Origin of the sequence: Streptococcus suis, from assembly GCF_002960445.1 — a bacterium.
In the GTDB taxonomy this organism is placed as follows: domain Bacteria; phylum Bacillota; class Bacilli; order Lactobacillales; family Streptococcaceae; genus Streptococcus; species Streptococcus hyiners.
The window spans coordinates 1-57,671 of the sequence record NZ_POJD01000358.1 but is presented as its reverse complement, the minus strand read 5'-3'; the positions used below and the strand labels follow the sequence as shown (position 1 = coordinate 57,671).

Sequence of the window (57,671 nt, the reverse complement as noted above, 5' to 3'; positions counted from 1 at the left end):
GACCTCATCCTTACCATGGATGCGCTCTACCGACTGAGCTAAACCAGCAGTACTTTATTAGTTTACCATATTTTATCTATTTGTCAACACTTATTTAAAAAAGCACCCCCTCAATCCTGAAAGTTCTTCCTAGCTTTTAGTTAACAACACTACAGATGACCCGCGCCAACTAATACAATAAAATATTCCTATAACTGCACAAGCAAAGAAGAAATGGATTCCCCTTCTCACCACTCGTATGCATAATTTAAAAAAATATGGTCCGTCACTAGCATCAGTGCGGACCTTTTTCATTTTTTAAATTTTCAAGTAGCGATTCATGGAAATAACGGAACCAACCGAACCAATGAGGATACCGATAACAAATAGGGCTCCAACCATGCTTGGAATGAAAATATCCAGACTAATCAAGGATAGATCTTGACTAGCAAGACTAGCATTAACAGAATTATAGACCATCTGATATAAGAAATAGACCAAGGCAGATGGAATAATAGCTCCAAGTAAACCTACCCATGCTCCTTCCCAAAGGAAGGGACCACGGATATAACTATTCTTGGCACCAACCAAACGCATAATCTGAATTTCACGGCTACGAGAAATGATAGTAATCCGAATGGTGTTAGAAATTAAGAATACAGCTGTAAACAGTAGTAAGCCTGTCGCTACCAGACCCCATGTACGAACCATTGAAGCCAATTTGAAGATACGCTCCGTTTCCACCTCGCCATCACGGACTTCTGTAACACCGTCAATTTTTGCAACTTCTGCCGCAACCGATTTTACGTACTGAGGCTCAGTCGTATCAATGATATAGGCATCGTAAAGCGGGTTAGCATCTCCTTGGAAGAGATTCCAGGTTTCACCAAGAGTGTCGGTCAGCTTTTTCAACTGTTCATCTTTACTTGAATAGGTTACCGTTTGAACATTTGGCAAAGCGGTGATTTGATTGTAAACCTTTTGAAAATCAGGGTTAGCTACCGTTTCACCAGCCTCATTGACAACGGTTTCAACCTGATCTGTTGAATTGGCCCGTAAGTAAACATTGATACGAACATTGTGTTCCAAATCAGAAGCCAGTTTAGCAGTATTGAGAATAACAGAAGCAAATAAACCAACCATAGCCAATGTGATAGTTACTGAAGAAATAGCCGCAACGGTCATCCAGCCATTTCGCTTCAAACTCTTGAGCGACTCAATAAAGTGTCTTAAAAATCGTCTAATCATCGTATCCATACTCTCCTTGTTCTTCATCCCGTACCACTCGACCGTCTTCGATCGCTATAACGCGGTGGCGGAGGGTATTTACAATCTGACTATTGTGGGTTGCCATCAAAACTGTTGTCCCTTGCAAATTGATACGCTCCAAGAGGTTCATAATTTCCCAGGAATTTTCTGGGTCCAAGTTACCAGTTGGCTCATCGGCAATCAGTACTTTCGGATTGTTGACAATAGCACGGGCAATAGCAATACGCTGTTGCTCACCACCAGATAATTCATTTGGGAAGGAACGAATCTTATGCTTCAAACCAACCAAGTCCAAGACTTCCATAACACGTTTTTTAATATTGCGCGGTTTTTCGCCAATAACTTCCATAGCATAGGCAATATTTTCAAACACAGTCTTTTTCGGTAAGAGTTTATAGTCCTGGAAAACGACTCCGACACTACGACGGAGCAAAGGGACATCTCTCTTCTTGATTTTAGCCAGGTCAAACTTCCCAACTGTCAAACTACCCTTATCAAGCTTTTCTTCACGGTATAATAGTTTGATAAAGGTTGATTTACCTGCACCTGAAGGACCTACAATATAGGCAAACTCTCCAGCCTCAACATTGACGGACACTCCTCGAAGGGCCGTCGTTCCGTTTCCATATTTCTTGGAAACGTTCTTCATTTCAATAATTCTCATAGGATATTCTGTCTAAGACAGTCCTTTCTTTAGATTTTAGCTAATTCGCCATTTTAAGTAAGCATCGATAAAGCCATCCAAATCACCGTCCATCACCTTATCGACCTGAGCCACTTCGTGACCAGTACGATGGTCCTTGACCATGGTATAAGGCGTAAAGACATAGGAACGTATCTGACTGCCCCAAGTAATCTCTTTTTTATCTCCCTTGAGTGAGTCAACCTCTGCCGCCTTCTTCTCTTGCTCCAATTGATACAATTTAGCTTGTAAGAGTTTCATAGCCCGATCACGGTTACCATACTGGGTCCGGTCAACTGTTGACTGGGTCACAATACCTGTCGGAATGTGGGTCAAACGCACACCTGTTGAAACCTTGTTGACGTTCTGTCCACCGGCACCACCTGAACGGAAGGTGTCCATCTTGACCTCATCATCTCTGATTTCAATTTCAATGGTATCATCCAATTCTGGCATGACTTCTACCGATGTAAAGGAAGTATGGCGACGTTTTGCTGAGTCAAATGGCGAGATACGCACCAAGCGATGAACACCCATTTCTGACTTGAGCAAACCATAAGCATTTGGACCTGTAAAGCTAAGGGTTACTGACTTAATGCCTGCCTCATCTCCAGCTTGATAATCCAAAGTTTCTACTGTAAAACCTTTGGCATTACCAAAACGCTGATACATTCGAAGCAACATTTCTCCCCAGTCCTGAGCCTCAGTACCACCCGAACCTGGATGAATTTCCAAGATGGCATTATTGTGGTCATAAGGTTCTGACAAGAGCAAGGTCATTTCATAGGCAGTCATGGATTTATCCAATTCTGCTAACTTCTCGACCAACTCATCCCGTACCGACTCATCTTCTGCTAGGAAATCCAAAAGAATTTCAGATTCATCATATAAATCCAACATCTGATGGAAATTTCCGTAGGTGTTTTTTAATTCATTTAATTCTTGGGAAGTCTTTTGTGCCGCCAAATTATCATTCCAAAAATCTGGCTCGGTCATCTTATTCTCAAGAATGGCAATCTCTTCTTCCAGACCTTCTAAGTCAAAGAGACCCCCTAAAAGATGTTAATTTCTTGCCAAGTTCTTCAATCTTTTGGCGAATTTCTGCTGTATCCATATACACCTCATTTTTTATTTATCTTTGTATTATATCACATTTGTAGTCTATTTACCAAGTTGAGAAATGCTGTCTGCTCCGCTATGACATCTGCGTTATCTGATTGAATGCCTGCGATAAAATCTATCATCTCATCATTGGGCTCTTTCACCAACTGTCCCAAAGCCCAGATAGCCGTCGCCATGTGGACAGGATTTTGTTTCTTATCGATGATTTCTAGGAGTTTGGGAATGGCAGAGCGGTCATTGCTATTGGCTAAAGCTATGATGGCATTGCGTTGAAGAATATTTTTTCCCCTCCAAGAACCAGCAATCATGCCAAATTTTTCCTTGAATTGTCCATTGGACAAATCCAAAAAGGGAATTAACTCTGGTTCTGCCAAATCTGGATCGATCTCTACCACAGGTGGACTGGAAATTCCCTTGTTGTAAGGACAACAAATCTGGCAAATATCACAACCATAGATAACCGTCTTGATTTTCTTGCGAAATTCTAGGTCCATCATGCCCTTATCCTGGGTCTGAAAAGACAGACAACGACGGGCATTCATGGTCGTATCCCCTAATAAACAAGACGTCGGACAGGCTGCAACACAACGATTACAGTCCCCACAGTCGTAGTCGACTGGCTGATCTGGTTCAATTTCTAAATTGGTCACCAGTTCCCCTAAAAACATATAGGAGCCAAATTCCTTAGAGATAACCAATCCATTTTTCCCGATAAAACCAATTCCTGCTCTTCTAGCAACGGCAGTATCCACCAAGGCCCCCGTGTCTACCATAGCCTTATATTCCAGACCGTCCGTCAATTGCTCAATCCCACGGGCCAAACGTTCCATCTTATCTTGTAAGATGTAGTGGTAATCCAAGCCCCAAGAACTCGGTGTGATTTTTCCACGTTTGAACTGAGTTTTTTGAGGTTTGACTGGCAAGTGTCGCGGATAGGCTACTGCTATAGAAATAATTGTCTTTGCAGATGCCAAAGACAGTCTGGGACGAATGCGTTCTTCGATATTCTTGTGTTCAAAGCCTGACGAACGCCCCTCATCTTGACTAGCTCGGAGGGATTTTTCCAGATAATCGAAATCATCCGCCGTGGTAAAACCAATCTTGGAAATCCCTATTTCCTGAGAGAGTTTGATAATCTCTTCTTTGATATTCATTACATTCATTTTAGCAAAAATTTCTCAACTTTAGCAAGAATTACACAAGGAAATAAGTTGTTAGTATAACAAATATTGTTAAAACCAAGCAAAAGACATTTATCCGAGCGTAGGTTTTCTCACGCCAAACACTCGTCAGTACATACATAATGTTGATGCCAATTGCCCCACCAAAGCCATTTGCTAGAAGATCCGTTATGTCTGCAACACCAAGCAAAAGAGTGTATTGGGCGACTTCAAAAACCAAGCTAACCAGCATGATGACAAATAGATTCACAATCCAGGAAGCCTTACGAAATAGCATTTCCATGTAAATTCCAAAAGGAATGAAACTAATAATATTAAAGAAAATTTCTGGAAAATTCAAAATCCCATTATAAACGGCTGTCCCTGCCAGAGGGATGAGATTGAACTGGGCTAAATCATACCGACCGTACAGGATGGACAAGTCCATCTTAAAGACAATCATCCAGGTCAATAAAAGGAGGTAGGTTAGAAATAAAAGAATACTCATTTTTCTAGTCTGCATAAAAACTCCCCCTTTCTAGCATATTTTACCATTATAGCACAAATACGGACATGAAAAATGTCACTTTTGTGACAATACACAGGTCTTGTTACAAGTAGTTTACAAGAAATGAAGAAAAGAAGGTTTTGAAAAAACCTCCCTCCCCATTCTATTAGGAAAATGTCCGATTGCCATACTGAAAGGCTTTGAACTGTTGAATTTGAGCCATGAGCCGTTGGTAGTTAGCCTCCTTACAGGCCTTCATAATCAAAAAACAGTCAATGAATTTCCACACATATAAGCCCATAAACAAGAGCATACCAATGAGAATAAAAAGGGTCACAAAAGACACACCAAAAGCAATCAACTTGGCCGATCCCATCCGCTTGTCCCCAATATAAAAACGGTCTATGCCAAACTCACCAAAAAAGATGGCTAAGATAAGGGCAATCACTGGCTGGCGCAATTCAACCATCATCAGCGCATTCAAAGCTCCCTCGTCTAAATCCTCTAGTTCTTTCTGAAGCAGAATTAACTTATCAGATGGTAAATAACTACTCTTACTAAACACATAATTTTGTAAATAATTCATATAGATCCCTCACTCACAGAAATTATAGCAGTTTCTTATTCTTCAAGCAAGCCTGAAGGGGAAAACAGCGGCAGAAATCGTTTACATTTTTTCTTTTTTTGCTATAATGAAACTAGATTACAAGGAGGTTCTTATGAGAGTTATTATTTATTATCCAAAACCTATCAAACAACTATCCTCCCAAAGACTTCCACTCCTGGTAGATGGAAAAATTGCTGGGACAGTTACTCAAGGAAAAATTTTAAGCCTACCAATTACACAACCATCTGTTACACTAAGCGTTCGAGGGGATAAAAAATCAGCCATTCAAGTTAAGGAAGGCGACAGGGTTCAAATAGTGGAAAACAGCAAATACTTCATTCGCTACTACTTCAGCTTGGCTATCCTACCAATCGCCTTACTGTTTAACTTACCAACTCTTGTAAAAACCATCCTCCTCGTACTAGCACTAGCCATCACTTTGTTGGGACAAGCAATCTTCCCAAAATATATTATCAGTACAGAAAAAAGCTCAGACCACTAAATCTGAGCTTTTTCAAATGATATAGTCTTCAGTTTGCTTTTAGTACAAGGCAACGAGGCGCAGGCTGTACTGAAGTACGGCAAGGCGAGTTAACGAAGTAATAAAAGATAAGCTGAATAACTATATTAGATAGCTTTTTCATCCAATCCCAACTTACGTTGAACAAATTTAACAATTTCAACAACGACAACCATGAGGCCAGAACCGATAACAGCTACCAACCATTGAGTTGGGGTCAAGATAGATACCTTGAAGAAGGTATTGAAGCCTGGAATAACCAAGGTTGCCATCAAGAGTAAGAAGGCAGCCACGATAGACCAGTTAAAGAGTTTATTCTTGAACGGACCAACTGTAAAGATAGATTGGTAAACAGACTTGACGTTAAAGGCATGTACCAGCTGGATCAAACCAAGCGTCAAGTAAGCCATTGTAAGAGCATCTGCGTGGATGGCATGGTCGTCACCAGCATGCTCTGGATAAAGAAGAGCAAAACCATAAACACCCAACACAAGGATTGTTTGAAGGATACCTTGGTAGACGATAGAGCTCAAGACACCACCTGAGAAGAAGCTTGAGTTACGTCCACGAGGTTTGTGGTGCATGACACCTGGTTCTGCAGGCTCAACACCAAGAGCGATAGCTGGAAGAGTATCTGTTACCAAGTTGATCCAAAGGAGATGAACTGGTTCCAATACATCCCATCCAAAGAGGGTTGCAAGGAAGATACACAATACCTCAGCCGTGTTAGCTGACAAGAGGTACTGGATTGTTTTTTGGATGTTTGAGAAGACCTTACGTCCTTCTTCAACCGCTACGATAATGGTTGCGAAGTTATCATCAGCAAGGACCATATCAGATGCACCTTTAGAAACTTCCGTACCTGTGATACCCATACCGATACCGATGTCGGCTGTCTTAAGTGATGGTGCATCGTTAACACCGTCACCAGTCATGGCAACAACCTTACCATCATTTTGCCAAGCCTTGACGATACGAACCTTGTGTTCTGGAGATACACGCGCATAAACTGAGTATTGTTTGAAGACTTTTTGGAACTCTTCATCTGTCAACTCATTGAGCTCCGCACCAGTAAATACATGGTCTTCTGTATCATTCGGATCAATGATACCAAGACGTTTGGCAATCGCCTCAGCTGTATCTTGGTGGTCACCTGTAATCATGATTGGACGGATACCCGCTTCCTTAGCGACACGAACAGCTTCAGCTGCTTCAGGACGCTCAGGGTCAATCATACCAACCAAACCTGAGAAGACAAGATTATTTTCAACAATCTCAGACTCCAATTCAGGAATAGCATCCACATATTTGTAAGCCATCATCAAGACACGAAGTGCTTGTTTTGCCAACTCTTTGTTAGTTGCAAGAATGGCTTGTTTATCCGCATCGGTAATCGGACGAACAGTACCATTTTCTTCAATTTGTGTCACACGTTTGAGCAACTGGTCTGGTGCACCTTTAACAGCTACAAAGAAGTTGCCAGCAGCTTGTTGGTGAATGGTTGACATCAACTTACGCGTTGAGTCAAATGGCAACTCTGCTACACGAGGCTCAGAAACCAAGACTTCACGAACGTCAAAGTTTTGATCCAAACCAAATTGAACAAGTGCCGTTTCAGTTGGGTCACCGATCAATTTACCAGTTGGGTCAACTTTTGTATCGTTGGCAAAGTTCATAACACGAAGCGTTGTATTGCTAGCATCCAAAGCTTCTTTAGCATCCACCAATTGACCGTTTGTATAGACTTTCTCAACCGTCATCTGGTTCATGGTCAAGGTACCAGTTTTATCTGATGCAATGATTTCAGTTGAACCAAGTGTTTCAACCGCTGGCAACTTACGAATGATAGAGTTACGCTTAGCCAAGACCTGAGTACCAAGTGAAAGGACAACCGTTACGATAGCAGGCAATCCTTCTGGGATAGCTGCAACCGCAAGAGCTACAGAGGTCATAAGGGCTGGTAAGATACCTTCACCACGTACGAATACAGATACCAACATGGTAATGACTGCGATAACCAATACTGCATAGGTCAAGACCTTAGACAATTGGTGCAGGTTCTGTTTCAATGGAGTGTCTGTTTCATCTGCATTGGCAAGCATGCCTGCGATATGCCCCACCTCAGTGTACATACCAGTGTTGGTAACCACACCAAGACCACGTCCGTAGGTAACGTTAGAGTTTTGGTAGGCCATGTTGACACGGTCACCGATTGGAGCATCTTCAGCCAAGACTGCTGACAAATCCTTATCAACTGGAACAGATTCACCTGTAAGAGCAGCTTCTTCAATTTTGAGGGAGTTAGCTTCTAATAAACGCATATCAGCTGGAACAACGTCACCTGCCTCAAGCAAGACGATGTCACCTGGCACCAAGTCCTTAGAATCAACCTCGACTACGTGACTGTCACGAAGGGCACGCGCAACAGGGCTTGACATGTTCTTTAGAGCTTCAATAGCCGCTTCTGCTTGACCTTCCTGATAAACACCGAATGCAGCGTTCAAGATAACTACAGCCAAGATGATAATAGCATCTGTCAAACCATGAGAACCCTCAGTAATCACCGTCAAGAGTGCTGCTGCAATCAAGATGATAATCATCAAGTCCTTGAACTGATCCAAGAATTTAGCCAAGAGTGTGCGTTTCTCACCCTCATCCAATTCATTACGACCATAGTCTGCCAGACGTTTGCTAGCTTCGCTGCTAGACAAACCGTCTAAAGAAGACCCCATGCTTGACAATACTTGCTCTTCGCTTTGTGTGTAAAACAAATCGCGTTTTTGTTCTTTTGACAATTTCCTTCTCCTTTTCGGCCTCTTCTCTACCTTGTACAATAAAAAAGAGACCTGTTTTATTAAAACAAGTCTCGCTATTTAAGATAGTGCCGGAAACGATTTTCGGAATGACGACACTACCACGGAAAATTCCGTTAGCTACTCCCTCGATTTGCTAACTATTATAACAAATTTCTAAGGAATTTCAAAGAATATTTTCTATGAAAACGTTTTTCATTTCCATTCAATATGCATCTTATAACTAGCAAATTTCTGCTGATTTTCTAGCCCATTTAAATCATAATGAAGGATTAGTTCTTGCTGTTCAACACTCAACTGATACAGGCTGGTTTGTGTCGTAAAATGCTGGATCCCCATCGGCGTTGGAATAGTCACTATTGCTTCTTGTTTCTTCACAAATCGCATGATAGATTTGGGATTGGAAAAACGTGTCATGACCAGTTCGTTTTCATCACACTTGATGACAACTTTTTCTTCCTCATCATTCTGATAGATGAGATAGAGCTTCCCGTCTTTTTCCTTCACCTCTACTGAGAAAGTCTGATCTATCACTTCCAAATGGCCATCTAAATCAATTTCATTCCGTAGACGAATATTCATGCTACCTCCTATGATGCTTTAATATTGGTAATGAATGATGAACGAAGCAGGGTTAGACCTGTAAAGGCTGCGATAAAGACAACTAAGATTTTCAAATTATTGATGTCCAAATTAGATAGGAAGAAGGCCGCTGTCAAGACACCCAAAACACCCCCTACAATAATTCCTGGAACTCCTGGCCAGTTGACGCGGCCCGATTGGATAAATTGCTTGGCCCCAGCAGACAACATCATAGCTGCATTCAGCATCATGACAGGAAGGGCCACCGCTGGACTAATGCCCATCAAGGAGAAGAAAATCAATTCTGGTGCGTAGTTGCCCAAGCCCATACTCAAAAGCATACCGATAAAAAAGTCAAATACAATCCCAACAAGCAGCTTCCAACCTGTCAGACCACGAACATCATTAGCTAAGTCAGCACCAGGGTTGGTCACCATCCGATAGACCATAATACCCGCTGCGACAATAAGCAAAATCCCCAAGACCCGCTGTACTTTCCTGGTATCCCAATGTTGCGTCACACGGGCACCAACTGAGGCACCTGTAAATGCAGCAATAGCCAAAGAAATCAAGGTAGTCATTTCTACTTCTACAATGGTGATAAAGAGCAGGGCCTCCAACAAGATAGGAATGATGTGAGCCGTCGTCATAGTTGCTGGAATCCGTCGGTCATCCTCTATCAATTTTGTCGCCTTCAGCAAACTTGTCGTTGTTGCGAAGGTACCAATCCCCAAGGTATCCAACAAGTCTGTTACATAACCAATGGCAAAGCCCGTCCAAAATCTGTCTTTCAAAGAAATCTTATTCTTCCGAGCATAGCTAACAATCAAGTAAAGCATCCAGGCAATCATCCCCACAAGGATAAACTGGATAGCATGTAAAATAAGTTTATTTGTCATTCCTCCATTATACTCAAAAGATAGTATTTGGTACATAGCAATATCCTTGTTTTATGAGAAAAAAAGCCGAAATTCTAACGATTTTTGGTATAATAAATCTATGATAGAAAAAGTTTTTCGTGACCCTGTCCATAACTATGTTCATGTTGATCATGAATTGATTTACAAACTCATCAATACAAAGGAATTCCAGCGACTACGCCGCATCAAGCAACTAGGGACCACTTCCTATACCTTCCACGGTGGCGAACATAGCCGCTTTTCGCACTGCCTTGGTGTCTATGAAATAGCTCGAAGGATTACAGAAAAATTTGAAGAGAAATATCCACAAGTCTGGAACCCCTCGGAAAGTCTGATTACCATGGTTGCTGCTCTTTTACATGATATTGGACACGGAGCCTATTCCCATACCTTTGAGCGCCTCTTCGATACCGACCATGAAGAAATGACCTGTGCCATTATCACTAGTCCTGAAACGGAGGTCAATCAAATATTAAAACAGGTAGCTCCCGATTTTCCTGACAAAATTGCCTCCGTCATCAACCATACCTATCCCAATAAACAGGTTGTCCAGCTGATTTCCAGCCAAATTGATGTCGACCGCATGGACTATCTACTCCGTGATTCCTACTTTACAGGTACCAACTATGGTGAATTTGACCTAACCAGAATATTACGAGTTATCCGTCCTACAGAAAATGGCATTGCCTTCAAAGAATCAGGTATGCACGCAGTTGAAGACTATGTCCTCAGTCGCTACCAAATGTACATGCAGGTTTACTTCCATCCAGCCAGTCGCTCCATGGAAGTTCTCTTACAAAATTTGCTCAATCGAGCAAAATTACTCTATAAGAGCGAACAAGATTTTTTTGCTCGAACCTCTCCACGCCTGGTTCCCTTTTTTGAACACCGTGTTAGCTTGTCTGACTATCTAGCCCTGGATGACGGTGTCATGAATACCTATTTCCAGTCTTGGATTGACGGACCTGACCATATCTTATCTGACCTGGCCCAACGCTATATCAACCGCAAGGTCTTCAAATCCATCACCTTCAAGGCAGAGAATGAAGAAGACCTCAACCAACTGCGGAGTTTGGTAGCCGATGTCGGCTTTGATCCAGAATACTATACAGCTATTCATCATAATTTTGATCTGCCTTACGATATTTACCGTCCCAATGCCGAGAAGAAACGGACACAGATTGAAATCTATCGTAAGGATGATACCAAGGTCGAGCTTTCCACCCTATCACCAATTGTCCACTCTCTTTCTGGAACCATCCATGGTGATAGCCGTTTCTATTTCCCAAAAGAAATGCTGGAAGATACTGGTATTTTTAGCCAGTACACTACTGATTTTATCAGCCATATTCATAACGATCATTTTACAACTGGAGAAAAAGATGTCCATTAAACTTGTAGCCATCGACATCGATGGCACCCTCTTAAATAGCCAACACCAAATCACACCTGAAGTCTTTTCAGCCATTCAGGATGCCAAAAAGGCCGGTGTAAAAATCGTCATCGCTACTGGTCGCCCTATTTCAGGAGTTCGCGCCATTTTGGAAGAACTCAATCTAACCGAGGTTGGTGACTATGTCATTACCTTTAACGGTGGTTTGGTGCAGGATGCAGCAACTGGTGAAGATATTGTCAAAGATACCTTGACCTATGACGATTACCTGGACATCGAACTAGCTGCCCGCAAACTCAAACTTCCTATGCATGCCAGCACCAAAGAAGGTATGTACACAGCCAACCGCGATATTGGCAAATATACCATTTATGAATCCATGTTAGTCAGCTCCCCTGTCTTCTACCGTACTCCAGAAGAGATGGCTGATAAGGAAATTATCAAAATCATGATGGTCGATGAGGCAGACATTCTTGATGCTGCCATCCCTCAACTTCCAACCAGCTTGACTGACAAATACAATGTTGCCAAATCTGCACCATTCTACTTAGAAATCACACCAAAAACAGTTAATAAGGGGCAAGCCATCATCCAATTGGCTGAAAAACTAGGTCTGACAATGGATCAAACCATGGCTATCGGCGACCAAGAAAATGACCGTCCCATGCTTGAAGTAGTCGGTAATCCAGTTGTCATGGAAAATGGCAATCCAGAACTCAAGAAAATTGCCAAGTACATCACCAAATCAAATGACGAGAGCGGTGTAGCCCACGCTCTGAGAGAATGGGTACTGCAATAACATATTAAAGTCAAAAAAGACATCAGATTTAAAAAATCCGATGTCTTTTTCTATGCTTTTATTAGAAGTTCAACAAAGCTAAGAAGCTTTCTGCTTCAAGTGAAGCACCACCAACAAGGGCACCGTCAACGTCTGGACAAGCCATGTATTCAGCAACGTTTGATGGGTTTACAGAACCACCGTATTGAACACGAACCTTGTCTGCCACTTCTTGACCAAAGTCAGCAGCAACAACGTCACGAACAGCTTTACACATGTTTTGTGCATCATCTTTAGTAGCTGATTTACCAGTACCGATTGCCCAGATTGGCTCATAAGCAATAACAAGTGATGCAACTTGCTCAGCAGTCAAGTCTTTCAAAGCTGCTGAAACTTGAGCACCTACGAATTCAACCGCTTTACCAGCTTCGTAAGTTTCAAGTGACTCACCACAACAAATGATTGGTGTCAAACCATTACGGAAGATAGCGTGTGCTTTTTTGTTAATGTCTTCATCTGTTTCGTGGAAGTAATCACGACGTTCTGAGTGACCAATAACCACATAGTTAACGCCCATTTCAGCCAATACTTTTGGAGAAGTTTCACCAGTGAAGGCACCCGCATCTTCAAAGTAGCAGTTTTGAGCAGCAACTTTCAATTCAGAATCTTTAGCGAACCACAAAAGAGCGTTCAAATCTACAGCTGGAGCTGCGATAGCTGCTTCAATCTTGTCGCCTGCAGGCAATTTCCCTGCAATTGCCTCAACGAAAGCTTGTGCTTCTTGAGGATTTTTGTTCATTTTCCAGTTTCCTGCAATGATTGGTTTACGTGACATTTCACATACCTCTTCTTAAAAATTTTTACAGTCCCTATTATAGCATATTTTCTCAAAAGATTAAAGTACAATATGGAATTCCCAAGCCCGCATTTAGCAAACTGAGACTACGGACTTCTACTCTTGTTTACTGATAATCTCCACCTGCAACCTTAAAATATTCCTCTAGTGTTAGACCTGAGTGATAAATATCAGCCGCTTCCTTACCAACATATCGAACATGCCACTCTTCATGCATATAACCTGTTATCGCTTCTTTTTCAGGAAGATACCTTACGATAAAACCATATTCGTGAGCATGTTCGGCTAACCATTGAGCTGCTGCTCCCTGCAAAAGCTCCCCTTGACCATTCAAAACATCAAAAGCTAAACCTGTTTGATGCTCACTGTATCCAGGACGGGCAGAATAACGATCCGCTGCCGCTCGTCCCTCCTGAGCAACATAATTATTATATAGGGAATTCTGTAGACTATAACTTCTAAAACCACTATAAGAATGACTAATTGAAAATCCAAGCTGACGCATTTGATTAGTCAGAGTTAGGAAAGCTGCCTTTGCTTCAGCATTTTCACCTGGGTTATATTGACTATTTACAGGATATTTTTTATTAACAATTGGAACATACCCATATTTCCCTCTTACATAAGAGTAAAAACCATTATATAAGATATTAGAAGCATATTGAGTCTGTATCGGATTTCCTAAACTCTCTGCAAAAAATGCCTCACCCTCTTTTTTCCAACCATGGTTTGGCAAGATACTGTATTCATTGTAGTCAGTAGTCCAGTGATGTAAACCACGTAATCCAGGGTTATAAACACGGTAAATTGGTGTGCTACCCCCAGAGTAAAAAACAGGATCCCCAGCATTATCCAACTGCCACCCATGATAGGTTGTCAATTCCTTCACCTCATTTAAATCCATCGTATATAAGTGATTTTGCAATCCATGATTATATAAACGATAAACAGCATTTCCCGAACTAGGAGCATACCAGGCTACTCCCTCATAGCCCCAATGATGTTGCTGATACAGTACATCTTTCTCGTTAGCATCGATCGTATAAAGATGTTCCCCATTTTCATAATTATATAATCTGTAAATAGCAAGACTCTCTCTTACTGTTTCCGACTGACTATCTAAAGCGAAGATCATATGTGAAGAAAATAGGGAAAGGCTGCAAAAACTATACAATAACATAAAATAAAAACGTATTTTTTTCATAATATATCTCCCTTCAATTTATTGTATCATACCTACTCATAATCAGATGGTATTTCCGAAAATAATAATCATAATAAAAGCCTCTCATACTAATTTTCCAAGGATTTATCGATATTTCATAAACTTGGACACGGAAAACACTCCTCTTTAAGCATATTTAGAATCAGAAAACTACAAAACAAAAATATATACTATATTATTGATAGAAGCTAGAAATAGTCTAGGTATTTGTTACAGAAAAACTCTCTACCCGAAAGTAGAGAGTTACAATTTAGTTGTCTGACTATAATTGTTATTTCTGGGAACTCAATCGAATTAAGCTTCGATTTCTGTAACCATACCTGAACCAACAGTACGTCCACCTTCACGGATAGAGAAAGTAGTACCTTGTTCAACGGCGATTGGGTGGATCAATTCAACGTCGATAGTAACGTTATCACCAGGCATTACCATTTCAGTACCTTCTGGCAATTTGATTGAACCAGTTACGTCAGTTGTACGGAAGTAGAACTGTGGACGGTAGTTGTCGAAGAATGGAGTGTGACGTCCACCTTCTTCTTTAGTAAGGATGTAAACTTCACCTTTGAATTTAGTGTGTGGGTTGATAGAACCTGGTTTAGAGATAACTTGACCACGTTCGATTTCATCACGTTGAACACCACGAAGAAGCACACCAACGTTATCGCCGGCAAGACCTTCGTCAAGTTGCTTACGGAACATTTCAACACCAGTTACAACTGCTTTAGATTTTTCTTCTTGAAGACCAACGATTTCGATTTCGTCGTTGACACGAACAGTACCACGGTCGATACGGCCTGAAGCTACAGTACCACGACCAGTGATTGAGAATACGTCCTCGACTGGAAGAAGCAATGGCTTGTCAGTATCGCGTTCTGGTTCTGGAATGTACTCATCAACAGTGTTCATCAATTCCATAACGATGTCTTCGTACTTAGCGTCACCTTCAAGGGCTTTAAGAGCTGAACCTTGGATAACTGGAAGATCGTCACCTGGGAAATCGTATTCTGAAAGAAGGTCACGGATTTCCATTTCAACCAACTCAAGCAATTCTTCGTCGTCAACCAAGTCAACTTTGTTCATGAAGACGATAAGGTGTTTAACACCAACCTGACGTGAAAGAAGGATGTGCTCACGAGTTTGTGGCATTGGACCGTCAGTAGAAGCTACTACAAGGATCGCACCGTCCATCTGAGCGGCACCAGTGATCATGTTTTTAACGTAGTCCGCGTGTCCTGGAGCGTCGATGTGAGCGTAGTGACGTTTTTCAGTTTCGTACTCAACGTGTGCAGTGTTGATTGTGATACCGCGCTCGCGCTCTTCTGGAGCAGCATCGATAGACGCATAGTCTTTAGGTTGGTTAACTGATGAAGGCAAGCGACGTGCCAATACAGTTGTGATAGCTGCAGTCAAAGTAGTTTTCCCGTGGTCAACGTGTCCAATTGTACCAATGTTAACGTGTGGTTTACTACGATCGTATTTTTCTTTTGCCATTTTGGTAAAAGCCTCCAATAAAATATATTTTATAGATAGACAGTAGGCAATACGGTCTAACTTTACCTTACTATTCTATCAAATTGTAGCAGAATTGCAAGCATTTTCTATCGTTTTTGTTATTTATTGCCAGAAAGTCCCTTTTTACTAGCCTACGCTACTAACAAACAACTCGTCAGTAACTTTTACCAACGAGTCAATCTCTGTAATACTCTGCTTTCTTTAATTGCTAATTTTCACATACCGACGGGTACCACTGTAAGATACATAGGACAGCCAACGTGAGCCATCTGACTCAATAATTTTATCGTAGTTGATCTTATCTCCTGTCGTGAATTCAAATTGAGTTGGAGACTGATTCTCTGCCTTATTTTTTACCGGAACAGTTTTAGTAAAGGTGTAACTGCCACTCTGAGAAAGAGTATCTTTTTCCCCCTCCTTTTTCTCTACTATATTTGCTGGAGAAGGAGATTGAGTAGTTACTAGAGGAACAGAAGCTGTTTCTATTTTTCCTAAATCAACATAACGTCTAACGCCACTATAAGATAGATAAGAAATCCACTGGTGACCATCTGATTCTATTTTTTTATCGTAATTGACTTTCTCTCCTTTTTCAAAGGTGAACTGTGTTATTGCACCTCCCTTAGCTTCATTTTTTACAGCAGCCTGTTTGATAAAATGATAGGTTCCTTGGTCTGCTAATTTCTCTACCCGTTTCACTTGGGAAGGACTCGCAACTGATACTTTGGTTTGAGTTGTGGCTACACCGACCATTTTTCCATCATTTTCCACATAGTAGAGGTGGGCATGGTAAACTCCTTGTTCATTCTTGTGTTGCGCCAGGGAAACGGAAACTTTATAGGTACCGTTGGATTGTCTAACTGCATCGTACCATACAAGGTCATTTTGTCCTCCCTGCTCTGACCAGACTGGCACTCTCACTGCTTTGACTCCATGACTATCTGATACATGGGATACCTCGATATCAAAACCTGTTTCGGTTTGATTTTGGATAGTCAATTGTCCTGTCGGGGTGTTCGCCTGGGGGGCTGAAGGTTGACTGGCACTAGTTGATGTCGAATTTGAAATCTTTCCTAAATCAATGTAACGCCGAACACCACTATAAGACAAATAAGAAATCCACTGATGACCTTCTGATTCAATTTTTTTATCGTAATTTACTTTTTCTCCTTTTTCAAAGGTAAATTGGGTTGCTGCACTTTCTTTTGCTTCATTTTTTACTGCAGTCTGTTTGGTAAAGTGATAGGTGCCTTGATCGGCAATTTTTTCTACCTGTGTTGTTTGGCTAGCCCCTGATATCGTTACCTTGGTCTGTGTAATAGCTACACCTACCAGTTGTCCATCATTTTCTACATAATAGAGGTGGGCATGGTAAACTCCTTGTTCATTTTTGTGGTCTGACAAGGATACTGCTACCTTGTAGTTCCCGTTGGACTGTTTGACTGCATCATACCAGATAATATCGTTTTGATCATTTTGTTCTGCCCAGACTGGTACTTTGATAGCTTTGATGCCCTTACTATCGGTAACATTGGATACTTCCACTTCAAAACTTGTAGCAGTTTGATTTTGAATGGTTAAGTGACCGGTTGGTTGAGATACTTTTGGTGCCTCAACTGGTTTTTCTGTGACTTTATTAACAGCTGTTGATCCGGTTAGTTGACCTAAATCCACATAACGACGAGTACCACTATAACTTACATAGGAAATCCATTGATGGTTCTCTGCTTGAACAACCTTGTCGTAGTTGACCTTGTCGCCTACCTGTGCATAAAAGGCTACTGGAGCAGATTGACTTGGTTGATTTCTGACTGCTATTTCTTTTTCATAAACGTATTGACCTTGAAGTGATAATGGAGCGGCAGGTGTAGCCGTGGCTATTGGTGTAGCTTGTGCAGTCTCCACTACAGGTGGTAGCTGAACAGGAGATTCCTGACTGGTAGTACTGCTAGGCTTTTCTTGACTTGTAGTTTCTGAAGAAACTTGACTTTTCGAAGTCAGATTCGGGCTAGTCTGATTTGTCTCCACAGCAGATACTTGTCCCTCTATCTGGCTAGCAACCTTCTGTGTCTCATCTGTAAGCTGAACAGGTTCAGACTTTGGCTTATCAGCCAAGCTTTTCTCTTCCACTTGTACCAGCGGTAGGTTACTTGATGCAACTGTCCCTACTTGCTCATCAGCCTTTACATCCTGTAGCCCAAAGACCAAACTGGTTCCAATCAGTACTGAAGCAGCACCTAGAGAATACTTACGAATAGAAAAATTTTGTTTTTCTTGACCAAATCTTGTGCGACGCATAAATCATATCCTACCTTTCTGTTATCCTTTTCACTTATATTATATACTTATCTATGTCATAAAACAAGTAAAAATTGTAACATTTGTAATATTTTTGTAACATTTGTGCCGAGAAAGAAATATTTATCTCCCCTATCTATACTATTCGCAAAAAATACAAAAAAATGATGAAAAATAAGATATTTTTTTAATTTTCTTCAAAATATAAAAACCTTGTCTGAATACACTTCAAACAAGGTACTAGCCATCTGCTATTCGAAATCTAATCGATAGTAGGGTTGATTTGGAGTTGAAGCACCAATACTAGACGCATAAATCCAGTCCTTACCCTCCAACTGTGCAAAGTCTTCTGCTCTGCCTGTTAGGATAATGCCTGCAAATTCTAGCTTATCAATCTCTTCTTGTTTAGAGAAGTCCGTTTTACCAAATTTGTCCAAGAAAGTTTTGACATCTGTGACGAGTGCGTATTCCCCTATATAATGATTATACTGTTCAGCCATTTTTTTCATAGGTGCTAAAGGATTCCATGCAGCTGCTTCTGTTGGTAATTCAGCATCTGGTTCATAAACCTTTAGAGCCTCTCCTTGAAAACCAAACAACTGATCAATACGGAAATCAGCTGTGTTCTCCTTAGAAGCTGTTCCAATCCAGTACCAATTCTTTTTCAAATTTTGAGGAAGCATGGTCTGCAAGTCTCCAAAACTATATTTTTTGTCAAAGGTGATGGCTACTTCTACTAGCTGATTAGACATGTCTTTCACTAGAGAAAGTTCTTGACTTGGAACCCTTGCAAAGTCATCTGTGTCAACTTTCTCCGTATTATAGAAGAGAGGGAGTTTTGACCAGGTTTGACGATCATAGGCAATTTCTCCCTTATAAGAAGGTCCATCCTGAGAAAAATTCAAATACGTTCCCAACCAATCATAGTGGTATTCATAGTCCCCAAAGGCAACTGGAACTCCTGCCAAGTCTTTGTGGCGATCTGCATGGACAGCTCCAGCAAATAGAGAGGTCGCTTTATAATAGTAGGTTGAGTATTCAATGTTTGGATAGGCAACTTGTGACAATAATTCGTGTTCTTGATAGATTTTTTCACCATTATTGGCAGTCAAAATCTGCAAGGTCTTCAAGGTCGCCCCCGTTATCAGCAAGAGCCCTAATATAGATAGACCAACCGTTTTCCATAAGTGTTTTTTCTTACTTTTCTTTGTTGCAATTTCAAAAGTTTTCATATTCATACCCTTTCTCTTTTAAGTTTTTTGCTAGAAGTTTTCGACCGCGGTAAAGATTGATTTTCACCAAACTCTGACTATATCCTAAGATATGGGCAATCTCTTTGACACTCATATCCTGAAAATAATAAAGGTCAATGACATGCTGATACTTGGCTGGTAGGTCTGCTACTGCCTGATAGAGTTCGTCATAGCCTTCTTGGTCATAAACCAAAAACTTTTCGCTGGCAAAAAATTCCCTTTGTAGAATTTCATGATAGTGCTTGTCCCTCCTGTATTTGTCGATGTAGGCTCTAACTGCCGAACGATAAAGCCAGGCTCGTAATTTGTCAAAAGGAAGGACAAGTTCTGCTTCTAAGATTTTCACCAGTACATCCTGGGCTATATCCTGACTATCTGCAAATGTGGCGCCTGATTTTTGCAGGTAGTAGGAAATCTCCTCGGCAATACCGATGACTTCTTTTTCATATTCATCTAATTTGATGCTCATCTCCTCCTTTCACTAATATAACGAATGGAATTCTATTTGGTTACACATTTTTTTAAAATATTATATCCCTTACCGTATTAAAAAAGCAACCTCCGAAGAAGTTGCTTAATAAAATTAACCAGAATTTCGTAAACCTGTCGCCACACCGTTGATGGTGATGTGGATGAGGTTTTCTTGTTCCTTACTGAGTTCTCCACGACGAAGGCGGTTAATCAGTTCAATCTGAATATAGTTGAGGACGTTGAAATATGGCATACGGTAGTCTAGACTGGCCTTGAGGAAAGGAAGTTCTGCCAGTAGCGCATCATTTTGCTCAATAGACAGGATAACATCCTTGGTCAACTGCCATTCATCTAAAATAATATGGAAGATATTTCTTACTTCTTCGCTCTCGCACATTTTCGCATACTCAAAGGCGATGTTCATGTTGGATTTGGACAGAACCATGTCCACATTCGATAGGAGTGAACGGAAGAATGGCCAGCTTTCATACATTTTCTGTAATTTTGCTAAGTTGGCTGGGTCTTTGTCAATAAAGCGTTTAAAGCTGGAGCCTACTCCGTACCAACCAGGAAGCATGACACGGTTTTGCGACCATGAGAATACCCAAGGAATGGCACGAAGTCCACCAATTTCCGTAATGGTTTTACGAGCAGCTGGACGAGAACCGATATTTAGGCTAGATACCTCACGAATTGGACTTGCTGCAAAGAAGTAATCGTAGAAATGAGGATTGTTAAAGACTAAGTCACGATAGATCGAGTAGCTATCCGCCACAATGGCGTCCATGGTTTCACGGTAACCATCAATCTCATTTGGATTGGTAATCATTTGGGTAATCATGCGGTCAAGAGTTGCTGACACCAGCATTTCCAAATTGTAGTAAGCAGCATCCTTGTTACCGTACTTGTTACCAATCACTTCCCCCTGTTCTGTCAGACGAAGGCGGTCTTTGATGGAGCCAAATGGCTGTGAAGTAATGGCATCATAAGATGGACCGCCACCACGACCAACGGTACCACCACGACCATGGAAGAAGGTAATATGAACACCAAATTCTTGACCGATTTGTGTCAATTCATTCTGAGCCTTGTAGAGTGTCCAACCAGATGAGAGATAGCCTCCATCCTTATTGGAATCCGAGTAGCCTAGCATGATTTCTTGATAGTATTTATTGCCCGCAATCCAACGTTTAGCCAAGTCAAGTTGCAAGTATTGACGCATGGTTGCTGAAGCATTGTCTAAGTCCTCGATGGTTTCAAAAAGTGGAACAATCTGCACACGCGCCTTGTCCATATCCACCAAACCAACTTCTTTCAAGAGGACCGCGAGTTCTAAGAGGTCAGACACACTCTCAGAATGAGAGATAATGTGTTGTTTGATGATCTCCTCACCAAGTTTGTCTTTCAATTCACGGGCTGCTGCAAAAATAGCCAATTCTTTTTGCAACTGCTCCGACTTAGGAACATGGGTAGCAGAAAGAATACGCGGATCTGTTTCCAACTGTTTCAAGAGAACATGGCATTTGGCTTCCTCAGACAAACTAGAGTAATTTTCGACAATGCGGGCTGAAGCCAAGAGTTCTGCAACACTTGCCTCGTGAATAGAAGAGTCCTGACGCATATCAATACTTGCCAGGTAGAAACCAAAGGCCTCCACTGCTTCCAGCAATTCTGTCAAATCACCCTTGATCAAAGCACTTGCCTTATTATCAATCAAAGACTGTTTTATCGCAAGCAAGTCTTCTTTAAATTCAGTGACATTGGCGTAGCGAACATCCGATGGCTTATTATCCACCAAATAATCGCGCGTATTGGCCAATTTCATCTGAATATAATGGAAGGCACGACGGTAAGGTTCATTTTCTCGATAGACTGAACTATCCTCTGATTTTTCAGCCAATAGTTTGACAGCTGTCGAAACCTTCACGATGGAAGTTGAGAGAGAGAAATTACGGTAGAGTTTATGAAGTTGCTCATCGTAGTAGTTCATGATGACTTGACACTGAGTAAGAGCAGAAAGTTTCAAGGTTTCAGCTGTAACAAATGGGTTTCCATCACGGTCCCCTCCAATCCACATGCCCATGGTAATAGGACGAGGATTGTTAAGCTCAATGCCTTTTTCTGCAGCCAATCGCTTGTACTCACCTTGTAACTTGGTCACAGCCTTGATAAAGGAAGAATTATAGTATTCCATAACGTTGGTGATTTCGTTGGTTACCTTCAACTTCTTCTCGCGAATCATATCCGTTTGCATGATGATTTCAATGTAGCAACGAAGTTGGTCTTCCCACTTAGTTTTGTTCAGCAAACCCATTTTGACATCACGGTAGCGACGAAGCAACTCATGAATATGCTTGGTCAAGTCCAACATAGATTGACGTTGTACCTGGGTTGGATGGGCTGTCAAAACGGGAACAACATTGAGTTTTTCCAAAACTTCTGCCGCATTTTCCTGCTTGGCCACCATGTCAATAGTCGTTGAGATTTTCCCTAGATAATCTTGGTCGATATTATTTTGGTGGTTGATTTCATAGGCCAAATCCACATCTTCTGAAATGTTAATCAGCAAAGGAAGGACAGCGAAGTAACGAGAAATGACTGCTAATTCTTCGTTATTTAATTGACCAATAATCTCAATCAAGGACTGGTAATCATCCTCACGAGAAAGTTGGGACAATTCAATAATCTTCTTGAAGGTTTCCTGGGGCATCATCTGGGCCGCTACTTCTTCAAGGATGGTCGTTAAAATCGCAATTTCTTCCTGAATGGTTTCTTTGTTGTTATAGTTTTCTAGTTTTTGGATAGACATTTCTACTCTCTTTCCTTATTTAGCCGATTGTCCGTTCAATCTCTTCTTCAATCAATTTACGCTTCTCGTTGGCATCGATATTGAGGACAAAGGCAATGCCAATCGAAATAATGAGTAGGCTAGACCCTCCTTGCGATAGGAAGGGGAAGGTCACTCCCGTCGCAGGGATAATACCTGCAATTCCACCAATATTGACAAAGGTCTGAATGAGGAGCATTCCTGCCACACCCAAGGCCATCATGGAATTAAATGGACTGCGGGCACGAACACCTACAATGATAATGCGAATGATGAGGAAGAAAAGCAGGGCCAAAATCAAGCTAGCACCCACAAATCCCAACTCTTCAATCACAATGGAAAACACAAAGTCTGTCTGCGCCTCTGGTAGATATCCCTTTTTCTCAATGGAGTTACCCAAACCGCGACCCAACCAGCCACCATTACTCATGGCATAGAAGGAATGGGTCAACTGCAACCCTGCCCCCGTGGCATTGCCAAAAGGGTCAAAAAAGGCTGCGAAACGACGGGCGATATAGCCAAACAGAGGAATTTTCTCAACTGTTTCCACACCAAGAACAAAGATTGTTCCTAGAACAAAACCTGACACTGCAACGATACTCAAAACCGCTGTCAAAAACCACCGATAAGCAATACCACTGACACTAATCATAATCACCATAATCAAGACGACAATGGTAGCATTTCCCAAGTCAGGCAAGGTCGCTACCATGGCTAACAAGAGGAGGCTGACCACACGCCAATCAGTGAATTCTCTAGGAATCCAGCTCCCCTGTATTAAAGCCTGGTAGTCATAGGTCCGAATATCAGCCTGCTGTTTGGCAAATTCGTGAGCCAAATACCAGATGATAATCAACTTGAGGTATTCGGCAGGCTGCAAATTACCAGCTCCAGGCAAGGGAATCCAACCGTGGGCCCCATTGATAGGCGGAAACAATCGAGAAATGGCTAAGAGAAACACCTCGAATAAAATAACTGAGTAAATGACAGCTTTCCTTCTCAAAAAGCTTAATTTCATACGGTAAATCGTGTAAATTGCAAAGAGGCTGACACCCCAGAAAAGCGACTGGTTAATGACTGTTCTAAAAGGGTTCCCCCCATTGATAATTTGCGTGGCACTGGTTGTTGAATAGACGATTATCAACCCTATCACAGATAAAATGAGATAGGGAATGAGAATGGAATAGTTCAATAACTGCCGTTTGTCAATCTTCATTTCTAATCCAACCTTCTTTCGAGTACTGGGTTCTATTATAGCATACTTTACTATAAATTACCCAGTAGGGTCTATAAAGTAAAGACATCTTTCGGAAATCTACCTTAGCACAAAAAAGAGGGGACCTCCCCTCCTTCCATTATTCAAATGTTTCAAGATAAAATTCAATCGTATCGCCAGCATCTAGTTTCAGCTCTTCTGCCCCCTTGTCTGCCATTTGATTATTGATTTTATACATCCAGTAGGTATTGGTACTTGGATTTTGACTAACACCATCAATAGCTGTTACCATGCCATTATCTTCTTCTACTTGATGGTAGTCCTCTAAAACATCCATGACACTATCGCCCTGCTCAGCCACTACTTCCTGACTAGCTGTTTTCCCGTCTTTGGTAATTTGCAAAGTGACTGTTATCTTGGTTTCAGCTTGTTCGACAGGATTTGCCTGACAAGCAGCTAGAACCATTGTCATAAGAAATGTAACAATAAGAAGTATTCGTTTCATTTATAAAATCTCCTAAAAATGTAGTCAATAATGGGATAGAACAAGAAAGTCGAAATCGCATGAAGGCTATCAAAGAATAAACCATTGAACCAGAAGATAAGAGGTGACAGACCAAATTGCCAAGCAGACAAGATACTAATAATCAGGCCATAAACATAGACCAATAGAGCAGCTAGCAAGGACTGTAGCCAGATAGACAATCGCTCCTTGTTCACCAAAGGCCTCACCAAGCACCACCAAAGCAGTTGGACTAGACCGAAGCTAAGCACTTGCCACAGGACTACCGGTCCAAAACCAAAGAGAAGACCACTTCCAACCATGGTTAAGGTCATAACCAGCCAAGCATCCATCAATCCCATAAAAGAAAGACTGACAAGGAATATTGCTGTCAAGGGTTTAATATTTGGAAAAGCACCAAAAACAATCCGTAACACGATGGTTAAGGAAGTTAATAGTACTATTCTACTCAAGCGTTTCACTGTATCATGATTTTTACCCATATAACTTTAGATTACCCTATTATAGCTCATTTGTCAATAGTATCTACCTCACATCCTCTTTTCAATATTATTTTTTTGATTTTTTTTGCTATTTAAGATAAAATAATAGGGATGAGAAAGAAAATAAATCCAATGGTTGTTATTGGTTTTTTCCTATCTTTTTTTATTCTGATTTCCATAACTGGTGTTCTGGGAAATACTGCCAATAAGAAAGAAACCGTAACAACCCAATCAAGTACAACTGCTAGCTCCAGCTCGAAAAAATCAGGAACAAAGCCTAGCTATCATATCACCAATGCCCTTGAAATGAAACCAATCATTGACGTTTCAGCCTGGCAAAGACCATCCGAGATTGATTACGACACACTAAGCCAGAATATTTCTGGTGCTATCGTCCGTATTCAGAGTGGTTCACATACCAAGAGTGAAAATACAGCCACTGACAAGAATGGACTAGATAAGTCTTTTGCAACCCATATCAAAGAGTTTCAAGCTCGCAATATCCCAGTTGCAGTCTATGCCTATGTAACAGGTAACAGCATTGAAAATATGAAGGAAGAGGCTCGTAGTTTCTATAAGGCTGCCAACCAATACAACCCTACTTTTTATTGGTTAGACGTAGAAGAATACACCATGAATGATATGAATGCTGGTGTTGAAGCCTTTCGTAAGGAACTAGAAACACTAGGTGCTAAAAATATTGGTATCTACATAGGTACTTACTTTATGGAAGATCATAGTATTAATGTTGATAAATTTGATGCTCTTTGGATTCCAACATATGGAACTGATTCCGGTTACTACAATGCAGCACCAAATACATACCTAGACTATGACTTACACCAATACACTTCCCGAGGTTACCTGAACGGTTTTGGATACCATCTAGATCTCAACCTCATCACCACTCTCAAGGAACCTAATGAAGTATATCAAAAATTATTCACCGTTCCTGAATAAAGTTTTCTAATAAAATATATACACAAAGGAGTGCTTCGGCTGAGATCGCAACTGCGAAATCCTCGAACCTGATCTAGTTAAAACTAGCGTAGGAATTGTGTGCTTTATAGAATGAGATGATACTGCTCTATAAACACTCCTTTGTCTAACAAGATTAAAGGAGTATTTTTATGTCTAAATCTAAACTTGCCACTCTAACAGAAATCGCTATTTTTTCTGCTATCGCTCTGGTTTTTGACAAGTTGCCTCTCTTCACCATGCCACAAGGTGGTTCCGTCTCACTGGTCATGCTCCCCATACTCTTAGTCGCCCTCAGACATGGATTGACGACTGGTTTGCTAACAGGTGGAATTGTAGGAACCATTCAACTCTTCTATGGCGGTTACTTTTTGAATATCTTTCAAGTTTTTCTGGACTATGCCCTCTCCTATGCTGGAATTGGTTTAGCAGGGTTATTAGCCCCTCTTCTAAAGAAACAAAAAGACTTGAAGCAAGCGGTCTTCACCATCAGCTTGGCTGGATTTCTTGGTGGAAGTGTTCGACTACTTGCCACCTTCCTATCTGGCATTATCTTCTATGCTGACTACGCTACACCTGGTATGCCTGTCTGGCTCTATTCCTTTACCTATAATATCAGCTATATTCTTCCTTCAAGCTTCATAGCTTGTTTCTTGCTCATCTTACTCTTTAAAGCTCAACCAAATTTTTACACTCTTTAATAGAAACAGCCTGTCAATTTTTCCTGACAGGCTTTCTTTTTAAACTTTTTACTGGTCTTTATGCTATAATGGGAACGTTATAAATAAATATGGAGGATATTATGACTACTTGGATTTCAAGAATAATCAAAGGTATGATTATCGCCCTTGGTTTTATCTTACCTGGTGTTTCTGGGGGAGTACTGGCTGCTATCTTGGGAATATATGAACGACTGATTGGATTTTTGGCAAATATTCGCAAGGATTTTAATGAAAACTTTCTTTTCTTTGTACCTGTTGGTATTGGTGGAATTTTAGGGATTGCTCTCTTTTCTTTCCCTGTTGAATTTCTCTTACAGCATTTTCAAGTTCCTGTTTTGTGGGCATTTGCAGGAGCAATCATCGGAACCATTCCTAGCTTGGTCAAGGAATCGACACTACAAAGCCAACGTAATGCGATTGACTGGGCTTGGTTGATTGGAACCTTTATCATTTCTGGACTTTTCCTTTATAATCTCAATAGTCTAGTTGGAACCCTTCCAGCAAACTTCGTAAGCTTTGTATTGGCAGGTGCTCTGATTGCTTTGGGTATTCTAGTACCTGGCCTTAGCCCTTCAAACTTACTCTTAATTTTAGGTATCTACACGCCAATGCTTAATGGCTTTAAATCGTTAGACCTTTTCGGTACCTTCCTACCAATCGCAATCGGTGGTGTTCTTGCAATGGTTGCATTTTCAAAAGCAATGGACCACGCTCTTAAAGCATACCATTCACGTGTTTATCACTTTATTATTGGTATCGTTTCATCATCCACTCTCCTGATTCTGATTCCACAAGCAAGTAATAAAGAGTCAATTTCCTATGCTGGAGCGAACTTTGTTACATGGATTGCTGCTATTGTCCTATTTATACTAGGAGCATGGTTAGGGCTTTGGATGAGTAAACTTGAGGAAAAATATAAATAATGGCAAAAAAGGTTAAAATAAAGAAAACCTTGGTGGACCAAATGTTAGACAAGGCTAAGATCGATCATGATAGCCTTGTTTTAAATGCCCTCGATGGTCAACTACCACCAGGAATTGAAGAAGACGACATTTACAAAACACTGGCATTGACCGGAGATAAGACAGGCCCGGTCATTGGTATTGTGCCAATCACGGAGCACCTGTCTGAGAAAAAATTAGCCAAGATCTCTGGCAATAAAAAGGTCAGCATGATTCCACAAAAAGACTTGGAAAAGACAACTGGCTATGTTCACGGTGCCAACAATCCCGTGGGCATACGGCAAAAACACAACTTTCCTATCTACATTGACCAGTCTGCACTTGAAAAAGGCCAGATGATTGTGTCTGCTGGTGAAATTGGTCGGTCGATTCGTATTGACAGCCAAACGTTAGCAGATTTTGTCAATGCAAGCTTTGCGGATATTATTGAGGGGAGGGACTAGACTTGAAAATCTATTTTGTCCGTCACGGTAAAACCGAATGGAATTTGGAGGGACGCTTTCAAGGCTATTCTGGTGATTCCGCTCTTTTGCCACAAGCCTTTGAAGAGCTTGAATTGCTAGGAAAATACTTGTCAGACCTGCCTTTTGACGCTATCTACTCAAGCGATCTTCAACGTGCTCAGGTAACTGCCCAAGAAATTGCTAAAGCCAATCACCATTGCCAAACCGTTCTAACCACGCCACAACTACGTGAATGGAACTTTGGAAAATTGGAAGGGAGCAAGATGGCAATTTTTCGTGCCATCTACCCCAAACAAGCCTGGGCACTCAAACATAATCTAGCCCTTTTTGACAATGACCTATTTGATGCAGAAAGTGTCCATCAAGTTACTCAACGGATGGTGGATTTTGTCCAATCACTAAAAGGACAGGACATGGATACGGTCCTAATTGTCAGCCACGGAGCTATCCTAACTGCTTCCATCCACCGGCTACTCGGATTTACGTCCGCCCAGCTCCGTCACCGCGGTGGCTTGGATAATGCTTCCATAAGCCTTTTGGAAACAACTGACTTTGAACACTTTACCGAGTTAGCTTGGAATGATACCAGCTACAAATCTCTCTAAGAAAGCAGTTTCCTGCTTTCTTTTTTGCTGATTTTTTCCCTAATCTATGATAAAATAGAAGGAACAGACTTTGGAGGAATGAAAATTTTATGTCAACTGAACATTTTGAAGAATTAAATGACCAACAGATTGTCCGTCGTGAGAAAATGACGGCTCTTGCTGAACAGGGAATTGACCCATTTGGAAAACGTTTTGAGCGTTCTGCAAATTCCGCTGAATTGAAGGCCCAGTACGAAGACAAATCAAAAGAAGACTTGGAAGAATTAGGGCAAACAGCAATCATCGCTGGTCGTATCATGACCAAGCGTGGTAAGGGTAAGGCAGGCTTCGCCCACATTCAAGATCGTGAAGGCCAAATTCAGATCTACGTTCGTAAGGATGATGTTGGCGAAGAAAACTATGAAATCTTCAAAAAAGCAGACCTTGGTGACTTTGTCGGTGTCGAGGGAGATGTCTTCAAGACAAACGTTGGTGAGTTGTCTATCCACGCTCGCAAGTTGACCCACCTGTCTAAAGCGCTCCGCCCATTGCCAGAAAAATTCCACGGTTTAACAGATATTGAAACCCGCTACCGCAAGCGCTATTTGGACTTGATTACCAACCGTGAGAGCTTTGACCGCTTTGTGACTCGCTCAAAAATCATCTCAGAAATCCGCCGTTACCTTGACGGACTTGGTTTCTTGGAGGTGGAAACACCTGTCCTTCACAACGAAGCTGGTGGTGCAGCTGCTCGTCCATTTATCACTCACCACAATGCCCAAAACATTGACATGGTCCTTCGTATCGCGACCGAACTCCACCTCAAACGCTTGATAGTCGGTGGTATGGAACGCGTTTATGAAATCGGCCGTATCTTCCGTAACGAAGGCATGGATGCGACCCACAACCCTGAGTTCACGTCAATCGAGGTCTACCAAGCTTATGCGGATTACTTGGACATCATGGACTTGACCGAAGGTATTATCCAGCACACTGCCAAGGCGGTTGTCGGCGATGGTCCTGTGACTTATCAGGGCACTGAAATTGCTATCCATGAGCCATTCAAGCGTATCCACATGGTTGACGCTATTAAGGAACAAACTGGCGTGGACTTCTGGCAAGAGATGAGCTTCGAGGAAGCAAAAGCCCTTGCAGCTGAGCACAAGGTCCCTGTGGAAAAACACCATACAGAAGTTGGTCAAATCATCAACAGCTTCTTTGAAGAATACGTTGAAGCAACGCTTATTCAACCAACCTTTGTCTATGGTCACCCAGTAGCCGTATCTCCACTGGCTAAGAAAAACGACGAAGACCCTCGCTTCACAGACCGCTTCGAGCTCTTCATCATGACCAAGGAATATGGAAATGCCTTTACAGAATTGAACGATCCAATCGACCAATTGGAACGCTTTGAAGCCCAAGCCAAGGCTAAAGAACTCGGTGACGACGAAGCGACAGGCGTTGACTACGACTACATCGAAGCCCTCGAATACGGTATGCCACCAACAGGTGGACTCGGAATCGGTATCGACCGCCTCTGCATGCTCCTGACAGATACCACTACTATTCGAGATGTGCTCCTATTTCCGACGATGAAATAAGAAACAGTAGCTTGCTAGGATTGTTTTCACTAGGTTTGTTTTCACTAGAATGTACCAATCGCTCTCAAGTTTCTTGGCGATTGGCTGAAAAGGTCTACTAGACCTTTTCACTCCCGAAGATGAAAGAAAAATTACAAACTGTTTAACACCGTTACTTAAAACACTCTTGGAAATTCCAAGAGTGTTTTTTCATGCAAAAAATCCCGACCACATGGTCAGGATTTTCAGGAGATTATGAAAAATATTTAGGATTGAATATAGTATAACTCATCCTATCAACTATCTCATCAGTCTTGGGACTGATTTTCTTCTTTCTTAGCAAAATAATCTCGGACAATTGGCGCGACTTCTTTTCCGTAGAGTTCGATGGCACGGAGGACATCCTCGTGTGGCATGGAGCCGATTGGGAGATGGAGGAAGAAGCGGTCCAAGTCAAGCGTTTCAATGGTCTTAATAATTTTTTCAGCGACTCGTTTTGGATCTCCAACGATGGTTGCCCCTTCGTCTGTCAGGGAGTAGAGATACTGCGCCTTGGTCATCTCGCTCCAATGGGGGCGGTCTTTGGCAATGTTATCGGTAATCACCTTGGTCGGATGGTAATATTCTTCCACAGCCTTGTCATGGTCGTCTGCAATCCAACCCCAAGAATGAGCTGCAACTTTCGCTTTCTTGGGATCGTGACCTGAGTTGCGAGCAACTTTTCGATAGGCATCGACTAAAGGTTTAAAGCGATGGGCACCAGCACCAATGACTGCATATACGATAGGTAACCCTTTTTGAGCAATCTTGATGGTAGATTCTACATTGCCTCCTGTCGCCACCCAGATTGGAAAATCTTCCTGAACAGGACGTGGATAGACTGGCTTATTATCGACAGACTGAGTAAAATGTCCATCCCACTTGAGATTGGTATCCTTGTCGATTTCCAAAAGCATGTCCAACTTTTCATCGAAGAGTTCTTCATAGTCATGGAGATCATAGCCAAACAAGGGAAATGACTCCGTAAAGGAACCACGACCCGCCATGATTTCTGCTCTGCCATTTGACAAAGCATCAATGGTGGTGTACTGCTGGTAGAGCCTTACAGGGTCCATGGAAGAAAGGATGGAAACTGCTGATGTTAGCTTGATATGCTTGGTATTGACGGCACCAGCTGCCAGCACAATCTCAGGTGCAGAAACCGCAAAATCTTCGCGGTGATGCTCCCCGATCCCATAGACATCCAGACCCACCGCATCTGCTAGCTCAATTTCTTTAACCAGTTGACGAATCCGCTCGTCGTGGCTATAGGTTTCGCCTGTTTTTTCTAGTGGAGTTGTTTCGCCAAATGTTGAAATACCTAATTCTACCATGATGTATTCTCCTTTAAAATCACTATTTCTTAATTGATGCGTTTATTTTATCTCTAATTAGCGATAAAGTCAATCAATTTGTTCAAAAAAGAAAACGACTAGGAAAACCTAATCGTTTCAATCAATTATTCGTAACGCAAGGCCTCAATCGGATCCAACTTAGAAGCCTTGCTGGCTGGTAGAACACCAAAGACAATACCAATTACTGCTGAGAAGACTAAACTTCCTAGAACAGCCGGAAGGGAAATTTCAGCCGTCATATTTGGTCCCATGGCTTTGGTGGTATTGAGAATAAATACAATTGTTTGAGCAATCATCAATCCAATAGCACCACCCAAGGTAGTCAATACCATGGCTTCAATCAAGAACTGCATAAGGATATTCCCACGAGTTGCTCCTAGAGCTTTACGAAGACCGATTTCACGGGTCCGCTCAGTAACAGATACCAGCATAATGTTCATAACACCGATACCACCTACAAGAAGTGAAATTCCTGCAACGGAACCGATAAACATGGTAACCCCTGCCATTTCAGTCCTATAGGTATCCAACATAGCGGACATGTCATAGATGTCATAGCGAGCTTCCTTCAGACCTGTAATATTGGTCAAATAGGCAGCTGCAGCCTGTCCAACCTCAGCAGCTCTGCTCAGATCTTCCACATGAACATACAGACCACTATTTTCTTTAGTCCCCATTTCAGCAGCCAGCTGTGTATTGGTCATAATGGCATTTCCTCCAGAGTTGAATCCATAGAGGGAAGTACCTGCTTTGGGATCTTTGTAAACACCAACTACAAGGTAAGAATTGGCATTGACACTCACTACTTGGTTGAGTGCCGATTCTTGTGAACCGAAGAGTTTCTCTGCCAGAGCTACATCCAACATGATAATACGGGAAAATTGGCTGTAATCGTTAGCTGTGAAACGACGACCAGTCAAGATTTCTAATTCCTTTATGTCAAAATAGGGTTGACTAACGCCAGTAATAAAGACATTATCAGCTTGCGTATTTCCTGCTGCTACAGTCGAGGTGCTTGAAGAACTAATATAGTAGCCGCTAAGCCCATCGATTTCCAAAAGTCCCTTTAACATAGCATCTGTCAAATCAGGTTCTTCTTCCATGGATAGCTCACCACCACCAACGCTTCCAAGCATCCCCATTGAAGCAGCACCTTCTGAAGCTACATAAGGCGTAAAATAGACCTGAACATTATTCTGATCGCCTGCCAAGGCCTTTTCGAATCTCTTAGACACCCCAGTCCCTAAAGCTACAATGATAACAACTGAAGCCACACCGATGATAATACCTAACATAGTTAAAAGAGAACGCATTTTGTGGGCTAGGATAGACTTGAGGGCAAATTTCCAGTTTTCCATCTAGACTTCCTCCCTTCTACTATCTTCGGTAATGATACCGTCACGCAAAACGATTTTACGTTTGGCATAGGCAGCAATTTCAGGTTCATGGGTGACCATGATAATAGTCTTGCCTTCATTATTCAACTCTGTTAAGAGTTCCATAATTTGTTGGCCTGTCTTGGAATCCAAGGCACCTGTTGGCTCATCCGCTAAAATAATGGCTGGTGTATTGACCAAGGCACGCGCAATAGCCACCCTTTGTTTCTGTCCACCTGATAACTCAGATGGCAGGTGAGTCATCCGCTCAGCCAACTCCACTTTTTCCAAATAACGTTTGGCTAATTTTTTCCGTTGATTGGCTGGAACCCCTGCATAAATCAAAGGTAACTCGACATTTTGAAGGGCATTGAGTTTGGATAAGAGAAAGAATTGTTGGAAAACAAAGCCAATCTGGTCATTACGAACGGAAGCTAATTTCTTCTCAGACAGTTGACTGACTTCTTCTCCCTCCAACCAATAATTACCGGTTGTAGACCGATCCAAAAGCCCGATAATATTCATCAGGGTGGATTTCCCTGAACCAGATGGTCCCATTATAGCAAGAAACTCACCTTCTTCCACCTCTAAATCAATATCTTTGAGGACACGAAGTTCTTGGTCACCGTTTTTATAGGATTTATTTATATTGGTTAATCTAATTAGCTGGTTCTTCATAGGCTTCAACCTCTTTTCCTTCTTCAAGGTCTGGAGTTGGAATGGTGATGACCTGATCTCCTACTGCAATACCTGCTGTCACCTCCTGATTAAGAGCATCCGCATTTCCAAGAGTAACCTCTACTTTTTTAGCCTTCCCTTCCACAATTGTCCATACAAAGTTTTTATCTCCTTCTGGAACAACTGCTGTTACAGGAATTAAAATATGGTTGGTAGTATTAACAACTTCAATATTAACAGTAAAACCTTGCTTCAATTCCCCCAATTCACTGGTCAAGGCAGCCTTGAAAGGATATTTGGCACCTGAGCCACCTCCTGCACCTGCTACTGCACTTGTAGCTTGTTCTGTCGATGGATAGTTAGAAATGTAGGTAATCTTACCAGTCCATGTCTTATCTGGATAAACCTTACTGGTCAATTTTACTTCTTGGTCAACTGCAATGTTTGCCAAATCATACTCCGTTAAATTACCTGTAACTTGTAGGCTACCTTGGTTAACGATATGAACAACGGTCTGGCTAGTTGTCGAGCTTTTAGCAACCGATTTATTGACCTCAACCACTGTACCTGCGACAGTGCTGTAAATAGTTGCTTCTGTCAATGCTGTATAGGCCTTGTCCACAGCTGCTTGGGCATCAGCATAGGAATCATTCAAATCTGCTAATTGAGAATCTACGGAGCGTTGCGCTGCTGCAGTAGCTGCTTCATCTGCCGCCGCATCACCTGTTGCTTGAACAGTTTGACCATTATTTTTTAAATCATAAATCTGACGCCCAATCTTATCCCGACCACGCACAGCTGTATCTAGGGCTGCCTGTAATTCTGTCGCATCATAACTAACCAAAGGAGTTCCGACTTCTACTTGAGTGCCTGGCTCAACCAAGACCTCACTCAAATCACCCTTGGACGCATCATAGTAAACATACTGTTCTTCCGCAGCTGAGATGGTTCCTGTCAAGAGGGTAGATGAAGCAATTGAGCCCTCTTGAGCAATCCGATAAGTCAAACTGGTCGCTGTCTGTTCCACGCTAGGAGATGAACCACCTAATACACCTCCAAATACCAAGGCACCACCAATTAAGGCGACAGCCGCAACACCAAGACCACTAAACAAAGCAATTTTAGCCTTCTTTGTCTTTAACATATGATACTCCTTTTCTAATTCAAAACATATTTATTTTGTATTGTCTTTATAATACACAAATACACGTTTTTTTGCAAGTGTTTTCTTAATCATTTTACAAAAAGTTCGGTATTTTTCCTACTTACAATTTTGTAAGAGAACGTAGCGGATTTTTGATTGATAACTAAAAAAACGATAGAATGAAGATAATAATCATTTAGAGGAGAAAAACTCATGAAAGAATTTGATATTATTGCCATTGGTGGAGGTAGCGGCGGTATTGCTACTATGAACCGTGCTGCTATCTATGGGGCTAAGGCTGCTGTGATCGAAGGAAGTCACCTTGGTGGAACCTGTGTTAACCTTGGCTGTGTTCCTAAAAAAATCATGTGGTACGGTTCTCAAGTGGCTGAAGCCATTCATCACTATGGACCTGAGTATGGTTTTACCAGCCAGGATGTAACATTTGATTTTGCTACCTTGCGTAAAAACCGTGAAGCCTACATTGAACGGTCCCGTACATCCTATGGGAATACCTTTAAAAATAACGGAGTTGAAGTCATCAAGGGATTTGCTCGTTTTGTTGATTCCCAAACGGTTGAAGTCAATGGGGAACTCATTCGTGCCAAACACATCGTCATTGCAACGGGTGCCCAGCCTGCTGTGCCAAATATTCCAGGAAGTGAACTTGGCATCGCATCGGATGATGTCTTCGCTTGGGAAGAATTGCCTGCATCTGTTGCAGTTATTGGGGCTGGCTATATCGCTGTCGAAATGGCTGGACTTCTCCACGGACTTGGTGTTCAAACAGACCTCTTTGTACGTGGCAATCGCCCCCTTCGTAACTTTGATAACTACATCATCCAAGCCTTAATGGAAGAAATGGAGCGCACTAACCTCCCTCTCCATACTGGGAAAACCCCTGTCAGCTTAGAAAAAACGGAGGATGACCTCATTCAAATCAACTTTGAGGATGGAAGCAGCCATACTGCTCAACAGGTTCTCTGGGCTATCGGACGTAAGCCAAATGTGGACAAACTCAACCTTGAAGCTGCTGGTGTGCAACTCGCACCATCTGGTCATATCGTCGTTGATGAATACCAAGAAACTGGCGTCCCAGGCATTTATGCCCTTGGTGATGTGACAGGCGAAAAAGAATTGACCCCAGTAGCCATCAAGGCAGGTCGCTTGTTGGCTGAACGCCTCTTCAACAACAAACCAACCGCAAAAATGGATTACACAACCATCCCAACCGTTGTTTTTTCTCATCCTGCTATCGGAACAGTCGGTCTTACGGAAGATGAAGCCATCGCCCAATATGGTCAGGACAATGTAAAAGTCTATACTTCAGCCTTTACTTCCATGTACACAGCTCTAGCAAACAATCGCCAAATGGCTAAGTTTAAGTTAGTCACAGTTGGCGAGAATGAACAGGTCGTCGGTTTACACGGAATTGGCTATGGTGTCGATGAAATGATCCAAGGTTTCTCCGTTGCCATTAAGATGGGAGCAAGCAAGGAAGAATTTGATGCCGTTGTGGCCATCCATCCGACTGGCTCAGAAGAATTCGTTACCATGCGTTAATACTCTTCGAAAATCAAAAGCAAACGTTGTTGACTTGACTTGATTTGATGAACTTCAGTTCTATCTGCATCTGCGTCGCCTAGTCTGCTTTTGATTTTCATTGAGTATAAGAAAAAAAGACCAGACAAGCGTAAGAAAGCACACTGTCTGGCTTTTTTCTTATGGTAAAATCGCAATAGCACGCACTGGCGACCCCGAAGCCTTTTCCCAATGTGGAAAGGCAATAGAAATCAAGGCTCCTGTTGCTGGCACCTGGTCCAAATTATTCAATACTTCTAGTTGATAGATGTCTTTGGACAAGAGATAGTATTCTTCTGGCAAGCTGCCACCATGTTTGGCAGCCGATACTCCTGAATCCGTATCCAGAGTTTCATGTCCAACCGCTTTTACCTTACGCTCTTCAATCAAGTATTGCAGAGCCTCGTGGCTCCAACCTGGTGTATGTTGTACCCCTTGGTCATCCAAGTTTCGCACGGCATCCTGACTTGGCCAACGTTTTGACCAATCTGAACGAAAAGCAACAAAAGATTCAGGTGCAATTGGACCATGCTCAGCCTCAAAATCCAGAATATCTTGCTTGGTAATCTCGTAGTCATTATTGGCTGCAACTGCCTCCGACTTATCAATCACATAGAGAGGTAAGAGCAAGTCTTTCAAGTCGATTTCATCTAGATAGCGAGCCCCTTCTACAAAGTGGATAGGCGGATCGATATGGGTACCGTACTGACCAACAACCGTAAATTGTTCAACAAAAAATCCGTCTTTGTGAGTAAACAAGGCCTTTTTCTCCAAGGCTGGAAGAGCTGGAAAATGCGGGCTATTCTCATTGATTTGATGGGTCAAGTCCACCCAGGTTTTTGCTTTAAGGGTCTGGTAAATTTCAAGTAATTCTGACATGGCAATTCTCGCTTTCTTTTTTTTTATTATTCTAACATGAAACAAGTAACTCTACTAATATATATTTTCTATCTACTCCCATAAATAAAAACTATAACACTGTGACAGCCGATGGCAGAAGCATTGACTTTCACGACTAGAATGTCTATAATTTTGTTAACCTAGAAAAATAAAAAGGATAACAAAATGACAAACCATTCTACGAAATCTCTTGTTTACATCGCTATCGGAACAGCTATCATTGCTGCCCTGTCACAAGTCAGCCTGTCTATCGGGCCTGTTCCCTTTACTCTACAGACCTTGGCTATCGGCTTAGTAGCTTGTTTATACAAGCCGAAAGAAGCCATTGCAAGTTTAGCCCTTTATCTAACTCTAGGCGCTATCGGCCTTCCTGTCTTTGCTGGTTTTTCAGGCGGATTCGCTGCTCTTTTCGGACCAACAGCCGGCTTTTTATGGGGCTTCCTAGTCTATGCTGCTATTACTTCTGTCCTCACCAAGTCAACTTCCTCACCTGTGACTGTTTTCTCAGCTTGCCTTCTCGGAACAGCAAGTTGCTTCCTTTTAGGCTGTTTGGTCTTTAAGTTTGTTTCAGGAGCGAGCTGGTCAGATACCTTAGCCTGGACAGTCCTTCCCTTTATCCTGCCAGATTTAGCAAAAATTACCTTGGTGACTGTCTGCCACAGCCTTCTCCAGCCCATTACAAAAAAAGAAGCCTTTTTCGCTTAGGCTTCTTTTATTTATTAGCAAATGCATCCAAGAGAACTTGGAATTCTTCATTGCTGAGCGTGATCCCCTTGCCCATCTTAGTGTGGTCAGGGCTCCAGGTACGGATATCATACTTGGCTGGTGCGCCATTGAATGATACACGATTGAGTTCCTTGGTCCAGCCCTTATCATTTTCAGATAGGACCAAGAGTTTTTCTTCGATTTCAAATGTAAATTCTGCCATTTGTTACCTCCTTCACTTATTTGTTCGAAAAAACTTGTCATTTTTGCGAAAATTGGATACTATAATTATAGCAAGTTTGAAAGGATAATGCCATGAAGAGATTTTTGGAAGTTATTTTAGAGCAGGTCAATATCTTTTTGGGCAATAGCAAAGCTCCTAAGACCATTGAGCCTGACAGCAAGGAAGAGATTAAGAACAATTTAGAACTAGCACTCTACAAGAAAGCCGCCATTCATGTTATCTATAACGATCGCAGTTTTACAGGCGATATTGTCAAATACGATAAGGAACGCCAACGGATTATCATGAAAAATTTCAAACGTCGGGTAACCAGCATTATCAATATCCAAGATATTAAGAAAATCACCCTGGTTCCAGAAAGTGTGAAAAACTCCCAGAAACAAACAAAAGGCTGACATTCAGCCTTTTATTTTATGCTCTAATAGTCAATGATTGCCCATCTTCTTGGTAGAGGTTGATAAGACCTGACTTGCAGGCACGAATCATATCACCAGGATAGATTTCACGGTCCAGCTTAATAGTTAAGAGTTCCATCGGCTTATTGGCCCGGTCAATCTTTTCTCCATTTGAATCATGCAAGTCCTGAATAGTGGTTTCAAAGTGGCGGAAACCTGGTCCGTAAAACTCTACTTGGTCACCTTCGTTGATGACATTGCGTTGGCGGATAGTGGCAGTCATAGTATCCTTGTCAAAGGCCACTACTTCGGCGATGAATTTATATTCTGGAATTTTACGGCGGGCACCGAAAAGCTGTTCGTTTTCGCTCGGTGGGCTGTAGTAGAAACCTGTCGCCAATTCCCGTTGAGCAACCTTCCACATTTCGTCAATCAAGTCTTGTTTGATCGCTTCAAACTTTTCTGGACTTTCTAGATAGGCATCGACCGCCGCCTTGTAGCAGTTAGTCACGGTTGACACGTAGTGGACAGATTTCATTCGGCCTTCGATTTTCAGGCTATCGACCCCGTTTTCAATCATATCTGGAATATGGTCAATCATACACATATCCACCGCAGACATGGAGAACTCCTCGGGTATTTCCCCCTTAATGGAACGGCGTTCTTCGCCGAAAGGTAGGTCGTAGAGATTGTACTTCCAACGGCAAGACTGGGAGCAACCACCGCGGTTGGCATCGCGCTTGCTCATGTGGTTGGAGAGGACGCAGCGGCCTGAGTAGGAGATACACATGGCACCGTGAACAAAGGCTTCGATTTCAACATCGGTCCGTTTGCGGATTTCAGCCACTTCTTCCATGGTCACTTCGCGGGCTAAGACGACACGGGTCAAACCCAATTCCTTCCAGAACTCGAAGGTTTCATAGTTGGTCGATGAAGCCTGGGTGGACAGGTGAATTTCAAGTCCCGGCGCCTCTGTCGCACAGATAACGATGAGGGCTGGGTCAGACACGATAACCGCATCCAAGCCCATATCCCTCAATTCTCGGAACCAGGCTCCTGCCCCTTCTTCATTTCCTTCATGGGTGACCATGTTTGCAGCTACATAGACCTTGGCACCACGGGCATGGGCATATTCAATCCCTTCCCGCATCTCGTCCATGGTAAAGTTACCAGCCCGGCTACGCAGACCGTAGGCCTGACCGCCGACAAAGACAGCATCAGCACCATAGTCAATGGCAACCTTTAATTTTTCCAAAGTCCCTGCAGGTGACAAGACCTCGGGACGCTTTAATGTTTTTGACATAATAAACTTCTTTCTGTTTACAACGGTTTCCACGTGAAAACAACATTTTTTCACTCAGAAAACTAGGACAGATCTTACTCCACCTGGATAGAATAAGTAAACTGATTATGCTAAAAATATAGTTATTTGACTGTATTGCGGTCAAATTCGTAGAAACCTGTATCCAAGCCACGTTGTACTGGATGGAGCTTACGCACTTGCTCATCTAGCAAAAAGGCCTGATCATAGGTGAACTCCTCTTTTTCAATCAAATCTCTAGCTTGAACAAAGAGCTTGGCAATTGCTACAAAGTTCTGACCAGGACAGTAGATCCCATCCAACTTCCAGTTACGATAGCCATGCTCATCTAATTCTGCCAATTTGGTCATCATATCAATGTCATTGTTAATAAAGATATGTGTGCCATGCTTGTCCTCAAAAATTGAATAGTGACTGTCTGGGTCGCTTGGTTCTGCCAAGAAAAGACCACGTCCACGTGACAAGTCAGTTTCATCAGCCTTGGTAAAATTATAGTAATTCCGTAACAGGGTTCGCTTGGAATGGTGAATAACCGAAGCACCGTAAACCAAGATTTCCGCTGGAATTTCCAAATTTTTGGCAATGTCAAATAGTTCTTCCGACGGAATTTCCCGTGCCAATACGGCTTCGACAGCCCCATGGTCTTTCCAGAAGTTAATTTGGCGACTTGAAGTCACAAAGACAGAGGTATCGTAAATCAGCTTAAAATTGTAACCATCTCGCTTGTTGACATAAAAAATACCTGTATCACCGACAACTAGATAGTCCACCTTGATTTCTCTCATCAAATCCATAAAGGGCTTGATGTTATCCATCATGTCTTGGTGCATAAGGGCGTTTGCGGCAACGGTCAGTTCCTTGCCTGCACCATGGACCAGCACTGCTATTTCCCGTAACTCATCATAAGTAAAGTTTGTCGGAATACGAAGAGCATGGTCAGCTTCGCCAACATAAATGCGGTCAACCCCTGCTGCAAGCAGTTCCTTGACCTGTTCAATACTTTCAGCTGTTGCTGTAATGATAATTTTTCCCATAAAGTTAATTATATCACAAAGTATTTTTGGAAAACATAACCTGCCCGTAAATTTAATGTTCAGACTTTTCTCATTTTCTTGTAACCATATTGTAATATTGCTGACATAAAATTTCATAAATGTTATGTTATTCTTAAAAGGCAGAAAAGGAGACGATATGGCATTAAGACACTATCAGTCCCAAGAATACCAGTACGAAGAGTATATCCCGAAAGAGAAAAACACAACTGTTCAAGCCTATCAGGTAAAAAATGCAAAAAAAGAACGCATCAATGAACTCTTATTCTTTGTGAATATTGTTCTATTTAGCCTAATCACAGTTATCTCTAGCTACATCTACCTAGCTTTAGATATCCCTGTTTTTCTTGCCCTCGCATTAGCAAGTGCTACAGGCCTCATCGGTTTTCGTTTGGTTCAAGTTGGACTTAAAAAAAGAATATTGTACAAAGTAAAAAAATAGGCAGAGAAGTCATTCTCAGCCTTTTTATTTTACTAAACTTTCTATGACCACCTTATAGATAGTTACCCTTGACCACAAAGAAGGTTCCACGGATTTCGCCTGCCAGTTTGGAGCGTTGGCGGGCAAACTTGAATTTTCCTTCAAATTCTTTAGGAATGTCAATCCCGTCTGACAATTTGAAACCGACCGCTCGTTTGCCTCCTTCTTCTAGCGTATAAAGGACATTGACTGCCAGGCCATTGTCATAAAAGACAAATGACCAGAGAATGCCATCTACTTCAAGCTGTGCTACGTTAAGCGGGGTATATGGAAAGTTCATGTCCCGCTCTGCCAAGACCTTCTCGATGAAGGGCAGGATTTCAGGCTTCTCTTCTGGTGTATAGATCACGAACTCCTGCTTGTATTTGTTCCAGAAATAGCGGGCTTCGTTGGCACGCAAACCTGCCAGGACAGCTGCGACAGGACTGGTTTCCAAGCCTGCCGTTTCGACTTCTTTGAAATTTACTGTATAAGACATGATTTTCCTTTTAATAAAGAAAGCACCCGAAGGTGCTAGGTATTTATGCGTTAAACGCTTCTGTCAATTGTGGTACCACTTGTTTCTTACGTGAAACGGCACCAGCAAGGAAAGCGTGGTTGTTTTCCAACTTGAAGTTAAAGGCCGCTTCCACCTTGTCCATGTTGCTACCGAGGGCAAGGATTTCAGAGTTTGAGTTAACGATGTCTGTAATCATCAGAACAAAGTCAGAGTAGCCATTTGCTGCTGATGCTGCTGTCATAGCTGCTTCGATTTCTGCTTGGCGTTCCAAGACTTCTGCAATGTCCACTGTGTTGACTTGGGCTACACGCACGTCATTGCCGTTCAAACCAAAGGTTTTTGCGTCGATGTCGATCAATTCTTCTGCTGACTTGCTGGCAAGGTTGGTTCCTGCTTTCAAGAGTGCCAAGCCATATTCTTCCAAGTTCACACCAGCAATTTCAGCCAATTCAGCTGCTACTTGTGGATCTGTTGCGTGAGTGGTTGGTGATTTGAGCAAGAGGGTATCTGAAATCAAACCTGATAGAAGAAGTCCAGCTACTTCTTTTGGAGGTGTTACTCCGTTTTCTTTAAAGGCACGATAAACGATTGAAGATGCTGAACCGACCGGCTCCAAACGCATGTACAATGGATTTGCCGTTTCGAAGTTTGCGACACGGTGGTGGTCAATAACAGCAGCTACTTCCACATCCTTGATGTCTGCTATAGACTGTTGGAATTCATTGTGGTCAGTCAAGATGACTTGGCCAACACCTTCTGCCTTAGCCGACTCAACCACGCGCGGTGCAGTAACACCAAAATAGTCAAGCGCAAACGCTGTTTCTTCATTTGGCGTTCCAAGTGCAACTGCTTCCGCATCACGACCAAACACTTCACGCTCCAAGTGAGCCCAACCGTATGATGATGCAATGGCATCTGTATCAGGATTTTGGTGACCAAAAACTAAAAATTTAGACATGTCTACAACCTCATTTTTTCTAATAATCTCCTACATTTTACCATAAATAGAAAGACTTGTGAACATGGACGGGTCAGGATTTGCCAAACCTTTTCAAAAAGAGTAAGATAGTAGGTAACAATGCAAAAGGAGAAAGTTATGAAATTTTCAGACTATACCTATGTCCGTCCCGATTATGAAGCCATCAAGGCTCAATTTACTGACCTAACCGATCAGTTAGCTCAAGCAAGTGACTTGGAAACAACTCGCACACTTGTTGCAGATATTACCAAATTGCTCAGCTTGGTCGATACCCAGTACAATCTCTGGATGATCCGCCACACCATCGATATGAACGATGAGTTTTATAATGAAGAAACCAAGTTTTGGAATGAATATTCGCCACTTTTTGAAGAATTGACCACCAACTACTACCGTGTCATCGTCCAGACGCCTTACAAGGAAGAGTTGTCAGACATCTTGCCAGAAACCTTTTTCATGCTGGCTGAGAACAAGCTCAAGACCTTCTCATCAGACGTCATTCCATTACTGCAAAAAGAAAATGAATTATCTGATGAATACAGCAAACTGATTGCTGGAGCAGAGATTGATTTCCAAGGACAGACTTACAACTTGGCACAAATGGGCCCATTCGGTCAATCAACTGACCGCGAGGTCCGCAAGGCTGCTTCTGCTGCTACAACTACCTTCTTTGAAAGCAAGGAAGCTGACTTTGACCGTGTTTACGATGAGTTGGTCAAGGTCCGCACGGAAATCGCCCACAAACTTGGCTTCAAGGACTACGTAGAATACGGCTATCTCAAGATGAACCGTTTCGACTACAATCGTGATATGGTCAAAGTTTACCGTGAGGAAATCCTCAAACATATCGTACCGATTGTACAAAATCTTCGTCAACGCCAAGCCAAACGCTTGCAGGTACCAAGCCTGAAACACTACGACCTCAATCTTGAGTTCTTAGACGGAAATGCTGTTCCTCAAGGTGACCCTGACTTTATCGTCAGCCAAGCCCAAGACATGTACCGCGAATTGTCCGCAGAAACAGGCGAGTTCTTCGACTTCATGATTGAGCATGAACTCTTGGACTTGGTTGCAAAACCAGGCAAAAACAGCGGTGGCTACTGCACCTATATTCCTGACTTCAAGAGCCCATTCATTTTCTCTAACTTCAACGGAACCAGCGGTGATATTGATGTCTTGACTCACGAAGCAGGTCACGCCTTCCAAGTTTATCGTTCGCGTTGGATTCAAAGTCCAGAAGTTGTTTGGCCAACCTACGAAACCTGTGAAATCCACTCCATGTCTATGGAATTTATGACATGGCCATGGATGGACCGTTTCTTCAAGGAACAGGTGGATAAGTATAAGTTTACCCACTTGGCAAGTGCCCTTCTCTTCTTGCCTTACGGTGTCTTGGTGGATCACTTCCAGCACGAAGTCTATGAACGCCCAGAGATGACACCAGCCGAACGTAAGGCGACTTGGAAAAAACTCCAAGACCTCTACTTGCCAGACCGTGATTATTCTGAGTCAGAAGCCCTCAACCGCGGTATCTTCTGGTACCGTCAAGGGCATATATTTGCCAGCCCATTCTACTACATCGACTATACCTTGGCTCAAGTCTGTGCCCTCCAATTCTGGAAACGTACGCAGGTAGATCACGATGAAAATGCTTGGGAAGACTACATCCGCATCTGTGATTTGGGTGGTACCAAGTCCTTCTTGCAAGTGGTTGAAGCTGCAAACCTCCAATCACCGTTCAAAGAAGGTGCCCTTGAAAGCACAGCCAAGGCTGCTGCTAGCTGGCTAGACGCTGTTAAGGATGACGAACTATAAAAAAACAAAAATCTGAATGAGATACGAACTCATTCAGATTTTTTTGATTTAACAAAGTTGATGTATTTATCGCCGAAGACTTCAATTTGTTGAAGAACCAACTTGAATTCCTGACCAATCTCGCTCAGTTCATATTCCACTTTTGGCGGAACTTGTGCATAAACCTTCCGAGTGATTAAACCATCATCTTCTAGCTGACGCAACTGCTTGGTCAAGGTTGCTTGGGAAATCCCTGTCAATCGACGGTGCAATTCATTAAACCGAATGGGACCTTCTTCGATATGATGTAGTAATAACATACTCCATTTCCCAGATAAGACACACTGAGTGGTCACATAAGGACACTCCGGAACTGTATGGTGTGTGAAAGTTGCCATAATTTCTCCTTTATTTCCCCTTGATACGACACATTACTTCACAAAAAGATAGTGACTATTCAAAAAAATCGTACTTGTAATATTTTTAGTACCTGTTACAATAATACCATAAACTGCGAGAGCAGGGAAGAAAAAATTTTTAGAGGTATAAGATCATGAAAAACATTCTATTTATCGTCGGTTCACTACGTGAAGGTTCATTTAATCACCAAATGGCAAAGCAAGCTGAAAGCATCTTAGAAGGTCAAGCAACTGTATCTTATCTTAACTATAAAGAAATCCCGCTTATGAACCAAGATTTTGAAACACCAGTCTTGCCAGCTGTCCAAGCTGCACGCGATGCGATTATGGCTGCAGATGCTATCTGGATTTTCTCACCAGTTTACAACTTTGCAATCCCAGGCACGGTGAAAAACTTGATTGACTGGCTCAGCCGTGCCCTAGACTTGTCAGAAACACGTGGCCCATCTGCTCTCCAAGATAAGATTGTAACCGTGTCATCTGTAGCAAATGCTGGACACGAGCCAATGTTCGCTAGCTACCATGCACTCCTACCATTTGTTCGTATGCAAGTTGTAGGTGAGTTTACAGGGACTACCGTCAACCCAGAAGCATGGGGAACTGGACAGTTGGTATTGTCAGAAGAAGCCATCGCTGGTCTGCAAGCTCAAGCGCAAGCTTTGTTAGAAGCTTAGACTCTACAGGTCAATAGACATCATTCTATGACCTTTATCGAGTTGAAGATGATAAAATTGCAGAACTCTGGAATCTTGTTGTGCCAATCGAGGAAGATTCCAAAACTTCCAATAGCAATGCTAAATTCTAATCAAAAACCAAGAAAATAAGATGAAAGAAAATTAAAATGAAACTATATTACATCATCGATGCTTATTGTGGTTGGACCTACGGCTTTAACCACATTTTCACAAAATTCATGCAAGACCATTCTGACATAGAAATAGAGGTCATTAACGGAGGCTTGTTTGTCGGAGATAACAAAAAGAAAATGGTTGATTTCCAGCAGGCACAGACCATCAACAAACAAATCGAAAGCTATTACCAAATGTCTTTTGGCGATAACTACAATCAATTGTTTAAGGATAAGGACTTTACCATGGACTCCCTTGGTCCTGCTAGAGCCTACTCCGTTTTGAAAAATTATGTTGAACCACACCAGCTTGCTCAGCTGACAATCGATATTCAAACATTGTTTTTTGAAGATGGGTTAGACCTCAGTCAAGCAGACAGTTACACCGGCCTAATCGGTAGCTATCAGTTACCTACAAAGGCTATGGAAGAACTATCACGCATCTTGAATCAACCAGAAAATCTACACCCAGACTTTATCAAGGCTTATGAAATGGGGGTAACCTCTTTCCCAACCTTGTTACTTGAAAAAGACGGAAACTTCTTTAATCTTATCAATAAAGTTCGCACAGTAGACGATTTGGAAAAAAATTTCCAAGAGGCAGTTGCTCAATAGAAAAGAAAATACCTATGTCAAAAAATCAATTATATAAAAATATTTTAGAAGAGACTTATCTAGCTACTGCACAAGGTCGAATAGAAGATTTCAAGAGCCATTTGGTTGCTGATATCTCTTGGACAGAAGCTGCAGGCTTTCCCTATGCTGGTACCTATATCGGTCCAGATGCAGTGATTGAAAACGTCCATGCAAGACTAGGTTCTGAATGGACCAATTATAGTGCCACACCTATTGATTACGCCTTTTCAGGAAACCGTGTCATGGTTTACGGCTACTACAAGGGAACCTACAACCTTACTCAGAAATCCTTTCAAGCAGACTTTGTCCATGTTTACGATTTTAATGCTGAAAATAGAATTACACACTTTATCCAAATCGTAGATAGCGCACTTGTTGAGAAAGCTATGAGATAAAAATCAATTTTCAAAAGTCTATTCGTCACACATTACTTCAACAAAAAATACTAAGTAGCTCGAAAATTCCTATAAATTGTATCAGAAAGTCAGGTATTTCCATGTACAATTCCCAATTTGAACTGGGTTATGTCGCCCTCAACGTCCGCAATCTCGAACTGCAAAGCCTATTTTACCAACAGGTACTAGGCCTGCAAATTTTGATGGAAAGTCAAAACCAGATTGATCTTGGCATCGGCCAAAATACCCTTGTCCGCCTGATTCAAACAGAGCAGAAAGGTGAAGTTAGCCACAGCTACGGACTCTACCACTTGGCCATTGTCCTACCTAGCCGAGAGGACTTAGGCACCATTTTCCGCCACTTTATCGACAATAAGATTCCCCTCCAAAGCGCCAGCGACCACGGTTACAGCGAAGCCATTTACCTAGCCGACACCGAAGGTAACGGCATCGAAATTTACCGCGACCTGCCTCAAGACACTTGGGATGTCCGCCCAGACGGCCGCATCGTCGGCATTACTGAGCCTATGGATGCTGAAACGATCTATGCTTTAGGAAAAAAAGCTGACGCAGTCTATCAGATGCCGCTTGGCAGTCGCATGGGCCATATTCACCTGTCCGTTCGAGAAAGCGCCGCTTCTAGCCGATTTTACCAAGAGGTCCTAGCTGTCGAGGATAAATTCTCGGTCCCATCTGCAGCCTGGCTAGCCTCAGGCGACTACCATCACCACCTAGCAGTCAACGAATGGGGAGGAAAACATCTCCAAACACGAACTGAAGGCATGCCAGGACTTGCCTACTATACGGTCATCTATTCCAATCCAGAAGCTTTTGAAGCAACCTTGGAACGCGCCACAGCTGCAAACCTAAACCTTCAAAGACTAGACAATAGCGTAGCCTTTGTTGATATAGACGGCATCAAAACTAAGCTTGTTTTAGAATAATACGAAAAGGAAGTATCTAGCACTTCCTTTTCTTTGTTTATTTGATTAAGCCAAGATCATATTTCATTCCCAAAATACGTTTGACAGATTGGTCAAGCCGCTCCTCTGTAATAGTTCCAGCTTTCACTTGTTCCACAATATAAGGAATTTGACTAGCATAGCTCGAAGATAAGATCATATCTGTCCCAGCTTGAATAGTCTGCAAGGCACCCGAATTTTGATCAACGAATTGCGATAGACCCAGCATATCAAAGTCATCGGTCATAATGACACCATCAAAACCTAGCTCGGACCGTAATATTTTATTGATCTCAGGTGAAATAGATGATGGAACATCATCAATGGCAGGGACGATATTGTGACTGACCATGATGGAGTCTGCCCCCGCTTCAATTCCAGCCTTAAAGGGAAGAAAATCATTTGCTCGTAATTCTTCTAAACTACGATTGTCATATACCAAATCTGTATGTGAATCAGCATTGTTCCCATAGCCTGGGAAATGTTTCAAAGTCGAAGCAAATTGCTCTTGTTTCAGTAGCTGGACCTCTTGGCTGATATAAGTGGATGTTGTAGCAGCATCTTGGCCAATAGTCCGATCATAGATAAATGACCATGGATCTGTAGATACGTCCGCAACTGGAAAGAAACCGGCATGAATACCTATCCCTTTCAAAAGACTGGTTTTATGCTTAGTATCTTCTAAAACAGCCTCCAGCCCCCCTGACTGATACAATTCCAAGGGGGAGGCAAAGGGAGTTTCTAATAACTGACTAACCCGCGTTACCGTTCCACCTTCTTCATCAGAAGCCATTAAAAGTGGTAGTTTGGAATTAGCTTGATAAGCCGCAACTTCTTCCTTGACTTGTTCTAAGGTCCTTCCTTCAAAGTCCCGTGAAAATAAGATATAACCACCAAATTGATAGGAAATAAGGTCTTCCAACTGATTTTCAGCAGGTATACGTGCAAAAATCATCTGACCAACTTTTTCTTCTAGGGTCATTTGCTGTAGGTAATCAGAGATTAGTTTCTCTTTGACAGAAATCTCTTGAACAGGCACAAAAGAAGGACTGTTGCTGGACTGTCCTTCTCTTTTATTAAACACATAATATGCTAGGGATGCACAGACCGCAATCAACAAACATGCCAAAAGCGGTCCGACTACACCTAGACTTTTATTTACTCTAGCTCTACGCACTACTATCCCTTTATTCGATTCATATAGTCTTGATAGGATTCGGTTTCCATCAAGGTCTTAGCATTTAAAACACGTTCCTTACTTGGTGGCTTGGTCCCTTCGAGTGGATAAGGTCTGCCCAGCTCACGCCACTTAAATTCTCCAAGATTATGGTAAGGCAAGACTTCAAAACGCTCAACATTATTCAAGGTCTTGACAAACTTTCCTAGCTCAATCAGGTCATCATCACGGTCTGTCAAACCAGGGACCAATACGTGACGAATCCAAACTGGCTTACCGATATCCGATAGGTAACGGGCACACTCTAAAATAGTCTTATTGCTATGCCCCGTTACAATACGGTGCTGGTCTGGATTGATTTCCTTAATATCTAAGAGCACCAGATCTGTCACCGCCATCAAGCGATTATATTTTTCCAGATAACGCTCTGTCGAACGGAAGGTCAGAGCACAGGTGTCCAAGGTTGTGTGGATGCCTTTTTCTTTTGCCAGGGTAAAAAGGGCAATCAAAAAGTCAATCTGAATAGTAGCTTCACCACCAGATACCGTTATCCCACCTTCTTTCCCCCAGAACATACGAAAACGCAAGGCTTCATTGAGAACATCCTCTGCAGTTCGTTCTTTGGCCGCAGGATTGACCAATTCCCAAGTATCAGGGTTATGGCAATACTGGCAACGCATATGACAACCTTGCATAAAGACCACAAAACGTACACCTGGTCCATCCACAGAGCCAAAACTCTCAGTCGAATGAACAAGCCCTGTTACTTTTCGGTAATCTACTTCTTCCATCATCTCATCCTCATTTTCTTAATATAGTTATTATATCATAAAAATGAAAACGCTTCTATACTTGTATTTGATTGTTTTTAACTAACTATTTGAATTGCTATGAAAAACCAGCTACCTTAAAGCAACTGGTTTCCTCTTATTCTTTTTCAACTTCCTCTTCCAGAGTAGTCATCATCATTTTAAGCTTGGTCACTCGACCATTTTTCACCTTATCATTGATAAAGACTAAATGATGGTCCTTACTGTCCACTTCAAAGGTCACCTTTTCTTCCTGGCTTGGAATAGTGCCGACTCCCGTCAAATAATAACCTGCAATGGTATCCACATCATCACTTTCTAGCTCCGTATCAAAATGCTCATTGAAGTCATTCAGAGTCATATTCCCTTGGACAATGTAGGTATTCTCTGCAATTTCACGGACAAAAATCTCTGTCTTATCTGTTTCATCATCGATTTCCCCGACAATTTCTTCCAACAAATCTTCTAAGGTAACCAAACCAGCAACTCCACCATACTCATCCAGCAAAATAGCCATCTGGTTTTGGGTATTGCGTAAGGATTTTAACAAATCATCCACGAAAATGGTTTCTGGAACAAAGAGAGGTTCCTGCATAATACGACGGATATTGAGATTGTCGAAACCATTGCTAAAAGCTGCAGATAAAATTTTCTTGGTATGAATAAGGCCGATGATATTGTCCTTGTCCCCATCATAGACGGGAACGCGAGAAAAATTCTGTTTGAGAATGGCCGCCATAATGGTTTCCGTATCATCTTCAATATCAACCATGAAGGCATCCGTACGGGGAACCATGACTTCACGCGCCATCAGCTCATCCAAGGAGAATACACCTTGCAACATCTCGATTTCTTCCGCATCCAAAGTCTGCTCGCTCTTAGTCAAGATATATTCAATCTCATCCCGGGTCATCTGCTCGTCCGCATCGTCAAAGTTCATAGGTGTAATGCGACTGATGAGATTGGTCGCGGCTGATAAGAGCCAAACGAAAGGACTGACAATCTTTCCTAGGAAAATAATCACTGGCGCCGTAACCACTGCCAGATTTTCCTTCATATTCATGGCAATTCGCTTAGGATATAGTTCACCCAGTACGATAGACACAAATGTCAACATCGCTAAAGCCAACCAATAACCAGCAGTTTGAGCTGTTGTTGAATTACCCATCCACTTGGCAAAAACAGCACCTAAATCATTGGCCAAGCTGGCACCCGAAAGGATAGAAATAAAGGTAATTCCCACCTGAATAGTAGAAAGGAAATTATTGGGATTTTCTAAAACTTGAAGTAAGCGAATATACTTCTTCTCACCCTCAGCGGCCTTTTGCTCCACCCGTGAACGATTGAGGGAAACAAGGGCCATTTCTGAAGCTGAAAAGAAGGCATTGAGCAAGGTCAACAATAAAAGTAATAATAATTGTAAATGAATGGTCTGACTACCAGGGTCTTCCATGATATTCTCCTATAATAAAATCTATAACATTCCCATTATACCATATTCTTTTCATTTTGGTATAATCGAGGTGACATTCGGCAAAAATATCTGTAAATCTACACTTCTGTGATAAAATAGTTAAAAAGAAAAGCGAGGTCCATATGATTTTATCCATGAAAGAACTGTCCTACAAAAGACAGGGGAAGTATCTATTAAAAGACATCAACTGGGAATTTAGAAAGGGAGAGCGTTGGGCTATTTTAGGCCTTAACGGTGCTGGAAAATCGACACTGCTGCGCATTTTAATGGCAGAGTTTTGGAAGACTTCTGGCGAGTTGACTGTTCTGGGTGTGGAATTTGGTAAGGGTGATATTCCCGGCCTGCGCACTAAAATTGGTGTGGTTGGCTCCTTTTTGGCAGAACGATTTCCCATTGATTTGACAGCTGAGCAGATTGTCTTGACAGGAAAATATAAGTCTTCTATCTTATACCGGGAACATGGACAGGCAGAATTGGACCAGGCTATTGAAATGCTGAAAACAATCAAGGCTGACCACTTGATTGGCAGGACCTATGCCAGTTTGTCACAAGGCGAACGCCAACTCCTGCTGATCGCCCGCAGTTTGATGGAAGAACCTGCTATTTTGATTTTAGACGAAGCAACAGTCGGATTGGATTTACTAGCAAGAGAACGCCTGCTCCATCACATCGACCACATCTGCCAACTCCCAACGGCTCCTGCCATTATCTATGTGACCCATCACGCAGAGGAAATCACTGACAATTTTACCCATGTCCTCCTGCTCAAAGATGGCATGGTCTTGGCTCAGGGAGCAAAACAAGACATCCTGACACCTGATTTACTAAGTGTTTTTTACGGCAATCAGGTGGAATTGATTGACTTGGGTGAGGGAAGATTATTCATTAAGCCCATATTATAAAAAATAAATCCAGCCCTAGTTTGAGCTGGATTTTAATCGTTCCACCATCACCAAAAATGGTGGGGTATTAACTTGGTTGAGCGGTTTGTAGAGCATGGCTGTAAAGACGGTCTGGTCTAGCTGGCTGACAAAGTCTAAGACAGCATCCTTCTCAACCGCCCCACCCTCATGTCCATAATAAATCATGATGGCTAGGCGACCACCAACCACCAGTCGGTCAAGAACTTTTTCAACAGCTTGAAGGGTGGTTGCAGGCAAGGTAATAACTGACTTATCCGCCGAAGGAAGATAGCCCAGATTGAAAATGGCTGCCTTGCATTCCTCTACATATTGGTCGAGGTTTTCGTGTCCTGTCAAAACCAATTGGGCATTGGTCAAGCCAGCTTTTTCTAGTTTTTCAGCCGTTGTGGTCAGGGCTTGTTCCTGAATATCAAAGGCCACCACTTTTCCTGCTCGCTGGGCTAAAAATAGTGTGTCATGGCCATTTCCCATCGTCGCATCAACCGCTAGGTCTTGGTCGGTTAAAATTTCATCTAAAAAGGCATGAGCCATGTGTAAAGGTCTAAGCATTTTCACTCCTTAAGCTAATAATCTTACATAATATTCGGTCAAGGTGGCTTCGTCCACCTTTTTGCGTTGCTGCAACCACCAGCTGACCGTCTCCACAAAAGTGGTCACAACAAAATGTACCAGCAAATCCTCTGGAAGATTCCCCTTGTCCTGCATGTAGTCTTCAACCACTTTTGGAAAAATGTCGTGTTTCAGCTCCGCTTCCAGTTCTCTTAGAAAATAGGCATTGCGGGACAATAAAAGGCTGGCAACTCGGTCTTGATTGGTCCGAAAGTGTTTGAAAATATGGGCCAACAAGGTCTTCACATCCGCATCTTCACGACCTGTAAATAAGTGGTGAAAGAGGTCATGACAAAGTTCTTCCAAAAGAGCCTCTTTACTGGCATAGTGAGCATAGAAAGTGGAACGCCCCACATCTGCCAGGTCAATAACATCCTGCACGCGCATGTCATCATAACCTTTATCATTTAATAAGGTCAAAAAAGCCTGAAAAATAGCTCTTTTTGTTTTTGCAATTCGTCTATCCATTTTTCGTACATTTCAAACAATTTGTTCAGAAAAAGACAAACCGTTTCTCTTGTTTCTAGTTTTTCGGCTCATTACAGTACATAATAAACCTATAAACAGTATAACACAGAAAGGGAATCTCATGTCATCTTCTAAAAATACATTTATCGCTTTTCTCCTCAATCTCAGCTTTTCTATCATCGAGTTTATCTTTGGTTGGATCTTTGGTTCCAGTGCCATCTTAGCAGATGCTGTTCATGATTTGGGTGACGCCCTCGCCATCGGAAGCTCTGCCATCATGCAAACCTATGCCAACAAACCTGCTGACAAGAACTATCCTTTTGGCTACAAGAGATGGAATATTTTGGCCGCTCTATTGACTTCTAGTATTCTGATTATCGGCTCCAGCTTGATCCTTGTAGAAAACATTCCCAATCTTTTCCATCCCAACCCTGTCAATCAAGATGGGATGTTAGTCCTCGGCATTATCGCTATCATCATCAATTTACTCGCTTCCCGTATTGTAAAAAATGGCCATAGCCATAATGAATCCATTCTCAGCTTGCACTTTTTAGAGGATATTTTGGGATGGCTGGCGGTCATCCTTGTTTCCATCATTCTTCAATTCACTGATTGGTACTTTCTAGACCCACTCCTCTCACTCGGTATTGCTATCTTCATCCTCTCCAAAGCCCTGCCAAAAGCCTGGAATAGTGTCAAGATTCTACTTGAAACAAGTCCGCAAGAAGTAAATCTTGAAGAAGTGAAAGAAATTCTCCTTGCTCTTGAAAATGTTCACGAAATCACTCAACTGAATGTCTGGACCATGGATGGATATGACCATTGTGCGACAGTGACGGTCAAACTAACAAATCCTGCTGTAGCAGACAAGACCAAAGCAAAAATACGGAATTCTCTCATCACCTTTGGCATTGTCCAAAGCACCATCGAAATTTTGTAAAAAAATTTTTTAAAAATATCTCATTTTCCTCTCCCATTTGCGAATAAATAGGTATGAAGACAATTATCCTATTTTTCCTGGGAGCTTCTATCGGCTCCTTCCTGGGATTGGTCATCGACCGTTTCCCTGAACAGTCCATTATCGCCCCATCTAGTCACTGCAATGCCTGCAAGCGACGGCTAAAAGCTTGGGATCTCATACCTATCCTGTCCCAACTTTCCACAAAATCCAAGTGCCGTTATTGCAAGGCGAAGATACCTTATTGGTATCTGGGACTGGAGTTCTTAGCTGGTCTATTGACCCTGCTCTGCCATTTTCAAATTCTATCTCTTGCCCAAACCATTCTCATTTTGGCAGGACTAGTTTTGGCCATTTACGACATCAAACATCAGGAATATCCTTTTGCTGTCTGGCTCGTTTTTACTTTTATAGCTCTAATACTCTCCCAGCTCAACTGGCTCTTCTGTGGCCTTTTGGTCCTAGCCTATCTGACTGAAAAATGGCAACTCAATATCGGTTCTGGCGATTTTCTCTATCTGGCAAGTCTGTCACTTTTGTTTGGCTTTACAGAAATTCTCTGGATTATTCAGCTAAGTTCCATCCTAGGTCTGGCCATCTTTTTCATCTTTAAACCAAAATCCCTACCCTATGTACCTTTTCTTTTTTTGGCCAGCCTGATTATCAATATCACTCTCTAAATCGAGCCTAGCTCGATTTTTTTGGTATAATAGAAAGAATAAAGGAGAAAGCTATGACAGTTTTTACAGATGACAGTTTAACCCTGCATACCGATCTTTATCAAATCAATATGATGCAGGTCTATTTTAATCAAAACATCCACAACAAACATGCCGTGTTTGAAGTCTATTTCCGTTCTCAGCCCTTTAAAAATGGCTATGCCGTCTTTGCCGGCTTGGAGCGTGTCGTAGACTACCTCAACAATCTTTCCTTCAGCCAGACGGATATTGACTATCTGACTGAATTGGGCTATCCACAGGATTTCCTTGACTATTTGGCAAACCTTGAAATGAACTTGACGGTTCGCTCTGCCAAGGAAGGCGACTTGGTTTATGCCAACGAACCTATCATGCAAATTGAGGGCCCACTTGCCCAGTGCCAGTTGATTGAAACAGCTATCCTCAATATCGTCAACTACCAAACCCTGATTGCTACCAAGGCCCGTCGTATCAAGGCAGTCATTGAAGATGAGATGCTGATGGAATTTGGAACCCGTCGTGCCCAGGAAATGGATGCTGCCATTTGGGGTACCCGTGCAGCCTTTATCGGCGGAGCTTCTGCAACATCCAATGTTCGAGCTGGAAAAATCTTCGGCATCCCTGTCGCTGGTACCCACGCCCATGCCCTTGTTCAAACCTACGGAGATGATTACAAGGCGTTCAAGGCCTATGCGGAAACCCACCGTGATTGTGTCTTCCTTGTGGATACCTATGATACCCTACGAATCGGTGTTCCTGCAGCCATCAAGGTGGCCAAGGAAATGGGCGATAAAATCAACTTTAAGGGCGTACGGATCGACTCTGGCGACATGGCCTATATTTCCAAAAAGGTCCGTCAACAGTTGGATGAGGCAGGCTTTACAGAAGCCAAAATCTACGCATCCAACGACTTGGATGAAAATACCATCCTCAACCTCAAAATGCAAAAGGCAAAAATTGATGTCTGGGGAGTGGGCACTAAGTTGATCACGGCCTATGACCAACCAGCCTTGGGAGCTGTCTATAAGATTGTATCCATTGAAGAGGAAAATGGAAAGATGCGAGACACCATCAAATTGTCTTCCAACGTGGAAAAAGTATCGACACCTGGCAAAAAACAAGTCTGGCGCATCACCTCAAAAGAAAAGGGCAAGTCAGAAGGCGACTATATTACCTTTGCGGATACGGATGTCAGCCAAATGGACAGCATTTATATGTTCCATCCAACCTATACCTACATCAACAAGACCGTGGAAAACTTCGATGCCCGTCCCCTTCTCATTCCTATTTTTGAAGAGGGCAAACAGGTTTATGAACTTCCAAGCCTAGCGGACATTCAAACCTATGCCAATCAGGAATTTGACAAGCTTTGGGATGAGTACAAACGCGTCCTCAACCCACAGCTCTATCCAGTTGATTTGGCTCAGGATGTCTGGGACAACAAGATGGATATTATCAACCGCATTCGCAAGCAAAGCCAGGCTAAATCCATTTAAGAAAGATACGTTATGACTCTACAAGAAACCATCATCAAAGAATTAGGTGTCAAGCCAAGCATTGACCCCAAAGAAGAAATCCGTCGCTCCATCGACTTTCTCAAAGATTATCTTAAAAAACACCCATTTTTGAAAACCTATGTCTTGGGGATTTCTGGTGGGCAAGATTCGACCTTGGCTGGTCGTTTGGCTCAGCTGACCATGGAAGAAATGCGGGCGGAAACAGGTGACGAAAGCTACCAATTCATTGCTATCCGACTCCCTTACGGCGTGCAGGCTGACGAGTCTGACGCCCAGGCAGCCTTAGCCTTTATCCAACCCGATGTCAGCCTAACCATCAACATCAAGGAATCTACTGATGCCATGGTGGCGGCCGTCAATGCAAATGGGCTTGCTATGTCTGATTTTAATAAGGGAAATGCTAAAGCCCGCATGCGCATGATTGCCCAATACGCTATCGCTGGTGAACGCAAGGGGGCTGTTATTGGAACTGACCATGCAGCTGAAAATATCACTGGCTTCTTTACCAAGCACGGAGACGGCGGTGCAGACATCCTCCCCCTCTTCCGCCTCAACAAACGCCAAGGAAAGCAGCTCCTAGCTGAACTGGGGGCAGACGAAAAACTCTACCTCAAGGTTCCTACTGCAGACTTGGAAGAAGACAAACCAGGTCTGGCTGACGAAGTCGCCCTCGGTGTTACCTATAACCAAATCGACGACTATCTTGAAGGCAAAACCATCGCCCCTCAAGCCCAAACCATTATCGAAGGCTGGTGGAACAAAACAGCACACAAACGCCACCTACCAATTACGATTTTTGATGACTTTTGGAAATAAACAAATATCCCCTGACGATAGTGATATACTCCCCTTATAGTGGACAGTGAAAAAACAAAAATTTTCACTAGAAACTATAAAGGGAGTTTTATTATGTCCAAAAGAAGTCCAAAGTCTGTCTCTGAGAAACTAGA

Annotated in this window: 57 protein-coding genes, 1 tRNA gene, 2 pseudogenes and 1 riboswitch (1 of these 61 running past the window's edge); of the genes and pseudogenes, 23 read left to right on the top strand and 37 right to left on the bottom strand. The window is 42.3% G+C overall.

The window, feature by feature from the left end; genetic code table 11:
• The 7 genes from C1G53_RS11535 to C1G53_RS11505 form a co-directional block, all read right to left on the bottom strand.
• Positions 1-48 (bottom strand) — tRNA-Thr (locus C1G53_RS11535); it reaches 25 nt to the left of the window's first position.
• 249 nt (positions 49-297) lie between these two features.
• Positions 298-1,227, bottom strand: a complete 930-nt coding sequence (gene ftsX / locus C1G53_RS11530) for a permease-like cell division protein FtsX (protein ID WP_161941426.1) — start codon at positions 1,225-1,227, stop codon at positions 298-300.
• Positions 1,220-1,912 (bottom strand): cell division ATP-binding protein FtsE, encoded by a 693-nt coding sequence (gene ftsE, locus C1G53_RS11525; RefSeq protein ID WP_105114296.1) that lies wholly within the window; start codon positions 1,910-1,912, stop codon positions 1,220-1,222. The genes ftsX and ftsE overlap by 8 nt, the downstream gene beginning before the upstream one ends.
• A gap of 36 nt (positions 1,913-1,948) precedes the next feature.
• A protein-coding gene (gene prfB / locus C1G53_RS11520; protein WP_105108366.1) for a peptide chain release factor 2 occupies positions 1,949-3,044 on the bottom strand; the annotation gives its coding sequence in 2 pieces (ribosomal slippage) (positions 1,949-2,971 and positions 2,973-3,044; 1,095 coding nt in all).
• Between the two features lie 34 nt (positions 3,045-3,078).
• The gene (queG, locus tag C1G53_RS11515) at positions 3,079-4,206 is read right to left on the bottom strand and encodes a tRNA epoxyqueuosine(34) reductase QueG (protein ID WP_105118812.1); all 1,128 of its coding nucleotides are present in this window, start codon (positions 4,204-4,206) and stop codon (positions 3,079-3,081) included.
• 40 nt (positions 4,207-4,246) lie between these two features.
• Positions 4,247-4,735 carry a VanZ family protein gene (locus C1G53_RS11510; RefSeq protein WP_105118724.1) on the bottom strand — a complete coding sequence of 163 codons (489 nt, stop codon included), beginning with the start codon at positions 4,733-4,735 and terminating at the stop codon, positions 4,247-4,249.
• A 151-nt stretch (positions 4,736-4,886) separates the two neighbouring features.
• Positions 4,887-5,306 carry a TM2 domain-containing protein gene (locus C1G53_RS11505; RefSeq protein WP_105118723.1) on the bottom strand — a complete coding sequence of 140 codons (420 nt, stop codon included), beginning with the start codon at positions 5,304-5,306 and terminating at the stop codon, positions 4,887-4,889.
• Between the two features lie 133 nt (positions 5,307-5,439).
• On the opposite strand from C1G53_RS11505, the gene C1G53_RS11500 reads away from it, so the two are divergent.
• On the top strand, positions 5,440-5,829 hold the full coding sequence (locus C1G53_RS11500; protein ID WP_105118722.1) for a hypothetical protein: 390 nt from the start codon (positions 5,440-5,442) through the stop codon (positions 5,827-5,829).
• A gap of 125 nt (positions 5,830-5,954) precedes the next feature.
• On the opposite strand, the gene C1G53_RS11495 is transcribed toward C1G53_RS11500, so the two are convergent.
• The 3 genes from C1G53_RS11495 to C1G53_RS11485 form a co-directional block, all read right to left on the bottom strand.
• Positions 5,955-8,642, bottom strand: a complete 2,688-nt coding sequence (locus tag C1G53_RS11495) for a cation-translocating P-type ATPase (protein WP_105118721.1) — start codon at positions 8,640-8,642, stop codon at positions 5,955-5,957.
• A gap of 213 nt (positions 8,643-8,855) precedes the next feature.
• Entirely contained in the window at positions 8,856-9,242 is a 387-nt protein-coding gene (locus C1G53_RS11490; protein ID WP_105118720.1) for a DUF1934 domain-containing protein, read from the bottom strand.
• 8 nt (positions 9,243-9,250) lie between these two features.
• On the bottom strand, positions 9,251-10,141 hold the full coding sequence (locus tag C1G53_RS11485; protein WP_105118719.1) for a sulfite exporter TauE/SafE family protein: 891 nt from the start codon (positions 10,139-10,141) through the stop codon (positions 9,251-9,253).
• 100 nt (positions 10,142-10,241) lie between these two features.
• Between C1G53_RS11485 and C1G53_RS11480 the strand changes: the two genes are divergently transcribed.
• Together C1G53_RS11480 and yidA are read left to right on the top strand one after the other, a co-directional pair.
• Entirely contained in the window at positions 10,242-11,555 is a 1,314-nt protein-coding gene (locus C1G53_RS11480) for an HD domain-containing protein (RefSeq protein WP_105118718.1), read from the top strand.
• Complete coding sequence (gene yidA / locus C1G53_RS11475; protein ID WP_105118717.1) at positions 11,545-12,354, top strand: sugar-phosphatase; 810 nt, start codon at positions 11,545-11,547, stop codon at positions 12,352-12,354. The genes C1G53_RS11480 and yidA overlap by 11 nt, the downstream gene beginning before the upstream one ends.
• 61 nt (positions 12,355-12,415) lie before the next feature.
• Here yidA and tpiA read toward each other — a convergent pair whose 3' ends face one another.
• The 11 genes and pseudogenes from tpiA to C1G53_RS11425 form a co-directional block, all read right to left on the bottom strand.
• Entirely contained in the window at positions 12,416-13,168 is a 753-nt protein-coding gene (tpiA, locus tag C1G53_RS11470; RefSeq protein WP_004298713.1) for a triose-phosphate isomerase, read from the bottom strand.
• Positions 13,169-13,295: 127 nt separating this feature from the next.
• Positions 13,296-13,856 (bottom strand): annotated as a pseudogene (gene ldcB / locus C1G53_RS11465) (LD-carboxypeptidase LdcB/DacB); the annotation flags it as partial.
• 36 nt (positions 13,857-13,892) lie between these two features.
• Positions 13,893-14,324: pseudogene (locus C1G53_RS13435) on the bottom strand (hypothetical protein); the annotation flags it as partial.
• 384 nt (positions 14,325-14,708) lie between these two features.
• Positions 14,709-15,905 (bottom strand): elongation factor Tu, encoded by a 1,197-nt coding sequence (gene tuf / locus C1G53_RS11460; RefSeq protein ID WP_024531546.1) that lies wholly within the window; start codon positions 15,903-15,905, stop codon positions 14,709-14,711.
• 222 nt (positions 15,906-16,127) lie between these two features.
• Positions 16,128-18,224, bottom strand: coding sequence for an SH3 domain-containing protein (locus C1G53_RS11455; RefSeq protein WP_105118716.1), 2,097 nt, complete (start codon positions 18,222-18,224; stop codon positions 16,128-16,130).
• A gap of 251 nt (positions 18,225-18,475) precedes the next feature.
• Positions 18,476-19,462 (bottom strand): anti sigma factor C-terminal domain-containing protein, encoded by a 987-nt coding sequence (locus C1G53_RS11450; RefSeq protein ID WP_238139145.1) that lies wholly within the window; start codon positions 19,460-19,462, stop codon positions 18,476-18,478.
• On the bottom strand, positions 19,443-19,946 hold the full coding sequence (locus C1G53_RS11445) for an RNA polymerase sigma factor (protein ID WP_105118715.1): 504 nt from the start codon (positions 19,944-19,946) through the stop codon (positions 19,443-19,445). The genes C1G53_RS11450 and C1G53_RS11445 overlap by 20 nt, the downstream gene beginning before the upstream one ends.
• Before the next feature lie 114 nt (positions 19,947-20,060).
• The gene (ppc, locus tag C1G53_RS11440; RefSeq protein WP_105118714.1) at positions 20,061-22,757 is read right to left on the bottom strand and encodes a phosphoenolpyruvate carboxylase; all 2,697 of its coding nucleotides are present in this window, start codon (positions 22,755-22,757) and stop codon (positions 20,061-20,063) included.
• A gap of 19 nt (positions 22,758-22,776) precedes the next feature.
• Positions 22,777-23,991 (bottom strand): cell division peptidoglycan polymerase FtsW, encoded by a 1,215-nt coding sequence (gene ftsW, locus C1G53_RS11435; protein WP_105118713.1) that lies wholly within the window; start codon positions 23,989-23,991, stop codon positions 22,777-22,779.
• Between the two features lie 139 nt (positions 23,992-24,130).
• Positions 24,131-24,496, bottom strand: coding sequence for a DUF4430 domain-containing protein (locus C1G53_RS11430; protein ID WP_105118712.1), 366 nt, complete (start codon positions 24,494-24,496; stop codon positions 24,131-24,133).
• Positions 24,493-24,996 (bottom strand): hypothetical protein, encoded by a 504-nt coding sequence (locus C1G53_RS11425; RefSeq protein WP_105118711.1) that lies wholly within the window; start codon positions 24,994-24,996, stop codon positions 24,493-24,495. Before C1G53_RS11425 ends, C1G53_RS11430 begins: the two co-directional genes overlap by 4 nt.
• Positions 24,997-25,107: 111 nt before the next feature.
• Between C1G53_RS11425 and C1G53_RS11420 the strand changes: the two genes are divergently transcribed.
• The 6 genes from C1G53_RS11420 (at position 25,108) to lysS (ending at position 30,307) form a co-directional block, all read left to right on the top strand.
• Positions 25,108-25,956, top strand: a complete 849-nt coding sequence (locus C1G53_RS11420) for a glycoside hydrolase family 25 protein (protein WP_105118710.1) — start codon at positions 25,108-25,110, stop codon at positions 25,954-25,956.
• A gap of 16 nt (positions 25,957-25,972) precedes the next feature.
• Positions 25,973-26,068: riboswitch (TPP riboswitch) on the top strand.
• A 58-nt stretch (positions 26,069-26,126) separates the two neighbouring features.
• Positions 26,127-26,675, top strand: a complete 549-nt coding sequence (gene thiT / locus C1G53_RS11415; protein WP_105118709.1) for an energy-coupled thiamine transporter ThiT — start codon at positions 26,127-26,129, stop codon at positions 26,673-26,675.
• A gap of 101 nt (positions 26,676-26,776) precedes the next feature.
• A complete protein-coding gene (locus tag C1G53_RS11410; RefSeq protein ID WP_105118708.1) occupies positions 26,777-27,619 on the top strand; it encodes a DUF368 domain-containing protein in 843 nt (280 codons plus the stop codon).
• Positions 27,619-28,101 carry an aminoacyl-tRNA deacylase gene (locus C1G53_RS11405; RefSeq protein ID WP_105118707.1) on the top strand — a complete coding sequence of 161 codons (483 nt, stop codon included), beginning with the start codon at positions 27,619-27,621 and terminating at the stop codon, positions 28,099-28,101. The genes C1G53_RS11410 and C1G53_RS11405 overlap by 1 nt, the downstream gene beginning before the upstream one ends.
• A gap of 2 nt (positions 28,102-28,103) precedes the next feature.
• Complete coding sequence (locus C1G53_RS11400; RefSeq protein ID WP_105118706.1) at positions 28,104-28,727, top strand: histidine phosphatase family protein; 624 nt, start codon at positions 28,104-28,106, stop codon at positions 28,725-28,727.
• 89 nt (positions 28,728-28,816) lie between these two features.
• On the top strand, positions 28,817-30,307 hold the full coding sequence (gene lysS, locus C1G53_RS11395) for a lysine--tRNA ligase (protein ID WP_105118705.1): 1,491 nt from the start codon (positions 28,817-28,819) through the stop codon (positions 30,305-30,307).
• A 287-nt stretch (positions 30,308-30,594) separates the two neighbouring features.
• On the opposite strand, the gene C1G53_RS11390 is transcribed toward lysS, so the two are convergent.
• The 4 genes from C1G53_RS11390 to C1G53_RS11375 all read right to left on the bottom strand — a co-directional run bounded on the left by C1G53_RS11390 (position 30,595) and on the right by C1G53_RS11375 (position 34,878).
• Positions 30,595-31,659 (bottom strand): LLM class flavin-dependent oxidoreductase, encoded by a 1,065-nt coding sequence (locus C1G53_RS11390; RefSeq protein WP_105118704.1) that lies wholly within the window; start codon positions 31,657-31,659, stop codon positions 30,595-30,597.
• 125 nt (positions 31,660-31,784) lie between these two features.
• Entirely contained in the window at positions 31,785-33,038 is a 1,254-nt protein-coding gene (locus tag C1G53_RS11385; protein WP_105118703.1) for an ABC transporter permease, read from the bottom strand.
• Positions 33,039-33,734, bottom strand: a complete 696-nt coding sequence (locus C1G53_RS11380; protein WP_105118702.1) for an ABC transporter ATP-binding protein — start codon at positions 33,732-33,734, stop codon at positions 33,039-33,041.
• Positions 33,715-34,878: an efflux RND transporter periplasmic adaptor subunit gene (locus tag C1G53_RS11375; RefSeq protein WP_105118701.1), complete on the bottom strand. Its 1,164-nt coding sequence runs from the start codon at positions 34,876-34,878 to the stop codon at positions 33,715-33,717. Before C1G53_RS11375 ends, C1G53_RS11380 begins: the two co-directional genes overlap by 20 nt.
• 213 nt (positions 34,879-35,091) lie before the next feature.
• Between C1G53_RS11375 and gorA the strand changes: the two genes are divergently transcribed.
• Complete coding sequence (gorA, locus tag C1G53_RS11370; protein WP_105118700.1) at positions 35,092-36,441, top strand: glutathione-disulfide reductase; 1,350 nt, start codon at positions 35,092-35,094, stop codon at positions 36,439-36,441.
• 159 nt (positions 36,442-36,600) lie between these two features.
• On the opposite strand, the gene C1G53_RS11360 is transcribed toward gorA, so the two are convergent.
• The gene (locus C1G53_RS11360) at positions 36,601-37,338 is read right to left on the bottom strand and encodes a cyclase family protein (RefSeq protein WP_105118698.1); all 738 of its coding nucleotides are present in this window, start codon (positions 37,336-37,338) and stop codon (positions 36,601-36,603) included.
• 186 nt (positions 37,339-37,524) lie between these two features.
• Between C1G53_RS11360 and C1G53_RS11355 the strand changes: the two genes are divergently transcribed.
• Positions 37,525-38,064, top strand: a complete 540-nt coding sequence (locus C1G53_RS11355; RefSeq protein WP_105118697.1) for a biotin transporter BioY — start codon at positions 37,525-37,527, stop codon at positions 38,062-38,064.
• Between the two features lie 7 nt (positions 38,065-38,071).
• Here C1G53_RS11355 and C1G53_RS11350 read toward each other — a convergent pair whose 3' ends face one another.
• Complete coding sequence (locus C1G53_RS11350; RefSeq protein WP_004194749.1) at positions 38,072-38,287, bottom strand: YdbC family protein; 216 nt, start codon at positions 38,285-38,287, stop codon at positions 38,072-38,074.
• A gap of 92 nt (positions 38,288-38,379) precedes the next feature.
• On the opposite strand from C1G53_RS11350, the gene C1G53_RS11345 reads away from it, so the two are divergent.
• Positions 38,380-38,703 carry a hypothetical protein gene (locus C1G53_RS11345; protein ID WP_105108835.1) on the top strand — a complete coding sequence of 108 codons (324 nt, stop codon included), beginning with the start codon at positions 38,380-38,382 and terminating at the stop codon, positions 38,701-38,703.
• Positions 38,704-38,719: 16 nt separating this feature from the next.
• Here C1G53_RS11345 and C1G53_RS11340 read toward each other — a convergent pair whose 3' ends face one another.
• Positions 38,720-40,006, bottom strand: coding sequence for a peptidase U32 family protein (locus C1G53_RS11340; protein ID WP_105118696.1), 1,287 nt, complete (start codon positions 40,004-40,006; stop codon positions 38,720-38,722).
• Positions 40,007-40,128: 122 nt separating this feature from the next.
• Positions 40,129-41,058: a peptidase U32 family protein gene (locus C1G53_RS11335; protein WP_105118695.1), complete on the bottom strand. Its 930-nt coding sequence runs from the start codon at positions 41,056-41,058 to the stop codon at positions 40,129-40,131.
• 157 nt (positions 41,059-41,215) lie between these two features.
• On the opposite strand from C1G53_RS11335, the gene C1G53_RS11330 reads away from it, so the two are divergent.
• Complete coding sequence (locus C1G53_RS11330; RefSeq protein ID WP_105118694.1) at positions 41,216-41,518, top strand: DUF3270 domain-containing protein; 303 nt, start codon at positions 41,216-41,218, stop codon at positions 41,516-41,518.
• 52 nt (positions 41,519-41,570) lie between these two features.
• On the opposite strand, the gene C1G53_RS11325 is transcribed toward C1G53_RS11330, so the two are convergent.
• The gene (locus C1G53_RS11325) at positions 41,571-42,035 is read right to left on the bottom strand and encodes a phage tail protein (protein WP_105118693.1); all 465 of its coding nucleotides are present in this window, start codon (positions 42,033-42,035) and stop codon (positions 41,571-41,573) included.
• A 43-nt stretch (positions 42,036-42,078) separates the two neighbouring features.
• A complete protein-coding gene (locus C1G53_RS11320; protein ID WP_105118692.1) occupies positions 42,079-43,014 on the bottom strand; it encodes a manganese-dependent inorganic pyrophosphatase in 936 nt (311 codons plus the stop codon).
• A gap of 138 nt (positions 43,015-43,152) precedes the next feature.
• On the opposite strand from C1G53_RS11320, the gene C1G53_RS11315 reads away from it, so the two are divergent.
• Positions 43,153-44,850: a M3 family oligoendopeptidase gene (locus C1G53_RS11315; protein ID WP_105118691.1), complete on the top strand. Its 1,698-nt coding sequence runs from the start codon at positions 43,153-43,155 to the stop codon at positions 44,848-44,850.
• A 29-nt stretch (positions 44,851-44,879) separates the two neighbouring features.
• Here C1G53_RS11315 and C1G53_RS11310 read toward each other — a convergent pair whose 3' ends face one another.
• The gene (locus C1G53_RS11310) at positions 44,880-45,227 is read right to left on the bottom strand and encodes a winged helix-turn-helix transcriptional regulator (RefSeq protein ID WP_105118690.1); all 348 of its coding nucleotides are present in this window, start codon (positions 45,225-45,227) and stop codon (positions 44,880-44,882) included.
• Between the two features lie 155 nt (positions 45,228-45,382).
• Here C1G53_RS11310 and C1G53_RS11305 point away from each other — a divergent pair, with 155 nt between their 5' ends.
• The 4 genes from C1G53_RS11305 to C1G53_RS11290 all read left to right on the top strand — a co-directional run bounded on the left by C1G53_RS11305 (position 45,383) and on the right by C1G53_RS11290 (position 48,070).
• Positions 45,383-45,922, top strand: coding sequence for an NADPH-dependent FMN reductase (locus tag C1G53_RS11305; protein WP_044667582.1), 540 nt, complete (start codon positions 45,383-45,385; stop codon positions 45,920-45,922).
• Positions 45,923-46,089: 167 nt separating this feature from the next.
• Positions 46,090-46,710: a thioredoxin gene (locus C1G53_RS11300; RefSeq protein ID WP_105118689.1), complete on the top strand. Its 621-nt coding sequence runs from the start codon at positions 46,090-46,092 to the stop codon at positions 46,708-46,710.
• 14 nt (positions 46,711-46,724) lie between these two features.
• Entirely contained in the window at positions 46,725-47,126 is a 402-nt protein-coding gene (locus C1G53_RS11295) for a nuclear transport factor 2 family protein (protein ID WP_105118688.1), read from the top strand.
• A 101-nt stretch (positions 47,127-47,227) separates the two neighbouring features.
• On the top strand, positions 47,228-48,070 hold the full coding sequence (locus C1G53_RS11290) for a VOC family protein (RefSeq protein WP_105118687.1): 843 nt from the start codon (positions 47,228-47,230) through the stop codon (positions 48,068-48,070).
• 37 nt (positions 48,071-48,107) lie between these two features.
• Here C1G53_RS11290 and C1G53_RS11285 read toward each other — a convergent pair whose 3' ends face one another.
• The 3 genes from C1G53_RS11285 to C1G53_RS11275 all read right to left on the bottom strand — a co-directional run bounded on the left by C1G53_RS11285 (position 48,108) and on the right by C1G53_RS11275 (position 51,527).
• A complete protein-coding gene (locus tag C1G53_RS11285; RefSeq protein ID WP_238139144.1) occupies positions 48,108-49,172 on the bottom strand; it encodes a glycoside hydrolase family 3 protein in 1,065 nt (354 codons plus the stop codon).
• 95 nt (positions 49,173-49,267) lie between these two features.
• Positions 49,268-50,059, bottom strand: a complete 792-nt coding sequence (gene pflA, locus C1G53_RS11280; protein WP_105118686.1) for a pyruvate formate-lyase-activating protein — start codon at positions 50,057-50,059, stop codon at positions 49,268-49,270.
• A gap of 133 nt (positions 50,060-50,192) precedes the next feature.
• On the bottom strand, positions 50,193-51,527 hold the full coding sequence (locus C1G53_RS11275; RefSeq protein ID WP_105118685.1) for a hemolysin family protein: 1,335 nt from the start codon (positions 51,525-51,527) through the stop codon (positions 50,193-50,195).
• A gap of 143 nt (positions 51,528-51,670) precedes the next feature.
• Between C1G53_RS11275 and C1G53_RS11270 the strand changes: the two genes are divergently transcribed.
• Complete coding sequence (locus tag C1G53_RS11270; protein WP_105118684.1) at positions 51,671-52,450, top strand: ABC transporter ATP-binding protein; 780 nt, start codon at positions 51,671-51,673, stop codon at positions 52,448-52,450.
• Positions 52,451-52,465: 15 nt separating this feature from the next.
• Here C1G53_RS11270 and C1G53_RS11265 read toward each other — a convergent pair whose 3' ends face one another.
• Positions 52,466-53,020, bottom strand: coding sequence for a tRNA (mnm(5)s(2)U34)-methyltransferase (locus C1G53_RS11265; protein WP_105118683.1), 555 nt, complete (start codon positions 53,018-53,020; stop codon positions 52,466-52,468).
• Between the two features lie 9 nt (positions 53,021-53,029).
• Positions 53,030-53,548: a TetR/AcrR family transcriptional regulator gene (locus C1G53_RS11260; protein ID WP_024378110.1), complete on the bottom strand. Its 519-nt coding sequence runs from the start codon at positions 53,546-53,548 to the stop codon at positions 53,030-53,032.
• Between the two features lie 121 nt (positions 53,549-53,669).
• On the opposite strand from C1G53_RS11260, the gene C1G53_RS11255 reads away from it, so the two are divergent.
• Genes C1G53_RS11255 through nadE form a run of 4 tightly spaced genes read left to right on the top strand, consistent with a single transcriptional unit; the run spans position 53,670 to position 57,537 of the window.
• Positions 53,670-54,488, top strand: a complete 819-nt coding sequence (locus C1G53_RS11255) for a cation diffusion facilitator family transporter (protein ID WP_105118682.1) — start codon at positions 53,670-53,672, stop codon at positions 54,486-54,488.
• Between the two features lie 53 nt (positions 54,489-54,541).
• The gene (locus C1G53_RS11250; RefSeq protein ID WP_105118681.1) at positions 54,542-55,186 is read left to right on the top strand and encodes a prepilin peptidase; all 645 of its coding nucleotides are present in this window, start codon (positions 54,542-54,544) and stop codon (positions 55,184-55,186) included.
• Positions 55,187-55,239: 53 nt separating this feature from the next.
• Positions 55,240-56,700, top strand: coding sequence for a nicotinate phosphoribosyltransferase (locus C1G53_RS11245; protein WP_105118680.1), 1,461 nt, complete (start codon positions 55,240-55,242; stop codon positions 56,698-56,700).
• A gap of 12 nt (positions 56,701-56,712) precedes the next feature.
• The gene (nadE, locus tag C1G53_RS11240) at positions 56,713-57,537 is read left to right on the top strand and encodes an ammonia-dependent NAD(+) synthetase (RefSeq protein WP_105118679.1); all 825 of its coding nucleotides are present in this window, start codon (positions 56,713-56,715) and stop codon (positions 57,535-57,537) included.
• The last annotated feature ends 134 nt before the right edge of the window (positions 57,538-57,671 follow it).

Excerpts from the sequence above, each read along its gene's own strand:
- C1G53_RS11390 (WP_105118704.1), bottom strand. The coding sequence starts at position 31,659 with ATGGTAGAATTAGGTATTTCAACATTTGGCGAAACAACTCCACTAGAA.
- C1G53_RS11335 (WP_105118695.1), bottom strand. The coding sequence starts at position 41,058 with ATGGGAAAAATTATCATTACAGCAACAGCTGAAAGTATTGAACAGGTC.
- C1G53_RS11340 (WP_105118696.1), bottom strand. The coding sequence starts at position 40,006 with ATGTCAAAAACATTAAAGCGTCCCGAGGTCTTGTCACCTGCAGGGACT.
- C1G53_RS11355 (WP_105118697.1), top strand. The coding sequence starts at position 37,525 with ATGACAAACCATTCTACGAAATCTCTTGTTTACATCGCTATCGGAACA.
- yidA (WP_105118717.1), top strand. The coding sequence starts at position 11,545 with ATGTCCATTAAACTTGTAGCCATCGACATCGATGGCACCCTCTTAAAT.
- C1G53_RS11375 (WP_105118701.1), bottom strand. The coding sequence starts at position 34,878 with ATGTTAAAGACAAAGAAGGCTAAAATTGCTTTGTTTAGTGGTCTTGGT.
- C1G53_RS11320 (WP_105118692.1), bottom strand. The coding sequence starts at position 43,014 with ATGTCTAAATTTTTAGTTTTTGGTCACCAAAATCCTGATACAGATGCC.
- C1G53_RS11360 (WP_105118698.1), bottom strand. The coding sequence starts at position 37,338 with ATGTCAGAATTACTTGAAATTTACCAGACCCTTAAAGCAAAAACCTGG.
- C1G53_RS11250 (WP_105118681.1), top strand. The coding sequence starts at position 54,542 with ATGAAGACAATTATCCTATTTTTCCTGGGAGCTTCTATCGGCTCCTTC.
- C1G53_RS11385 (WP_105118703.1), bottom strand. The coding sequence starts at position 33,038 with ATGGAAAACTGGAAATTTGCCCTCAAGTCTATCCTAGCCCACAAAATG.
- C1G53_RS11300 (WP_105118689.1), top strand. The coding sequence starts at position 46,090 with ATGAAACTATATTACATCATCGATGCTTATTGTGGTTGGACCTACGGC.
- C1G53_RS11275 (WP_105118685.1), bottom strand. The coding sequence starts at position 51,527 with ATGGAAGACCCTGGTAGTCAGACCATTCATTTACAATTATTATTACTT.
- C1G53_RS11350 (WP_004194749.1), bottom strand. The coding sequence starts at position 38,287 with ATGGCAGAATTTACATTTGAAATCGAAGAAAAACTCTTGGTCCTATCT.
- C1G53_RS11245 (WP_105118680.1), top strand. The coding sequence starts at position 55,240 with ATGACAGTTTTTACAGATGACAGTTTAACCCTGCATACCGATCTTTAT.
- thiT (WP_105118709.1), top strand. The coding sequence starts at position 26,127 with ATGTCTAAATCTAAACTTGCCACTCTAACAGAAATCGCTATTTTTTCT.
- C1G53_RS11345 (WP_105108835.1), top strand. The coding sequence starts at position 38,380 with ATGAAGAGATTTTTGGAAGTTATTTTAGAGCAGGTCAATATCTTTTTG.
- C1G53_RS11260 (WP_024378110.1), bottom strand. The coding sequence starts at position 53,548 with ATGGATAGACGAATTGCAAAAACAAAAAGAGCTATTTTTCAGGCTTTT.
- gorA (WP_105118700.1), top strand. The coding sequence starts at position 35,092 with ATGAAAGAATTTGATATTATTGCCATTGGTGGAGGTAGCGGCGGTATT.
- C1G53_RS11255 (WP_105118682.1), top strand. The coding sequence starts at position 53,670 with ATGTCATCTTCTAAAAATACATTTATCGCTTTTCTCCTCAATCTCAGC.
- C1G53_RS11295 (WP_105118688.1), top strand. The coding sequence starts at position 46,725 with ATGTCAAAAAATCAATTATATAAAAATATTTTAGAAGAGACTTATCTA.
- C1G53_RS11420 (WP_105118710.1), top strand. The coding sequence starts at position 25,108 with ATGAGAAAGAAAATAAATCCAATGGTTGTTATTGGTTTTTTCCTATCT.
- C1G53_RS11450 (WP_238139145.1), bottom strand. The coding sequence starts at position 19,462 with ATGAATATGAAAACTTTTGAAATTGCAACAAAGAAAAGTAAGAAAAAA.
- nadE (WP_105118679.1), top strand. The coding sequence starts at position 56,713 with ATGACTCTACAAGAAACCATCATCAAAGAATTAGGTGTCAAGCCAAGC.
- C1G53_RS11265 (WP_105118683.1), bottom strand. The coding sequence starts at position 53,020 with ATGCTTAGACCTTTACACATGGCTCATGCCTTTTTAGATGAAATTTTA.
- C1G53_RS11290 (WP_105118687.1), top strand. The coding sequence starts at position 47,228 with ATGTACAATTCCCAATTTGAACTGGGTTATGTCGCCCTCAACGTCCGC.
- queG (WP_105118812.1), bottom strand. The coding sequence starts at position 4,206 with ATGAATATCAAAGAAGAGATTATCAAACTCTCTCAGGAAATAGGGATT.
- C1G53_RS11430 (WP_105118712.1), bottom strand. The coding sequence starts at position 24,496 with ATGAAACGAATACTTCTTATTGTTACATTTCTTATGACAATGGTTCTA.
- ftsX (WP_161941426.1), bottom strand. The coding sequence starts at position 1,227 with ATGATTAGACGATTTTTAAGACACTTTATTGAGTCGCTCAAGAGTTTG.
- lysS (WP_105118705.1), top strand. The coding sequence starts at position 28,817 with ATGTCAACTGAACATTTTGAAGAATTAAATGACCAACAGATTGTCCGT.
- ftsE (WP_105114296.1), bottom strand. The coding sequence starts at position 1,912 with ATGAGAATTATTGAAATGAAGAACGTTTCCAAGAAATATGGAAACGGA.
- C1G53_RS11405 (WP_105118707.1), top strand. The coding sequence starts at position 27,619 with ATGGCAAAAAAGGTTAAAATAAAGAAAACCTTGGTGGACCAAATGTTA.
- C1G53_RS11410 (WP_105118708.1), top strand. The coding sequence starts at position 26,777 with ATGACTACTTGGATTTCAAGAATAATCAAAGGTATGATTATCGCCCTT.
- C1G53_RS11380 (WP_105118702.1), bottom strand. The coding sequence starts at position 33,734 with ATGAAGAACCAGCTAATTAGATTAACCAATATAAATAAATCCTATAAA.
- C1G53_RS11505 (WP_105118723.1), bottom strand. The coding sequence starts at position 5,306 with ATGAATTATTTACAAAATTATGTGTTTAGTAAGAGTAGTTATTTACCA.
- C1G53_RS11325 (WP_105118693.1), bottom strand. The coding sequence starts at position 42,035 with ATGTCTTATACAGTAAATTTCAAAGAAGTCGAAACGGCAGGCTTGGAA.
- C1G53_RS11330 (WP_105118694.1), top strand. The coding sequence starts at position 41,216 with ATGGCATTAAGACACTATCAGTCCCAAGAATACCAGTACGAAGAGTAT.
- C1G53_RS11315 (WP_105118691.1), top strand. The coding sequence starts at position 43,153 with ATGAAATTTTCAGACTATACCTATGTCCGTCCCGATTATGAAGCCATC.
- C1G53_RS11485 (WP_105118719.1), bottom strand. The coding sequence starts at position 10,141 with ATGACAAATAAACTTATTTTACATGCTATCCAGTTTATCCTTGTGGGG.
- C1G53_RS11425 (WP_105118711.1), bottom strand. The coding sequence starts at position 24,996 with ATGGGTAAAAATCATGATACAGTGAAACGCTTGAGTAGAATAGTACTA.
- ppc (WP_105118714.1), bottom strand. The coding sequence starts at position 22,757 with ATGTCTATCCAAAAACTAGAAAACTATAACAACAAAGAAACCATTCAG.
- C1G53_RS11305 (WP_044667582.1), top strand. The coding sequence starts at position 45,383 with ATGAAAAACATTCTATTTATCGTCGGTTCACTACGTGAAGGTTCATTT.
- tuf (WP_024531546.1), bottom strand. The coding sequence starts at position 15,905 with ATGGCAAAAGAAAAATACGATCGTAGTAAACCACACGTTAACATTGGT.
- C1G53_RS11480 (WP_105118718.1), top strand. The coding sequence starts at position 10,242 with ATGATAGAAAAAGTTTTTCGTGACCCTGTCCATAACTATGTTCATGTT.
- C1G53_RS11270 (WP_105118684.1), top strand. The coding sequence starts at position 51,671 with ATGATTTTATCCATGAAAGAACTGTCCTACAAAAGACAGGGGAAGTAT.
- ftsW (WP_105118713.1), bottom strand. The coding sequence starts at position 23,991 with ATGAAGATTGACAAACGGCAGTTATTGAACTATTCCATTCTCATTCCC.
- tpiA (WP_004298713.1), bottom strand. The coding sequence starts at position 13,168 with ATGTCACGTAAACCAATCATTGCAGGAAACTGGAAAATGAACAAAAAT.
- C1G53_RS11455 (WP_105118716.1), bottom strand. The coding sequence starts at position 18,224 with ATGCGTCGCACAAGATTTGGTCAAGAAAAACAAAATTTTTCTATTCGT.
- C1G53_RS11310 (WP_105118690.1), bottom strand. The coding sequence starts at position 45,227 with ATGGCAACTTTCACACACCATACAGTTCCGGAGTGTCCTTATGTGACC.
- C1G53_RS11510 (WP_105118724.1), bottom strand. The coding sequence starts at position 4,735 with ATGCAGACTAGAAAAATGAGTATTCTTTTATTTCTAACCTACCTCCTT.
- C1G53_RS11490 (WP_105118720.1), bottom strand. The coding sequence starts at position 9,242 with ATGAATATTCGTCTACGGAATGAAATTGATTTAGATGGCCATTTGGAA.
- C1G53_RS11500 (WP_105118722.1), top strand. The coding sequence starts at position 5,440 with ATGAGAGTTATTATTTATTATCCAAAACCTATCAAACAACTATCCTCC.
- C1G53_RS11445 (WP_105118715.1), bottom strand. The coding sequence starts at position 19,946 with ATGAGCATCAAATTAGATGAATATGAAAAAGAAGTCATCGGTATTGCC.
- pflA (WP_105118686.1), bottom strand. The coding sequence starts at position 50,059 with ATGATGGAAGAAGTAGATTACCGAAAAGTAACAGGGCTTGTTCATTCG.